The sequence below is a fragment of the Micromonospora sp. WMMA1976 genome, assembly GCF_027497335.1.
GTDB classification, from domain to species: domain Bacteria; phylum Actinomycetota; class Actinomycetes; order Mycobacteriales; family Micromonosporaceae; genus Micromonospora; species Micromonospora aurantiaca.
In genome coordinates, this window is sequence record NZ_CP114912.1 from 3,744,003 (window position 1) to 3,801,673 (window position 57,671).

Here is a 57,671-nt window from a genome sequence, read left to right on the forward strand (position 1 = left end):
TCAGCGCCCATCCTTGCGGCCCTTCTTCGCGGACTTCTTGCCGCTCTTGCCGTACAGCTCCTTCTTCTTGGCCTTCACGTCGATGCCGAGCACCCGGGCGAAGTTCAGGCCGAAGATCTTCTCCTTGATCTCGTCGGTCAGCTCCGGGTAGCCGTAGCCGTCCTGGAGGTCCTCCGGCATCTGCATCTCGGCGAACAGGTCGATGTACGCCTGCACCTTCGGCCAGACGAACGCCTCGGAGCCCCACAGCAGCCGGTCCGGGCCGACGTGCAGCAGGCACTTGCCGATGGCGTGCAGCGCGGCGCGGGGCGCGACCGGGTACTGGTTGATCCAGGCGGTGAGCGCGAGGTGGATGTTCTCGTACCGGGCGGCGATGTTGATCGTCTCGTTGATGAACGGCTCACCGAGGTGGTGCACGATGAACGTCATCTCGGGGAAGTCCTGCGCCGCGCGTTCCAGGTCGTACGGCGCCAGGTCGGCGATGTGCTGGGTGTTGAACGCCAGACCCTTGTGGAACTGCACGTTCGTCACGCCGTGCTCCAGGGCGGTCTCCCACAGCGGGTACGCGACCTGCCGGTCGTCGATCTTCCAGGACAGGCCGCCGGAGTGCGCCTGGTAGAACTTGAAGCTGGTGGCGCCCCACTCCTCGATCTGCCGGATCATCTCGGTCACCGCGCCGTAGCGGCCGTGGGTGATCGGGTCGACGCCGCCGCAGAACAGCACCCGGTCCGGGTACGCCTCCTTGAGCTTGTAGTTGTTCTCCGCCGGCGAGAAACCCAGCTTCCAGCCGCCGTGGCTGGGCACCGTCTGGGCCATCGCCATGTCGGTGTCGGACTCCTCGAACATCAGCCGGTACGCGTCCTCGACGGACAGTTCGCGGCCGGAGATGTCGTCGTACGGGTAGCCCGGGGCGGAGTACTTGCGGGCGTACTCGACGAGCGCGTTCGTCGACTTCTTCCCGCCGTGGTTGAAGTCGATGTTCTCGTCGGTGAGCTTGTACATGTGGATGGCGTTGTCGAGGACGAAGAAGCCGTTCTTCATGGGGTGGGACGTCCCTTCGGGGTGGTGTCGTGCTCCAGGCGTTCGACGTGCCGGACCGCGAGCTGTCGGCGGCGCCGCACCGACCAGGCGGCGACCGAGACGCCGGCGATGACGGCGAGGCCGTTGAAGACGCGCTCGATCCAGGTCGCGGCGCCGAGGTGTTGCAGGCCGGCGATGGTGAAGGTGATGAAGTACGCGGCGATCACGGTGCCGAGGATGTTGACCCGGCCGGGTCGCAGCGCGGCGGCGCCGAGGAAGGCGGCGGCGAAGGCGGGCAGCAGGAACTGCTCGCCGACCGTGGGCTGGGCCGAGCCGATCCGCGAGGCCAGCAGCACCCCGGCGAGCGAGGCGAGCACCGCCGCGCCGACGAACGCGCGGACGGTGTAGCTGCGGACGTCGATGCCGGCCCGGGCGGCGCCGCGCAGGTTGCCGTCCATCGCGTAGAGCCGCTGCCCGAACGGTGTCCAGACGACGATGAACTCCAGTGCCAGCACCAGCACCACGAGGTAGATCAGCGGCAGCGGGATGCCGCCCAGGTCGCCGCGGGCGATCTCGGTGAACGCCGGCGGCACGTTCTGGTACAGCACCCGGCCGCCGGTGACCATGTAGAGCAGACCCATCAGCAGGCTGCCCACGGCGAGCGTCGCGATGATCGAACTCATGCCGAACTTCAGCACCAGCAGGCTGTTGAGCAGGCCCACGGCGACGCCGACGGCGAGCACCGCCAGCAGGGCCAGCCAGATCGGTACGCCCTGCACCGCGATCAGCCAGATGCTCACGCCCTGCGCCAGGCCGAGCATCGGGCCGACCGACGCGTCCAGGTAGTGCGCCAGCAGCGGCAGCGTGGCGGCCATCGCCACGATCACCGTCACGGTCTGGTTGACCAGGATCAGCCGGAAGTTCGTGGTGGTGAAGTAGGTGTCCGGGGTGAGCACGGAGAAGACCGCGATCACCAGGACGAGCATGCCGAGCAGCCCGAACCGGCTCACCCCCTCGACCGCCCGCTCCCCGGCCCCGGCGCGGGACCGGTCGGCGCTCTGCTTGACGACGGTCCGGCCGCCGCCCGGGGGCGTCTGCGTGGTGGCGGTGGTCATCGGACCGCCTCCCCCGCCGTGGCGAGCGTGCCGGCGACGATCAGCTGCACGCACCGTTCGACGTCGAGCCCTTCGGTGGGGCCGTGGTAGACGTTGCGGCCGCCCTTCATCACCAGCAGCCGGTCGGCCATCGACAGGATCTCCGGAATCCGGTGGCTGATCACGATGACCGCGTAACCACGGTCGCGCAGCCGGCGGATCAGCGCGTTGACGCCGTCGGACTCGGTGGTGCCGAGCGCGGCGGTCGGCTCGTCCATCACCATCACGCGCGGCTCGTTCTCGGTGACCAGCGCGCGGGCGATGGCGACCATCTGCCGCTGCCCGCCGGAGAGCCCTTCGACCAGCACGTTCATGTCGTGCAGGTCGATGCCGAGTTCCTCCAGCACCGCGCGGGTGCGCTCGCGCATCGCCCGCTTGCGCAGCACCGGCAGGCCGCGTACGCCGCCGGTCCACTCGCGACCGAGGAAGACGTTCTCGACGATGCTCAGGTTGTCGGAGAGCCCGAGGTCCTGGTAGATCATCTCGATCCCGGCGGACCGGGCCGCGCCGATGGTGTGCGGCGTCAGGTCCCGGCCGGCCACCCGCAGGCGGCCCGTGTCCGGCGCCAGCGCACCGCTGACCATGCTCATCAGCGTGGACTTGCCGGCGCCGTTGTCCCCGACGACGCCCAGGATCTCGCCCGGGCGTACGTCGAAGGAGACGTCGGTGACGGCGCGTACCCGCCCGTAGGACTTGCTGACGCCCACCGCCTCCAGCACCGGGGCGGCACTCATCGGGCTTCGCTCCACATCTTCTCGTAGCGCTCGGCGTAGTTCACGTAGCTGTTCCAGTCGACGGCGCCGTCCTTGGGGGCGTTCGTCTTGTCGAAGACGGTCGCCGGGATGCCCTGCTCGGCGTCGGGCAGCGCGGGCTGACCGGCGGCGAGCCGGCCGACCTGGTCGATGGCGGCGTAGGCGTTCCAGCCGCGGATGGCGCCGAAGTCGGCGAGCTGGTCACCGGCGGCCACGCTGCCCAGCCGCTCCGGCTCGGCGTTCTTGGACAGCACCTTGATGTCGTTGCGCCCGGCGGCCCGGATGGCGGCGATGACGGACTCCACGCCGTTGCCGTACGGCGTGAGGATGTACTGCAGGTTGTCGCCGTGCTTCTGGATCAGCGAGGTGGTGATGTTCTGCATCTCGATCGGGTCGACCGCCTGCGCCAGCGTGCGCTCGCGGACCTCCAGCAGCTCGCAGCCGGTGCAGCCGGCGAGCACGCGCTTGCTGGCGTTGAGCGCCTCGACCAGGTGCGGGTAGCCGACGTCCCAGAGGAAGACGACCTTGGCCTTGCCGTTGGAGTCGGCGACGGCCTTCGCCGTGGCCAGCACCGCCTGGAACGTCTCCCGGCTGGACACGTGCGCGTCGTAGCCGACCGCGCCGCCCTCGGCGACGGCGGAGACGCCCACCACCGGGATCTTCGCCTTCTGCAGCTCGGCGATGCCGTCGGCGACCTGGTTCTCCGGGATGGCGACGGTGATGACGGCGGTGGGCTTGTTGGCGGCGGCGGTGGCCAGTGCCTTCTGGTAGCCCTCCGGGGTGCCCTGGCCGTCCAGGATCTCGGCGCTCCAGCCGAGCTTCTCGGCGATGGCGGTGGCGCGCTTGCCGACCTCCTCGCAGGAGGTGCCGATCTTGCAGACGATGATGTTGAGCTTGCCGTTCGCCGGCGGCTTCACCGAGGTCGTCGGTCCGGACCACTCCTCGTAGACCTTGATCTTGTCGAGGGTGATGTCGGCTTCCTTGCCCTCGAAGTAGAGCATTCCGCCGGTGCCGGCGGCGATCAGCTTGCGGGCCGTCTCGGTGTATTCGTCGTTGACCGCGGCGGGCGTGTCGGAGGCCGCGCTGTCCTCACCCGATCCGCAGGCGGCGGTGGTGAGCAGAAGGGCGGCCACCCCGAACGCGGCGGCGGCGGCGCGGAGCCGGCGGGCTCCGAAAGTGTGTGTCACGGTGCTACTCCCTCGGTGGGTGGCAGTCGTCGAAAGAAGCGAATCGATGAATCGGCGCAGGGAGGGGCGAAAATGAACCCGGCGCGTGACGGGCGCTTCGGGTTGCATGCAATCGCAGTCCAACACGATCAACATCGACAGTCAATAGTTCACAATGCCGAAACATAAGCCCTGTTAGCGAGCGTTTCGCCAGCCCACGAGGGAGGCGCATTCGCCCCGACCGGGCGGAGAAATTGTATTTTTCCGACGTGGAGCTCTCGGGGTACGCGTCAGCGGACGGGTGCTGCGGAACGCCCGATGCGCAGGATCGCGCGGCCGTGCTCGGTCATCAGCGCCTCGGACCAGCCGGTGCTGTCGCCCCACTCGACCTCGACGTCGTCGACCTCCGGCGCCACCCGTCCGACCTCCCGGCGCACGCTCTGCTCGAAGAACGGCGTGTACATGCAGAACGGACCGGTGGTGATCAGGTCGAGCGTCACCCGCAGCCGGCCGTCCGGCTCCCGGTGCGCCCGCACGTCGCGGACCAGCCCCATGTCGACGATGCCCACCCGCCGGCCGACGCCCAGCCCGCAGGGGTCGTACACGGCGTTGCACGCGGTCAGCAGCCGGGACCGCAGGTCGGCGGCGACCGGGTCGACGCCGTTCACGCGGCCAGCCGTTCCCGGTGCAGCGCCCAGGGCCGGGGCGCGTGCGCGAGGTAGTCCTCGCGACGCCGGGCCAGGTCGTCCCCGGCGACCGCCGCGCGGACCGCGCTCTCGTCCAGGCCGTGCAGGCGCAGCGCGTTGCCGCCCATCAGCTTGGCGAGCACCTCCGGGGTGAACTCCGGGAAGCCCCACCCCTCGACCAGGTCCCGGGGCATCTCGAACGTCGTCAGCGCCTCGATGATCGGCTGCGGGTGCGCGGACGGCACGCCGGTGGCGAACATGATGCGATCCGTGCCGCCGTGCATCATGAGCATGCCGACGATCTCGGCGAACCGGCGCGGCTTGCGCACGATCATGTTCGACACCGACTCGATCGTCGCCCAGATGTTCGGGTGCGTCCGCAGTTGCAGCGCGCAGTCCTCCAGGAACGCCCAGCCGCTGTGCACCACCTCGAACGTCAGGTCCGGGAAGGCGATCGCCGCGCAGGTCACGTCGTCGACGTGGTTGAGCACCCGCGGACCGGCTCCGGCCGGCACCGCCTTGTGCGCGCCGATGTGCCGGACGCCGAGGTCGAGCGCCTTCTGCAGGTAGGGGAACGCCAGCTCGCGGTCGTCGAGCAGCATCAGCTTCGAGGAGTTCACCTCCGGGTCGATCAGCCCGTTCGTCGGATAGAACTTGAACCCGTCGATGTCGTCCTCTTCGGCGCGCTGCTGCATCAGGTCCAGCTCGGCGGGACCGCGCAGCGGGTCCACCGGCGCGAACAGCAGCACCCGGTCCGGGTACCGCCGCTTCAGCTCGCGGCCCAGCTCGTACGGCGAGGCGCCGCCGTCGAAGAACCCGTCGATCTCCACGCCGTGGTAGATCATCACATCGACGGCGCTCTCCACGAACACGATGTCCGCCAGCTCCTCGGCGGTCCAGCCGGCGGTGAACTCGTCCCGCGTCATGAGGTAGCCGGGCGCCGGCGACTCGACCGAGGTGTGGCCGATGCGGTACAGCGCGTTCACCATGCCGTCGTACGCGGCCTGGGAGCAGTGCGGCGCCCGGTTCCCGGGCCGGAAGTCGTACCCGTGGACGACACCGTCCACCACGACCATCCCATTGATCATGTCAACTCCGTTCTCCTGTCGACGGGGGCGTGACGAGCGGTGGACGGGCGCGGCCGGTCACCGCGCCGGCCGCCCGTCGCGGCAGTGCGCGGCATGTGATCGCGGCCACCATCGGCCCGAGAATGTACACAACATAGGGGCGCAGGTCGGAGCGGTCAAGACGGTCTCGTCGTCGGTGCATGGGGCGAGCCCGCACCTCCACCGGCATCCTCACCTCGGAGTTTTCCCGATTTTCTCGACACGTCGGGTCGAATACGACTCGACGGTGAGCGCTGCGGCCATTGGCCTGCCGCAGATCCTTGACAGTGATTGCATACATTGCTTGACTCTCTCGCCATGACAGAGCAGGCAGCGGCAGTCTCTCGTACCGGGGACGTCGAGCGCCGCCGGGACGAGGTCCCATCCCCCACCACCACACCGGTCCTGCAGGCGCGCGGCATCGCCCGCAGCTTCGGTGCCGTACGGGCCCTGCGCGACGCGTCGCTGACGTTGCGGCGGGGCGAGGTCATGGCGCTGATGGGCGACAACGGCGCCGGCAAGTCGACGCTGGTGAAGACGCTCGCCGGCGTGGTCACGCCGGACCGCGGCGAGATCCTGGTCGACGGCGCGCCCCGCCGCTTCGCCGGTCCCGCCGACGCGCTCGACGCCGGCATCGAGACCGTCTACCAGGACCTGTCGCTGATCGACTCGATGAGCGCGGCGGAGAACGTCTTCCTGGGCCGGGAACCACTGGGCCGCGGCCCGATGTCCCGGCTGCTGCGCCTGGTGGACCGCCGCGCGATGGCGGAGCGGACGCAGCAGGCCGTCGACCGCATCGGTGCCCGGCTGCCCTCGCTGTCCTCGCACGTGTCCTCGATGTCCGGCGGACAGCGCCAGGCGCTCGCCGTCGCGCGGGCGACCATGTGGGGCCGCAACATCGTGATGCTCGACGAGCCGACCGCGGCGCTCGGCGTCACCGAGTCCGGGCACGTCCTGGAGATCATCACCGCGCTCAAGCAGCAGGACGTCGCGGTGCTGATGATCTCGCACAACCTCGAACACGTCTTCCGCGTCGCGGACCGGGTCACGGTCATGCGACAGGGACGCACTGCCGGCGAGCTGACCACCGCCGAGGCGTCCTCCGGCGACATCGTCGCCCTGATCACCGGTGCGGCGCCCGCCGTGCCGGTGCCCGAGTCATGACACCGGCCACACCGGCCGAAGCAAGCCCGAGAGAAGGGATCAGAGTGAGACGCAGATCGTTCGCGAGCGCCGCGCTCGTCGTCGCGCTGGGCATGACGGCGACGGCCTGTTCCACCGAGGGGGCCGCCCCGGCGGCCCCCGCGGAGGGCAAGGCGCTGGAGGCCAAGGACGTCCGGATCGGGTTCGCCAACTTCGCCGAGCCGGCCAGCCCCGTGCTCGGGGCCATCGACGTCGGCATGCGCAAGGAGGCCGAGAAGCGCGGGTGGGAGATCCTCGTGCTCAACAACGACCGGGACGGGCCGACCGCGGTGGCGAACGCCGAGACCATGGTCTCCCGCGGCGTCACCCACGTCGTGGAGTTCCAGGGCGATGGCAAGGTCGCGCCGCAGATCATGGACATCTTCAACAAGGCCGGCATCCCGGTCATCGCGATCGACATCGCCCACCCGGGCGCGCACTTCTTCGGGATCAACAACGTCGAGTCGGGACGGCTGTCCGGCCGGGCCGGCGGGACGTACGCGAAGGAGAAGTGGGGCTGCAAGCCGGACCTCGTGACGGTGCTGGAGAACGAGGAGTCCGGTGACGTGGCGCTGCTGCGCACCGAGGGCATCCTCAAGGGACTCAAGGAGGTCTGCCCGGACATCGACGGCGTCATCACCCGGCGCAACTCGCCGACGACGCCGGACGGCGCCCAGGGCGTCGCCCGCGACATCCTGGTCTCCAAGCCCGACGCGAAGAAGATCCTGGCGCTCGGCGGCAACGACAACATGATCATCGGCACCATCAACGCCGCGGAGCAGCTCAGCCGCGCCGGTGAGATCTACGGCTACGGCCTCGGCGCCGACCTCATGCTGTTCGGTGTCGACACGCCGGGACTCGGCGGCTCGACCGCGTTCTGGTACGAGGGCTACGCCAAGCAGATCTACACGATCCTCGACCGGATGGTCGGCGGCGAGAAGCTCCCCGTGGTCGACTCGCCGAAGGATCCGAACGCGCTGTTCAACCCGGTCTGCGCGTTCCCGAAGGACGCCGTGTCGTCCATCCCGCCGCTCAAGGAGCGGATCGACGCGCTCTACGCCAAGGACGCCCCGGCCAAGTCTGCCGCCGAGCAGTACTGTCCCGCGGGCACCGAGACGTACGGGCTCGGCAAGTGAGCACCTGACCATGTCCGTGTCTGCCCCGCAGGCAGCCGTCCGGCGGAGCACGGGTCTTCCCGTGCTCCGCCGCCACGGCGCCACACTCGCCCTGGCCGTGCTCTGGGTGGCGCTGGTGCTGGCCACCGCCGTGAAGTCGCCGGCCTTCCTGTCCCACCAGACCGTCATCGCGGTGGCCTTCAACATGGCGTTCATCGGCGTCCTGGTCGTCGGCGTCAGCCTGGTGATGCTCAGCGGCGCCGAGTTCGACCTGTCCGTCGGCGTGACGGCGGTGGCCGCCGCGCTGATCGCCGCCCAACTGCTGACCGACGGCGCGCCGTTCGCCCTCGTGCTGGTCGCGGCGCTGGTGTTCGGCACGCTCATCGGCGTCGTCAACGCGGTGCTGATCGTGCGCGTGCGCATCCACCCCATCGTCGCCACCCTCGGCACGATGTTCCTGGTCAGCGGCACCACCCGGCTGTTCATCGAGTTCGTGCCGATCCCGCGCGACAGCTTCCTGCGCCGGCACGTCGCCGGCGACCTGTTCGGCGTACCCCGGGTCTTCTGGGTCATGGTGGTGCTGCTCGCCGCCGTCGCGTTCGTGGCCGGCCGCACCCGCCTGGGCCGGCACCTCGTCGCGGTCGGCGGCAACCGGCAGGCCGCGCTCGTGCGCGGGCTGCGGCCGGACCGGATCCAGGCCGGCGCGCTGGTGTTCTGCGGCCTGGTCGCCGGCCTGGCCGGGCTGGTCCTCGCGTCCCAGGGCGACATCGTCCAGTCCACGCTGACCCCCGGTACCGAGTTCCGGGTGATCTCGATCCTGCTGCTCGGCGGGATGGCGCTCACCGGCGGCCGGGGCAGCTTCCTCGGCGTCGCCGCCGCGCTGCTGCTGCTCAACACGCTGCCCACAGCGATCGTCACCTGGGGCGTCTCGTCCAGCTGGCAGCCGGTCGTCGAGGGAGTCGTGCTCGCGGTCGCGCTCGCCGTCAACAGCGTCAGGAGCGCACCATGACGACCACCGGTACCCGGCCCGGATGGACCGCGCTGCTCAGCCGCCCGTCCACCACGAGCGTGCTGCTGTTCGTGGTCGCCGTGGCCGCCGCGCTGAGCTTCGCGCCCGACTTCGCCACCCGCGCCAACATCTCCAGCATGCTCGGCGACCTGCTCGCCCCGGCGATCGTCCTGCTCGCGGCGAGCCTGGCGATGACCGGCGGCGTCGCCGACCTGAGCGTGGGCTCGGTCCTCGGCCTCGGCGCCGTCGTCTACGCCACCGTCTACACCGTCTCCGGCTCGTGGCAGATCGGCGTGCTCGCCGCTCTCGGCACCGGGCTGCTGGCCGGACTCACGAACGGCGGCCTCGCGCTGGTGTTCGGCGTCTGGCCGCTGATCGCCACGCTGGGCATGCTCGTCGCCGCCCGCGGCCTCGCGAAGGTGATCAGCGACGGCAGCTCGGTGGCCGCGTACACCCCGGAACTCAGCACCGCGCTGAAGACCACGATCGGGCCGCTGCCGGTTCCGGTCCTGGTGGTGCTGGGGCTCGCCCTGGTGTGCGGCGCGCTGGTCCGCCGGTCCCGCTGGGGAACCCACCTGCGCGCCACCGGCGGCGACGAGGTGGTCGCCGCCCGCGCCGGCATCCGGGCCGGCCGGGTCCGGCTGGCGCTGTTCGTGCTGACCAGCACCGCCGCGGCGGTCGCCGGCTGCATCCAGGTGATGCGCACCGGCGCCTCGGCCGTCACCCTCGGCGAGGGCACCGAACTGTACGTCTACGGCGCGCTGCTGATCGCCGGGTTCCGGCTGGCCGGCGGCGGGCACGGGAACCCGATCACGGCGTTCCTGAGCCTGCTCTCGCTGAGCATCGTGCTGAACATCTTCCGGCTGCGCGGCATGCCGTTGCCGCTGGGCGACATCCTGCTCGGCGTCACGCTGCTCGGCGCGGTGTCGCTCGGCTGGATCCGCCAGCGCACCCAGCGGCACTCCCCCGCGCCGGAACCCGAGCCGGAGGCCCGGCCGCACACCGTGCCGGCCTGACCTCCACCCGCACCACCGGAACGACCGACGAGAGAACAGGGACGACATGAACGACTATGCCCGCGGCCCGCTGTCCGGCTTGCGCGTGATCGAAGCCGGGGTCCTGCTGGCCGGGCCGTTCTGCGGCCAGATCCTCGGCGACCTGGGCGCCGACGTGATCAAACTGGAGGAGCCGGGCCGGGGCGACCCGATGCGCGAGTGGGGACGCGAGCGCCCGTACGGCAAGTCGCTGTGGTTCCCGGTGCTCGGCCGCAACAAGCGCTCGGTCACCCTCAACCTGCGCGTCCCGGAGGGGCAGGAGGTGCTGCGCCGGCTCGCCGCCGAGGCCGACGTCCTGGTGGAGAACTTCCGGCCCGGCACGCTGGAGCGCTGGGGCGTCGGCCCGGACGTGCTGTGGGACATCAACCCGCGGCTGGTGATCGTGCGGGTGTCGGCGTACGGGCAGTCCGGACCGTACGCCGAACGCGCCGGGTACGGCTCGATCGGCGAGGCGATGGGCGGCATCCGCTACACCACTGGTGACCCCGAGTCGCTGCCCAGCCGGGTCGGCATCAGCATCGGCGACTCGCTGGCCGGCACGTTCGCCGCCGTCGGCGCGATGGGCGCGCTGCGGGTGGCCGAGGCGACCGGCCGGGGCCAGATCGTCGACAGCGCCATCTACGAGTCGGTGCTCGCGCTGATGGAGTCGCTGGTGCCGGAGTACGCGATCGGCGGCTACATCCGGGAACGCACCGGCTCGATCCTGCCGAACATCGCGCCGAGCAACGTCTACGTCGCCTCCGACGGCGGCATGGTGGTGATCGCTGCGAACCAGGACACCGTGTTCCGGCGGCTGGCCGAGGCGATGGCGCAGCCGGAACTGGCCACCGACCCGCGGTTCACCGGCCACACCGACCGCGGCCGGCACCAGCGCGAGCTGGACGAGCTGATCGCCAAGTGGTGCGCCGGATACGCCGGGGACGAACTGCTGGAACTGCTGCACCGCCACGGCGTCCCCGCCGGCCGGATCTACACCGCCAAGGAGATGCTCACCGACCCGCACTTCACCGCCCGGGAGGCGATCGTCCGGCTGGAGCACCCGGACCTCGGCGAGTTCCCGATGCAGAACGTCGTGCCGAAGCTGACCGCGACGCCCGGCGGCATCCGCCGGGTCGGGCCCGAGCTGGGCGAACACACCGACGAGGTGCTCCGCGACGTCGCCGGACTCGACGGCGACGAGATCTCCCGCCTGCGCGCCGCGGGCGTCGTCTGAGCCCTGGCCCACCCCACCCACCACCACGGAAGGAACCTCTCATGGACAACTTCACCAAGACGTCGGTCACGATCGGCGCCGCCCAGCGGATCCTCGCCGCCGCGATCGCCAAGGCCGAGCAGATGACACTGCCCTGCGTCATCGCCGTCGTCGACGAGAGCGGCGTGCTGAAGGCGTTCGCCCGGATGGACGGCGCCGCGCTGCTGTCGGTGCAGGTCGCGCAGGACAAGGCGTACACGGCGGCGGGCTTCGGCATGCCCACCGACGGCTGGTACGACTTCATCAAGGACGACGCGCCGCTGGCCACCGGTGCGACCACCGGCATCGACCGGCTCGTCGTCTTCGGCGGCGGCTACCCGATCACCGCCGACGGCGCGGTGATCGGCGGCATCGGGGTCAGCGGCGGCCACTACACGCAGGACATGGAGGTCGCGCGCGCCGGCCTGGAGGCCGTGGCCTGATGCGCCGGCACCGGACTCGGGGGACCGCCGCAGCGGCGGTCCCCCGCCCCGGTTCACCCGACGCCGGCCAGCCAGGACTCGTAGTCCAGCGCGGCGGTCAGCTCCGGCCGGTCCCGGCCGCGCAGCGCGCGGGCCAGCGCGGACGCCGTGCCCGCGCCGATCGCGCCGACCCGTGCGGCGAGCGCGGCCCCGGCGTCCGGGTCGGCGGACACGGACCCGACCAGGCCGTGCCGCAGCGCCTCCTCGGCGTCGAGCGTGGCGCCGGTCCAGGCCAGGTGTGCCAGCACGCCGGTGCCGGCGACACCGGCGAGCAGCCGTCCGGCGCCGCCGGCCAGGAACGCCGCGGGCGAGCCGGTGCCGAACGTGGCGGTGGGCGCGGCGACGCGCAGGTCCGCCGCGAGCGCCAGGCCGAGCCCGAGGCCGCGTACCGCGCCGTCGACGTGGACGATCACCGGGCCGGGCGCTGCGTGCATCCGCAGCACCAGCTCGTGCAGCTGTCCGCGTACCACCGGCTGGGCCAGGTCGTCCGGCTCGTGCCGCCAGGCGTCGCCCTCCACGCGGATCAGCAGCGGCTCCCCCGGCGTACGGGCGTGGCGCTTGAGCGCGTCGAGCAGGTCGGCGCGGGCGGCCGGGCCGAGCCGTTCGCCGGCGCCCGGGTCGGTGGCCTCGTGTACCTGCGTCACGTGTCTCTCCTATCTGCCGGTGAAGCGGGCCGGACGCTTCTCCAGGAACGCGTCGATGCCCTCGATGTGGTCGTCGGTGGACAGCAGCGTCAGCAGCAGCGAACGCTCGTGGGCGAGGCCGGCGGTCAGGCCGACCTCCTCGGCGGTACGCAGGGCCTGCTTGCCGAGGCGGGCCGCGACCGGGCTGCGGGCGGCGATCGAGGCGGCCAGCGCGATCCCCGCCTCGACCACCCGTTCGGCGGGCACCACCTGGCTGACCAGGCCCATCCGCTGCGCGGTCCAGGCGTCCACCAGCTGGCCACCCAGCACCAGTTCGGCGGCCCGGAACCGGCCGGCGACACGCGCCCAGCGCTGGGTGCCGCCGGCGCCGGGGATGATGCCGAGGTTGATCTCCGGCTGGCCGAACACGGCGGAGTCGGCGGCGACCACCGCGTCACACGTCATGGCCAGCTCACACCCGCCACCCAGGACGTATCCGGCGACCGCGGCGACGGCCGGCTTGCCGAAGCGGGCGAACCGGTTCCAGCACTCCAGCCGCTCGGAGAGCAGGTAGTCGGCCGGGGACGTCCGGCGCAGTTCGCGGATGTCGGCGCCGGCGGCGAACAGCCGCGGGCCGCCGGTCAGTACCAGCACCCGTACCTCCGGGTCGGCCTCGGCCCGGTCCATCGCCGCGGCGAGCGCGCGCAGGACGTCGGCGCTGAGCGCGTTGCGTGTCTGCGGCCGGTCGATGGTGGCGACCGCCACCGCGTCGTGTACCGCGTAACCGACGGGTTCCACGGATCACCTCCCTGTCGTCCGCATCAGGCGAACATACCCACGGGTATGTCGTCAAGATCCGCGCTGCCGTCGCAGGATGCCCGGCTTTACAAGGGAAAACAGCATCCGGGATGCGCTTGACACCGACAACAAGCACCGCCTAGACATCTCGACATACGCAACGGTATGGCGCGGCGCGCAACGACCGGCCCGCGCCGGAGAACCGGGAGGCACCACGTGTCCGTGATCTGGGAGCCACGCCTGGACGACGAGGGACGCCACTGGCGCGACCTCGCCCGGGACGTGGCGGCGCGCCACTTCGCGCCGCTGGCCGAGGAACTCGACAGGGAGCAGCGCTACCCGTGGGAGAGCGTTCGGGTGCTCGTCGAGGAGGGGCTGGCCGGGCTGCTCGTGGAGCGCGAGCACGGCGGGCGGGGCGCGTCGTTCGTCACCGCCTGCGCGGTCATCGAGGAGGTCTCCCGCGCCTGCCCGTCGACCGGCGCGATCCTCACCGCGTACGCGCTGGGCGCCACCCCGCTGGTGCTGGCCGGCACCCCCGAACAGCGCGAGCGCTACCTGGGCGGTCTGGCCCGGGGCGAGGCGATCAGCTTCGCGCTGACCGAGGAGGGCGCCGGCAGCGACGCCGCCCGGATCCGCACCACCGCCGAGCGTGAGGGCGCGGGCTGGCGGCTGCGCGGCGAGAAGATCTACATCGGCAACGGCGGCGCATCGCGGTACTACGTGGTCTTCGCGCTCACCGACCCGCAGGCCGGCACCCGCGGCATCACCGCGTTCCTGGTGGACAAGGACGCCGACGGCGTGGTCATCGACAGGTACGAGGACAAGATGGGCATCCGCGGGACGCTCACCAGCAACCTCAAGCTGGACACCTGGGTGCCCGACGGCGACGTGCTCGGCGACCTCAACCGGGGCATGCGGCTGGCCATGCAGACGCTGTCCGCCGGGCGGATCAGCGTCGCGGCCCAGTCGCTCGGCGTCGCCCTGGCCGGCTTCGACGTCGCGTCGCGGGAGGCGACCCGGCGGGAGACGTTCGGCCGGCCGATCATCGACAACCAGGGCATCTCTTTCCCGCTGGCGGACGTCGCCACCGGCATCACCGCCGCCCGGATGATCACCTTCGAGGCGGCCCGGACGCACCAGGAGGGCGGCGACGTCGGCATCCTCGGCGCGATGGCCAAGCTGTACGCCAGCGAGGTCGCGCACCGCGCGGTCGACACCGCGGTGCAGGTGTTCGGCGGCGACGGCTTCTGCAAGCCCTGCCCGGCCGAGCGGCTCTACCGGGACCAGCGGATCCTGGAGATCTACGAGGGCACCTCGGAGATCCAGCGGCTGGTGCTGGGCCGGGCGATCAAGGCGTCGGTGGCGGCATGAGCGCGCCCTGGCGGCTGCGCGTCGACTGGCCCGCGTCCGGCCCGACCCGGGTGTTCGACCTGGCGCAGCAGATGTACACAGGCATCCCGCACCACCCGAACCACCCGCCGTACAGCTTCACGCTGACCAAGCGGCACGGCGAGATCATGTACCCGGACGGCGTCTCCGCCGCCGCCGAGATGATCACCACGGGCGGGCACGTGGGCACCCACGTCGACGGCCTCGCCCACGTCTCCCGGCTCGGCAAGGTGTACGGCGGCGTGGACGTCACCGCGAGCCAGTCGTACGCCGGCGGGGTGCCGGACGTGTCGGTGCACGAGCTGCCGCCGATGCTGGCGGCCGGTCACCTGGTGGACGCGACAGTCGCGCTCGGCCGGCCGCTGACACCCGCCGACGGCGTCGGCGCGGAGCTGTTCGAGCGCTGGTTCGCCGACCGGCCCCGCCCCCGCCCCGGTGCCGTGGTGCTGGTGCGCACCGGCTGGGACGAGAAGTGGACGGACAACGCCGCGTACCTCGGTGTCGCCACCGGCGCACCCGGCGTGGACGTCAGCGGCGCGCGCTGGCTCACCGACCACGGCGTGGTGGCGGCAGGCGCGGACACCATCGCGTTCGAGCACATGCCCAGCCCCGCGCTCGCGGTGCACTGCCACCTGCTCGTCGACCACGGCGTACCGATCATGGAGGCGATGAACCTCGCGCCGCTGGCTGCCGAGGAGGTCTGGGACTTCTTCTTCATCGCCGCCCCGCTGTCCATCCGCGGCGGCACCGGATCACCGATCCGCCCGCTCGCCGTCGTACCCGACACCACCGCACCGGAGACCACCGCATGACCGCCGACGACGACGCCACCGCGCGCCCGGCCGCCCCCGGCCGGCGGGACATCCTGGAAGCAGCCGCCACCGCGTTCACCCGCAACGGGTACGCGGCCACCACCATCGACGACATCGCCCGCGAGATGGGCGCCACGAAGGGGCGCGTCTACCACTACTACCGGGCGAAGGCGGACGTCTTCCTGGACATCGTCACCACCGGTATGCAGGAGCTGATCGACGGCATCGAACCGATCGCCGGCAACGGCGGCCTCGACCCGGCCACCCGGCTCTGGCGGATGGCGCACCACCACGCCGGGCTGATGATGACCCGCAACTCGTTCCAGCGGGTGGCGATGCGCGCGGTCGAGATGCGCCGCCTCGGTGAGGCCCCGGCCCAGCAGCAGGCGTTGGAGACCGTGATCGCCATGCGCGACCGGTACGAGCAGATCTTCGCCGACGTCATCGACGAGGGCCGGCAGGCCGGGGTGTTCCGCGAGGTGGACAGCCGGCTGGCCACCAAGCCGCTGCTCGGCGCGCTGAACTGGATCAGCCTCTGGTACGACCCGCAGCGCGGCGACTACAACACCCGTCAGCGGCTCGCCGACGAGTACGCCGACTTCATCGTCGGCGGGCTGCGCCGGAGCCCGCGATGACCGGGCCGTTCTCCGCGCGCCACTGGCACGAGGCCGAGACGTGGCCGCGCGAGCGGCTGGCCGCGTACCAGCTCACCCGCCTGAAGGCGCAGCTGTCCTACGTGTACGCTGCCAGCGACTTCTACCGCACCCGGTGGAACGCGCTCGGCTTCCACCCGGGCGACGTCCGGGACCTGGCCGACCTGCGCCGCCTGCCGCTGGTCGGCAAGGCCGACTACGTGGCCGATCTGGCCGCCCACCCGCCGTGGGGCAGCGCCGTCGCCGCGCCGGTGGCCGACCGCCGCCGGGTGCACTTCTCCTCCGGCACCACCTCGAACCCGACCCCGGTGCTGTGGACCGCGCACGACCTGGACCGTTGGGCCGACCTGTACGCGCGGGCCGCGTACAGCCAGGGCGTGCGGGACACCGACGTCTACCAGTGCCTGTTCAGCTACGCCTGGTTCGTCGGCGGGCTCGGCGCCACGGCGGGCTACCAGCGCATCGGCGTGACGCTGCTGCCCGCCGGGTCCGGCGACACCCAGCGTCAGATCGACACCATCTTCCGGTACGGCACCACAGCCGTCGGCGGCACGCCGTCGTTCATGCTGCACCTGGCCGAGACGGCGGAACGGGCCGGCACGCCGCTGCGCGACTCACCGGTGCGGCGGATCCAGGTCGGCGGCGAACCGGGCGCCGGGGTGCCGGCCACCCGCGCGCACATCGAGCAGCGGTGGGGCGCGAAGTGCTTCGACGGCTACGGCAGCCTGGAGTTCCAGCCGATCGCCTGGGAGTGCGAGGAACAGGCCGGCGGCCACCTGGCCGAGGACTTCGCGTACGCCGAGGTGCTCGACCCGTACACCCACGAGCCGGTGCCCGACGGCACCCCCGGCCTGCTGGTGCTCACCCACCTGGACAAGCGGGCGAGCCCGCTGGTGCGGTGGGCGACCGGCGACGTGGTGGTCCGCGACAGCACGGCCTGCCCGTGCGGGCGCACGCTCGCCCGGCTGCCCGGCGGCGTCGTCGGCCGGGCCGACGACATGCTGGTGGTACGCGGGGTCAACCTGTTCCCCTCCGCCGTCGAGCAGGTCGTCCGCGCCACGCCCGGCACCTGCGGCGAATACCTCATCCTCCTCGACGAGGACGTCACCGACCCGGCGACCGGCTACCTCACCGGCATCAAGCTGCGCGTCGAGGTGACCGGGGACGACAAGCGGGTGGCCCGCGAGCTGGCGCACGCCGTGCGCGCCGAGCTGACGGTGCGCGCGGTGGTGGAGACCGTCCCCGAGGGCACGCTGCCGCGCAGCACCCACAAGAGCAAGCGCGTCGTACGCGCCGACCGAGAGGCTCCGTGATGGACAGGCAAGCGTTCCTGGTCGGCGCCGTGCGCACCCCGCACGGCCGGTACGGCGGCGCGCTGCGCGACGTACGGGTGGTGCGCCTGGGCGGGCTGGCCGGCGCCGAGGCGCTGACGCGGGCCGGGGTGCCCGCCGAGGCGGTGGACGAGACGGTGGTCGCCAACTGCCGCCAGGCCGGCAACGGCCCGAACCCGGGTCGGCAGATCTCGCTCGCGGCGGGCGTGCCGGTGCCGGTGCCGGCCCAGACGATCAACATGGCGTGCGCCTCCGGCCTCAAGGCGGTGCAGCTCGCCCACCGGTCGGTGCTGGCCGGCGAGGCCGACGTGGCGCTCGCGGTGGCCGCGGAGAGCATGAGCACGATGCCCTACCTGGCGCCGTACACGCTGCGCTGGGACGGGGTGCGGCGCGGCGACGTCCTGCTCCAGGACGGCTGGCGCGACGGCGGCACCGACCCGATCTGCGGCATGAGCATGGGCGAGACCGCGGAGAAGGTGGCCCGTGAGTTCGGGGTGTCCCGCGCCGACCAGGACGCCTGGTCGGCGCGCAGCCACCAGCGGCTGGCCCGGGCCTGGGAGTCCGGCGCGGCGGCGCGGGAGGTGCTGCCGCTGGACGAGCTGGACCGCGACGAGACGGTACGCCCCGACACCACACCGGACCGGCTCGCCCGGCTGCGTCCGTCCTTCACCGACGGCGGCACGGTCACCGCGGGCAACGCCAGCCAGATGGCCGACGGCGCCGCGGCGGTCGTGGTGGCGAGCGGCGAGGCGGTACGGCGGCACGGGCTGACCCCGCTGGGCCGGATCGTCGGGTTCGCGGCGGTCGGCGTGGACCCGACGATGATGGGCGTCGGACCGGCCGAGGCCATCCCGCTCGCGCTGCGCCGGGCCGGGCTGACCGTCGGCGACGTGGACCTGTTCGAGATCAACGAGGCGTTCGCGGCGCAGATCGTGCAGAACGTCCGCGCGCTCGGCCTGGACGAGGAGCGGGTGAACGTCAACGGCGGCGGAATCGCCCTCGGTCACCCGACCGGCCAGAGCGGCGCCCGGCTGGTCGTCTCGCTGCTGCACGAGCTGGCCCGCCGCGACGGCCGATACGGCGTGGCGAGCCTGTGCGTCGGCGGCGGGCAGGGCATCGCCGCCGTGATCGAGCGGGTGACCCGGTGATCGCCGTCGTGGTCGGCCTGGGCCCGATGGGCCGGGGCATCGCACAGGTCCTCGCCGCGGCGGGGCACACCGTCCGGGTCGTCGACGCCACCGCCGAGCTGGGCCGCGCCGGCCTGGAGCGGATCCGCGCCGACGGCGCGACCGGCGACCTCGACGCCGCCGCCGACGTCGAGACCGCGCTCGCCGGGGCGGACGTGCTGGTCGAGGCGATCCTGGAGGACATGGCAGCCAAGCGCGACCTGCTCGCCCGGGTCGCCGCCGCGGGCGGCCCGGACCTGCTCGTCGCCTCGAACACCTCGTCGCTGAGCGTCAACGAGATGGGCCGCGCGTTCGGCGCCCCGGAACGCCTGCTCGGCCTGCACTTCTTCAACCCGCCCACCCGGATGCGCCTGGTGGAGGTGATCGTCGGCGCGGCCACCGACGCGACGACGGTGCGGCGGGCGCTGGCGCTCGTGGAGTCGCTCGGCAAGACCGCCGTGGTGTGCCGGGACTCGCCGAACTTCATCGTCAACCGGATCTGCCGGCCGCTGTACTACGAGGCGCAGCTCCTCCTGGCGCAGGGCGTCGAGGCGGCGGTGGTGGACGCGGTCGCCCGGGGCGCGCTCGGGCACCCGATGGGACCGCTGCAACTGCTCGACTTCACCGGGCTGCACACCCACCTGGCATCCTCGGAGACCGCGCTGCGCGAGTTCGGCGACCCCCGCTACCGGCCCATCCCCCAGGTGCGCGGCCTGGTCCGGGCCGGCCTGACCGGCAAGGCGGCCGGCCGCGGCTTCTACGACTACGCCACCGAGTCGCCGCGCGACGCCAACGCCCGGGTGGTCCGGCAGCCGGGGCAACCGAACGGCCCGGCAGCCCCCGTGGTCAGCCTCGGCGCGCCGACCCCGCAGCGGGTGTCGGAGCTGGCCGGGCTGGCGGCCCGGCAGAACGTGGTGCTGGACAGCTCGGACGCCGGCTGGGCCGACGTGCTTCCCCCGGAGGTCGGCTGGATCCGGCTGCACCGGCGCGCCGACGACGCCGTGTTCGCCGAGGTCGTCGAGGACCCGGTAGCGGGCATCACCGTCCCCGCCTTCGTCGACCGGCTGCTGGATCACCTCGGCGCGCCGTCGGTGCGGGTGCCGGCGCTGCCCGGCCTGGTCGGCGACCGGCTCGCCCACTGCCTGGTGAACGAGGCGGCCACGGTGGTCGAGGAGGGCACCGCCACCGCCGAGGACGTGGACGTGGCGCTGCGCCTGGCGATGAACCATCCGCGTGGGCCGTTCGAGACGCTGCGGTCCGCCGGGGCGGGGACGGTGTACGAGGCCCTGCGGTCGATGGCTGACGCGTTCGGCGACCCCCGCTACCGGCCGGCGCAACTGCTGCGGCGGCAGGCGATCGGCGAGGCGAGGGCCGCCCGGTGACGCGGGACGACGACAGCGACGTGCGCGTGCTGCGCCCGGGTGTGCTCGCCGGACGGCACGCGGTGGTCACCGGCGCCGGCAGCGGCATCGGCCGGGCGGTGGCGGTACGCCTGGTCGAGCTGGGCGCCCACGTCACCGGACTGGGCCGGCACGCCGACACGCTCGCCGCCACCGGAGAGCTGGCCAACGGCGGCGCGGCCACCGGCGAGGCCGCCGGCGGGGACGGCCGCTACACGTACGCGGTCTGCGACGTCCGCGACCACACCCGTACCGCCGCCACCGTCGCCGAGGTGGGCGACGCCCACGGGATCGACCTGCTGGTGAACAACGCCGGCGGGCAGTTCTTCGCCCCCGCCGCGCGGATCTCGGCGCGCGGCTGGGCCGCGGTGGTCGACCTGAACCTCACCAGCGTCTTCCACCTCACCACCGCCGCGTACCCGTACCTGCGGCGCAGCCGCGGCGCGGTGGTGAACATGTCGCTGTCCGGGGTGGAACGCGGCGGGCAGGGCATGGCGCACGCGGTCGCGGCCCGCGCCGGCGTGCTCGGGCTGACCCGCACGCTGGCCCTGGAGTGGGCCGCCGACGGCATCCGGCTCAACTGCCTCGGGCCGGGTACGGTGCTCACCGCCGCGCTCGACGCGGAGGCGGACCGGCACGTGCGGGACAACCTGGTGGACCGGGCCACGCCGCTGCGCCGCCCGACACGCGCCGAGGAGGTCGCCGAGCTGGTGGCGTTCCTGGCCGGCCCGGCCGCCGCCATGATGACCGGTCAGCTCGTCCAGCTCGACGGAGGCGCGCACCTGGGCCCGGGGCTGCACATGCTGGCGGAGGCGTACCGGTGAGCCGCGCCCTCGCCGACGTCGTGGCCGAGCACGTCGGCCCCGGCCGGCGGGTCTACCTGGGCAACTTCGGCGCGCAACTGTTCGCCGTGGGTCACGAGATGATCCGGCAGCGGATCCGGGACGTGGACGTCGTGATCGCCTCCGGCGGGCTGCTGATGGACCAGCTGCTCGGCGCGGGGGTGCTGCGCTCGGCCACGTACGGCCACTGCTGGAGCCCGGTCGGCCCGGCGCCGGCTTGGAACTTCCGGCGGGCCGCGCAGGACGGCGACGCCCGCGTCACGCTGCACGAGCTGAGCCTCGGGCTGCTCACCGCCGCGCTCACCGCCGGCGCCTGGCGGGTGCCGTTCATGCCGGTGCCGGACCTGCCCGGCACCGGCTACCTGGACGAGGACTGGAGCCGGGGCCGGCTGTCCCGGGTGGACTCGGCGTTCGGGGCGGCCCGGGTGGTCCGGGCCGAGCGGCCCGACGTGGCGTTCGTGCACGTGGACCTGGCTGACGAAGACGGCAACGGGGTGATCCGCGGTCCGCTGGGTGAGGTGCTCGTCGCCGCCCAGGCGGCCCGCCGCACGGTGCTCGTCGCCGAGGAGGTCACCGACGCCGAGACGGTACGCGCCGCCGGGATCAGCATCCCCGGGCTGCTCGTCGACACGGTGGTCGAACACCCCGGCGCGGTACGCCCCGACGGCGCGGTCGGCCGGTACCCGCGGGACGTGCGGGCGTACGAGCGGTACGCCCGCTGCTCGGCCACCGTTGACGGTTTCCGGCGGTGGCTGGCCGAGGAGGTGCGGTGAGCACCGCGGACTTCCTGGTCCGGGCGGCGCGCGAGTTCCGGCGCGGCGGCTGGGTGTTCACCGGCTTCCACTGGCCGGTGCTCGCCGGCCAGTGCGCGTACGCGCTGCCCGGCGAACCGTTCAGCCAGGTCTTCGAGGCCGGCGCCAGTGCGCACCGGCCCGGCGACGACGTGCCGACGAGCACCACCGACTACCCGGCGTACGCCGGCGGGTTCGGCTGGCTGGGCGGCACCGCCGACGTGCTGCTGGCGATGGGACACCGGTTCGACCGGGTGGTGCTCGACGCCGGCAACGTCGACCTGCGCGGCCGGATCAACTCGTCGTACCTGGGCCCCCGGGAGCGGCCCACGGTACGGCTACCAGGTGGCGGCGGCGCGGCCGACATCGCGGCGGCGGCACGGGAACTGGTGCTGCTGCACGGCGCCCGGGATCCGCGCCGGATCGTGCGGGCGGTCGAGCACGTGACCGCCGCGCCCGCGCCGGACGCGCTGGTGCGGCTGCACACCCGGTGGGGCGTGGTGCGGCTGGGCGCCGATCCCCGGCTGGAGGAGGTCACCGCGGACGGCGAGGTGCTGCGCGCCCACCTGGCCGCGCTCGGCGTACCGGTCGACGGCGCGGTGCCCCGGCCGCCGGTCGGCACCGCCGAACGCGCCGCGGCCGTGGACGTGCTGCGGCGGGCCGCCGTACGCGGCTACTCAGTGGCGAAGGGAACGGACAGAGGATGACTGACGACGATCTCGGTGAGCTGCGCCGGCAGGTGCGGAGCCTGGTCGGCGAGTGGCACGACGGCGACCGGTTCCGACCGGTGTGCGACGCGTGGCTGCGCTCGTACGACACGGAGTTCAGCCGCGCGCTGGCGGACCGGGGCTGGATCGGCCTGACCTGGCCGCGCGAGTACGGCGGGCAGGCCCGCTCGAACCGGGCCCGGCTGGTGGTCACCGAGGAGCTGCTGCGCGCCGGGGCGCCGGTGGCCGCACACTGGATCGCGGACCGGCAGATCGGCCCGGCCGTCCTGCGGTACGGCTCCCCCACGCTGCGCGAGCGGTACCTGGCGGCGATCGCCGCCGGGAAGGTGACGTTCTGCCTCGGCATGAGCGAGACCGAGTCCGGCAGCGACCTCGCCTCGGTGCGTACCACCGCCAGCCCGGACGGCGACGGCTGGCGGCTCACCGGCGGCAAGATCTGGACCAGCCACGCCCACCGGTCCACGCACGCGTACGTGCTGTGCCGCACCGGCACCGGCGGCGACCGGCACGAGGGCCTGACCGAGCTGATCGTGGACATGTCCGCGCCCGGCGTGACCGTCCGGCCGATCGTCGACCTGCGCGGCGAGCACCACTTCAACGAGGTCCTCTTCGACGACGTGCACGTGCCCGGCGACCACGTGCTGGGCACCGCCGGCAACGGCTGGACGCAGGTCACCGAGCAGTTGTCCTTCGAGCGCGGCGGGATGGAGCGGGTGCTGAGCACGTACCCGCTGCTGGCCGCCACCGTCGATGCGTGCGCCGCGCGGCGGGACGCGGACGCCGCGCTGGGCGAGGCGCTGGCCCGGCTGGCCGGGCTGCGCGGCCTGGCCTGGCGGATCGCCGGTGAGCTGGACGCCGGGCAGGCCCCGGTGCACGCGGCGGCGGTGCTGAAGGACCTGGGCACCGAGTTCGAGGCCGACGTCAACGAGATCGCCCGTGCCGTGCTCGACGTCGAGCCCGAACCCGACGGCGACGGACCGGCCGGGTTGCTCGCGCAGGGGCTGCTGGCCGCGCCGGGCTTCTCCATCCGCGGCGGCACCACCGAGGTGTTGCGCACCATCATCGCCAAGGGTGCCGCCCGGGCGCCCCGGCACGGCGGCGACGAGCTGCGGGAACTGGCCGACGACGTGCTCGGCGGGCACGGCGGCGACCCGGAGGGCCTGCCCGCGCTCTGGTCCACGGTGCACCGGCTGGGCTGGACCGGCGTGTCGGTGCCGGAGGGCGCGGGCGGCTCGGGCGGCACGCTGACCGACCTGGCGGCGCTCGTACGCGGGCTGGGCCGCCACGGCGTCTCCCTGCCGCTGGCCGAGACCGTGCTGGCCGCCCGGCAGCTCGCCGCCGCCGGTCGCGGCCTGCCCGACGGCGTCGCCACGGTGGTCACCGGCGACGGGCTCGCGGTGACCGGCGGGCGGCTGCGCGGCACCGCCGCCCGCGTGCCGTGGGCCGCCGCCGCGCGGACACTGCTGGTGTACGCGGGCGACGACGCGTTCGTGGTGCCCGCCGACCACCCCGGCGTGCGGGTCACCCCCGGCCGCAACCTGGCCGCCGAGCCACGCGACGACATGACGCTCGACGTGCCGGTCACCGACGGCGTGCGGCTCACCGGCGTCGCGCCCGCCGCGACGGTACGCGCCGAGGCGGCGGTGCTGACCGCCGCCGCGCTCACCGGCGCGCTGGAGACCGCTGTGGAGCACACCCGGCAGCACGTGACGACGCGGGAGCAGTTCGGCCGGCCGCTGCTGGCGTTCCAGGCGGTCGGCCAGACGCTGGCCCGGATGACCGCGCACACGCTGCTGGCCGGCACCGCGCTGGACTCCGCGCTGGCCGGCCCGGACCCGCTGCGGGTGGCCGCCGCGCGGGTGCTCACCGGCCGGGCCGCGACCCTGGTGGCGCGCGGTGCGCACCAACTGCACGGGGCGATGGGCGTGACCCGCGAGCACCCGCTGCACCTGTCCACCCGCAGGCTCTGGTCCTGGCGGGACGAGAACGGCACCCAGCGGTTCTGGGCCGCCACGCTCGGCGCGGCGCTGGTGCCGCGCGGCAGCGCAGGCGTCTGGTCCTGGCTGACCGAGCAGGAGGATGAGTCATGAGCAAAGTGGAACTGCACAACGCGGACGGGCGCTGGACGCTCACGCTGAACGACCCGGACCGGCGCAACGCCATCGACGCGGAGATGCGCGACGCGCTCGGCGACGCGATCGCCGAGGTGGCGGCCGACCGGCACGCCCGCACGCTCGTGGTCACCGGCGCGGGTACGGCCTTCTGCGCCGGCGCCGACCTGCCCGCCATGTTCGGCGAGCCCGGCCGCAGCGTCGCGGAGATCCGCGCCGACCTGCACCGCGTCTACGACAGCTTCCTGCGGGTACTGGCGCTGCCGATCCCGACGATCGCCGCCGTGCAGGGACCGGCGGTGGGCGCCGGGCTGAACCTGGCGCTCGCGTGCGACACCCGGATCGTCGGGCCGAAGGCGAAGCTGATCGCCTCGTTCACGAAGCTCGGCCTGCACCCCGGCGGGGGCTGCACCTGGTTCCTCACCCGGGCGCTCGGCCCGGAACGCGCCCTGCAACTGCTGCTCGACGGCGGGAGCGTGGACGGCCCCGAGGCGGTACGCGTCGGGCTCGCCGCGACGCTCGCGGACGACCCGCTGGCCGCCGCGCACGAGCGCGCCGAACGGTGGGCGGCGCTGGACCCGGCGCTGGCCCGGGACATCAAGACGTCGGTGCGCACCGCGGAGACGGCCGGTTTCGCCGCCGCCCTGGAGTTCGAGTCGTGGGCGCAGGCGTCCTCGGCGACCGGGCCGGCGATCCAGGAGGCGGTAGCCGCGTTCCGCAGGTGATCCGGCCGCACCGGACCGGGCGGGGCGCACCGCTGCGCCCCGCCCGGCGGCGTTCCACGGTGGTGGCGGTCAGACCGCGGCGGGCTGGGCCTCAGTGGCCAGGGCGAGCGCGCCGAGCAGCGCGGCGTCCTGCGCGAAGTCCGACAGCACGACCTCCGGCGGGTACGGCAGCGTGTGCGTGAGCCGTTCGGTCAGCAACTCCCGCACCAGGTCGTTGCCGGCGACGCTGCCGACCAGCACGATCCGCTGCGGGTCGAGCAGCAGGCAGCAGGTGACCAGCTGGCGGGCCAGTTCGTCGACGCGCAGGCGGAGCTGCTCGCGTACCGGGCCGGGCTGCTCCGCGGCGGCGCACAGGCCGGCCGCCCGGCCGTCGACGCCGAGGCGCTGCGCCAGCTCGTCGAGGGCCCGGCCGGAGAACGTCGCCTCCAGCATCGGTTCCAGCCGGGGCGGCCAGCTGAGGTCGGTCAGTCCGTAGGCGATCTCGCCGGCCGCGCCGTGGCGGCCCGGCAGCACCTCGCCGTTCACCGTCACCGCCGCGGCCACCCCGGTGCCGAGCCCGACGACGAGTCCCGGATCGGCGTCGCGCAGCGCACCGAGCCGCAACTCGGCGTGGGCCGCCGCCTTCAGGTCGTTCGTCACCCGCACGTGCGCCAGGTTCAGGTGGGCGCGGACCGCCTCGGCCAGCCGCAACTGCTCCCAGCCGGGCACGTTCGGCGCCAGTTCGATGCCGTCGTCGTGGACGACGCCGGGCGAGGCGATGCCCGCCGCGACGATCGTGCCGCCGGTCTGCTCGGCGAGTTCGCACGCCCGGTCCAGGGCCCGGGAGAGGGCCTGCTGCGCGCCCTGCTCGGCGATCGTGGGCAGGCGCTCGGAGACGAGCAGCCGGCCGTCGGTGTCGCCCACGCCGATGGCCATCTTGGTGCCGCCGAAGTCGATGCCGAGCAGGCGCGGATTTGCCGGTCGTTCCATGGTGATGTCAGATCGCCCTTCGGGCCGTCGGTCCAGATCACGTGGTCGCCGCGACACGACGTCCGCGACCACGGCCAGCTGCGTCTGCCGCCCCGTCACGGGCCTACCCTCGCCGCGACCGCCTCGGCGAGAGCCGCGTCGGCACGGGTCAGCCGCTCGCGCAACGCCTGCGCCCGCTCCTGCACCGCGTCGAGCATTGTAGACAGTCGTCCGACCTGGTCCCGGACGGCCGCCTCGCCGGGGCCGTCGGCCTGGGCGCGGCGCAGCACGAGTTCGGGGCGGACCGCGGCGGCCAGCAGGTCCCGTACCGCGGCGTCGTCGAGCGCCAGGCCGAGGTCGGCGGCGGTGGACCGGACCAGTTCCTCGGTCCAGGTCGCCGGCGCGCCGCCGCGGACCAGCCGGCCGAGCAGCGAGTGGGCGCCCCGGAACGGCACGCCGTGGCGGGCCAGCGCGTCGGCCGCCGCGGTGGTGGTGGCGCCGGAGGCGACGATCTCCTCGCCGGACGGCGGGCGCTGCGGATCCAGCTTCTCGATCAGGCCACCGAGCAGGGAGAAGAAGCGGTACGCCCGGTCGTCGCCCTCCCAGAGCCGGGACTGCACGTCGGTGGTGGCGTTGTTCGAGTCCTCCCACCAGGCGGCGCCCACGTTGTTGAGCACGCTCGCCGCGTCGGCCGCGGCGGCGCCGGCCATCGAGACGAGGTGTTCCAGCACCACCGGGTTGCGCTTCTGCGGCATGATGCTGCTGCCCTGGGTGAACTCGCCGGGCGTGACCACCCAGCCCCAGCTCAGCCAGTCCATCAGGGTGCGGGCGAGCCGGGCGCCGGTGGCGAGCGCCTGCGCGTTGAGCGTGGCGACCCGGACCAGGTGGTCGGCGCCGGCCACCGCCTCGTACGAGTTGACGATGAGCTGGTCGAAGCCGAGCAGGTCGGCCAGCCGGCGCGGCGAGATGTCCAGGTCGGTGCCGGCGAAGGCGCAGGAGCCCAGCGGCGAGCGGTTCATCTCGTCCAGCAGGCCGGCGTACGCGGCGGCCTCGCCGGCGAGCGCCTCGGCGTAGCCGGCGAAGACGTGCCCGATGCTTGTCGGCTGGGCCGGGCGGCGGTGCGTGTAGCCGGTGATCACCACGTCGGCGTGCCGGTCCGCGCGGTCCAGCACGGTACGGCCGGTGGCCAGCAGGGCGTCGAGCACCTGGAGCAACTGGTCACGCAGCACCATCCGGAAGACGCCGGCGTCGAGGTCGTTGCGGCTGCGCGCGAGCTGCACGCTGAGCTGCGACACCTCGATGCCGGCCGCGGAGGCGAGGCGCTTCTCCAGCGTGTAGTAGACGTCCTCGACGCTGCCGTCGTACTCCAGTTCCTCGGGCCGGTCACCGGTGAGGGTGACCAGGCCGCGCAGCATCGTCGCGGCGGCCTCGTCGGAGATCAGTCCCTGCTCGGCGAGCATGACGACGTGGGCCTTGCTGGCCGTGACCATCGCCGGGTAGAGGTTGGCGACGTGGTGGTCGAACACGACGCGCAGGTGGTGCTGTTGGTAGACGGTCAGTGACGGGCTCATGGAGGCCTCCCGAGGTGGTGCGTGGTCCTGGGGCGTGACTGTCATCCGGTCGGCTGGTCGGGCCGGTCGGCGCCGGGCGGCCCCGGCAGCGGCGCGGCGAGCCACGCCCCGACCAGCTCGCGCAGGCGGGCGCCGGCGGTGGCGCGGATCCGGCCGCCGGCCTCCTCACCTGCCAGCGAGACGTGGCCCGACCAGCCCTGCCAGGGGTCGGGGCGCGACTCCACCAGCACGTACGGGTACGGGGTGGGCAGTTTCGGCTTGGGCGGCAGGTCCGGCGCCGCGTCCAGGCGTACCGCGGCCGGGTCGAAGCCGAGCACCGCGGAACTCTCGTACGCGCCGCCGTGTCCCCGGGCCGGCAGCTCACCGAACATCTCGGTGGTCTCGTCCGGGCCGACGAGCTGGAACCAGTTCACCAGCATCATGCTGGCCCGGTGCCGGCCGGACACCCACTCCATCGCCGCGCGGACGGTGGACATGTTGGCGTCGTGCCCGTTGACCACGAGCACCCGGGTGAAGCCCGCCTCGACGATGCCGGCGAGCACGTCGGCGAGGTAGCCGACGGCGATCTCCGGCCGCAGCGCCACGGTGCCCGGCCACGGGCGGGTCTGGCCCGGGCAGGCGGCGTACGGCGTGGCCGGGAACAGCACCGCCCGGGCGGACCCGGTGGCCAGTTCCCCGGCGAAGCCCTCGGCCAGGATCAGGTCGGTTCCGATCGGCAGATGCGGACCGTGCCACTCGACCGCGCCGACCGGCAGCACCGCCAGGTCGGCCGCCTCGGTCACGGCGGCGAACGCGTGCCCGGGTACCCGGGTGACCGGGAGCAGCCCTCCCCCGGTCCGCCACCGCTCGATCAGTTCGTCCACTGCTCGGCCCTCCGGGTCGCGGTGCGGCTGCTCTCCAGCCGCCCGGAGAACCACATCACCACGAAGATGAGCAGCACCTGGAGCATGCCGTAGGCGGCCGCGGTGCCCAGCTCGAAGCTGTACATGCGGTTGTTGATGGCCACCGAGATCGGCACCGTCGACGAGGTGTAGATCAGCACCGAGGCGACGAACTCGCCGACGCCGTGCACGAACGCCAGCAGCGCGCCGGCGAGCACACCGGGCAGCATCAGCCGCACGGTGATCGTGTAGAAGGCGCGCAACCAGGAGGCGCCCAGGTTGCGGGCGGCGTCCTCCAGCGACGGGTCGATCAGCGCCAGCGTCGCCGAGCTGGACCGGAACACGATCGGCAGGAACCGCACGAAGTAGGCGAGCGGCAGGATCCAGAACGTGCCGACCAGCACCTGCCCGAAGCTGAACGCGTTGCCGGTGCTGAACGCCGAGATCAGGTTGATCGCCACGACCGTGCCGGGCAGCGCCCAGGCGATCATCACGGCCACGTCGAGCAGGCCGCGTCCGACGAACGTCAGACGCCGCACCGCGTACGCGATGAGCACGCCGATCACCACACAGCCGACGACCGCCAGCAGGCTCATCTGCACCGAGTTCAGGATCGGCTCGAACGCCTTGGGGTCGGTGAAGATGGTCACGAAGTTCTCGAACGTGTACGTCGGCGGCAGCACCTCGGTGGTCCAGGACCGATCCGCGGAGAAGGCGACGAGCGCGATCGCGGCGACCGGGGCGAGCAGGACCAGCGTGGCCAGCACCGAGGCGAGCGGGGCGAGCCAGCGGCCGATCGGGTTGGTGATCTCCCGCCGGACCGCCGAGATGCCCTTGGACTGCGACTGGTAGTTGCGCCGCCCCTCGTACCAGCGCATGGCCAGCAGGAAGATGATCGACACGATGCCGAGCACGGAGGCGTACGCCGAGGCCATCGGCAGGTCGCCGTTGGTGCGGTTGATGTAGATCTGCATCGTCATGGTCTGGCTGACGTTGAACAGCAGTGGCGCGGTGTAGGACGCCAGCGACGTCATGAAGACCAGCAGCGACGCCGAGATCAGCGCGGGGGTGAGCATCGGCAGCAGAACGGTGCGCCACACGCGTACCCGGCCCGCGCCGAGGTTGTACGCCGCCTCCTCGACCGACGGGTCCATCCCGGCCAGCGCCGCGGAGGCGGCCAGGTAGAAGAACGGATACATGGTGAACGTGTGCACCACGAGCACACCGGCGATGCCGTCGAAGGCCAGGACCGGCTTGTCGGTGCCGAGCAGCGCCTGGAGGCCACGCGGCACGATGCCGATGTTGCTGTAGAGAAGCTGGAAGGACACGGCGCCGATCAGCGGCGGCAGGGCCGCCGGCACCAGGATGAACGCCTCGATGAGCCGCCGGCCGCGGAAGTGGAACCGCTTGAGCAGGAAGGCCATCGCCACGCCGACGATGCCGCAGAGCAGCACGCTCGCCGCGGAGATGAACAGCGAGGTGAACAGCGACTCGCGGGCCACCCCGGAGGAGGAGAGGAACTGGAGGTAGTTGTCGGTGCCGTTGGCGCTGACGCTCTCCCGGAAGGTGGCGAACATCGGCTGCACGACGAAGCCCCACAGCACCAGGACCAGCGGCAGCACCAGCAGGTAGGGGAACCACCGGGAGTTCGCCCCGCCGGCCAGGCGCCGGCCGAGGGCCGCCGCCCAGCCGGGGGCGGTCGGCGTCGCCGCGGTCACGGCTTGACCACCCAGAGCCGCTCCGGTACGAGCCGCAGGCCCACGACGTCGCCGAGCGCCATCCCGGCGGGCGCGTCGACCAGGGCGGCCATCACCTCGTCGCCGTCGACGTCGACGGTGACGTGGGTGGCCATGCCGGTGAACTCGACGTGGCTGACCCGGCCGCGCATGGCCGCCGTGTCGTCGTCGCCGCCGAGCGCGATGTGCTCGGGGCGGGCCGAGACCAGGGCGGTGTCGCCCTCGGTGAGCCCGTGTCCGGTGGGAGCACCCACCTCGATCGTGGCGCCGCCGGGCAGGCGGACCTGGACGCGCTGCTCCGTCGCGCCGGTCACCGGCAGGCTCAGCACGTTGCTGCGTCCGATGAACCGGGCCACGAACGCGTTCGCGGGCTGGTAGTAGACCTCGTGCGGGGTGCCGACCTGCTGGACCCGGCCGGACTCCATGACCGCGATCCGGTCCGACATCGCCATCGCCTCGGCCTGGTCGTGCGTGACGTAGATCGAGGTGGTGCCGCTCTCCCGCTGGATGCGCCGGATCTCGGCGCGGGTCTCCTCGCGCAGCTTCGCGTCGAGGTTCGACAGCGGCTCGTCGAGCAGCATGGTGCGGGGACGGATCACCAGGGCCCGCGCCAGCGCGACGCGCTGCTGCTGGCCGCCGGAGAGCGCGTCGATGCGCCGGTCGCCGTACCCGGCGAGGTGCACCTGGGCGAGCGCCTCCTCCACCCGGCGGGCCTGGTCGGCGCGGGAGACCCGGCGGACCTTGAGCCCGTACGCGACGTTCTGCGCCACCGTCATGTGCGGGAACAGCGCGTAGTTCTGGAACACCATGCCGGTGTCCCGCTTGTTCGGCGTCCAGTGGGTGACGTCGTCGTCGCCGAAGTGGATGTGACCGGAGGTCGGGAAGTAGAAGCCGGCCACCATGCGCAGCGTCGTCGTCTTGCCACAACCGCTCGGCCCGAGCAGCGTGAAGAACTCGCCGGCCCCGATGGTGACGGTGACGTCATCGACCGCCGCGGAGTCGCTCGACTTGGCGAAGCGCTTACTGACCGCCGTCAGTCGGACATCGATCATTTCGTGGGTCCTTCCAGGACGAAGCCGGGCCGTGCCGGAGCACGGCCCGGTTCCGAGCGTCTTAGCCCTTGCCCTTGATCTGGGCGTTCCAGTGGGTGATCCAGGCGGTCTCGTTCTTGCCGATCACGTCCCAGTCGACGTCCATCGGCTTGAGGTCGAGCTTGGTCAGCCACTCGGGCTTCTCGGCGATCTCGACGGCGGGGATCTGGAAGTAGTCCTTTGCGAGGCTGGCCCGCAGCGAGTCGTCGAACAGGAACTCGAGGAACTTCTTCGCGCCCTCGCTGTTGCCGCCCTTGACCGCGGCCACACCGTCGACGAGCACCGGCGCGCCGGAGGCCGGCATCACGTAGCCGAACGGCATCTTCTCGTTGGCCTGCAGCAGGATGTCCTGGAGGTTCCAGGCACTGACCACGCCCTGCTCACGCGACATCTTCAGGTAGAGGTCGCTGGGGTTGGCGGCGTACTCGACGGTGTTGGCGTCGAGCTTGCGCAGCCAGTCGTAGCCGGGCTGCGGGTTGGATCCGTCGGCCGTGTAGCGCTGGATCATCGAGGCGTAGATCGAGCGCATGGTGCCGGAGGCGGCCACGTCCCGGATGATGATCTTGTCTTTCCACTTCGGGTCGATCAGGTCGTCCCAGTCCTTCGGCGCGGTCTCCGGGGTCAGCGCCTTGTTGTTGTACATGATGACCTCGGGCAGCAGGATCTCGCCGAACCAGCGGCCCTCGGCGTCCTTGTACCGCGCGTCGATCTTCGAGGCGAACGACGGCTGCCAGGACTCCAGCAGGCCCTCGGACGCGCCGGCGGCGAGGCCCTGCTGGGTGCCGCCCCACCAGACGGACGCCTGCGGGTTGGCCTTCTCGGCGCGGACCCGCTCGAGCACCTCCTGGGCGCCCATGTTGAGCACCTCGACCTTGCCCTTGTACTCGGGGTTCTTGTTAGTGAACTGCTCAACGACGTAGTCGGTGACCGACTTGTCGCGGGCGCTGTAGATGACGACCTTCTCGGCGGACGCGGAGCCGGAGGAGCCGGTGTCCTTGTCGTCGTCGCTGCTGCCGCATGCGCTGACGGCCAGCAGCGCGCTGAACGCGACGGCCAGGGCCAAACGACGTTTCATTGGTACCTCCACTGTGCGGGGGAACTATCGGAAGCGGGAAGGAAGATCAGCGCGTCGCGCCCGGACCGGGGCGCGACGCATCGCGCCGCGACCTGTCGTCGGTGGGTACGACGCGGGTCGCCGCGACGGCGTTCGGTGAGGTGGGTGGTGGGTCGGGGTGGTGGGTGCCGGGGTCGGGGTCGGGGGTCGTCGGGGCCGGGTTCGGTCAGGGAAGCGAGGGGCGGGGCACCGCTGCCGAGAGCGCGTAGCTGATCGCTCCGTGCAGCACTGCCTGGTCGCCGAGGGTGGCCCGGCGTACCTCGGTGGGAGCCGGGGTCCGGGCCGAGACGAGGGTCTGGAGCTGGTCGAGGGCCGCGTCGTCGAGTTCGGCGGCGGCGCCGCTGAGCAGCACCAGCCCCGGATCGACGACGCAGGCGCAGGAGAGGATGAGCCCGGCCCAGGCGCCGAGGACCTCGTCGAGGTAGTCGCGGGCCGGCGCGGAGGTCGCGGCGAGCCGGCTCAGCTCCCGTACCGGTGACTCGGGCCGGCGGCCCGGGTTGAGCGCGACGACCCGCTCCGCGATGGCGTTCACCGACCACCGGGCCTCGAACTCGCCGACGCCGCTGTAGGGGCGCTCGGTCGCGCCGCCCAGCGGCAGGAAGCCGACCTCGCCGGCGGCTCCGCTGGCGCCGCGGCGGACCTTGCCGTCGAGCACGAGGCCGGCGCCGATGCCGTCGGCGACGTGGATCAGCAGCAGGTTCGCCACGTCCGCGCCGGCGCCGGCGACGCACTCGCCGGCGGCCATGAGGTTGACGTCGTTGTCGACGACCACGGGTACGCCGAGCCGCCGTTGCACGGATTCGCCGATCGGCCACGCCTCGACCAGTCCGACCGACGGCGCGAGGCGTACCGCGCCGTTGCTGGACACGCCGGGCACCGCGATGGCGACGCCGCGCAGCGAGGGCAGATTGTCGCCGACCAGGTCGAGGACGAACTCGCAGACGGTCTCCACCACGTTCGCGCCGAGCCGCGCGACGCGGTGCGCGATGACCGCGCCCTCGCTGTCGGCGATCTCGCAGCTGATCCGGGGTGGCTCCAGTGACACCGCCGCGACGAGCTCGGCGCGGGGGTTGAACTCGAGCATCTCCCGGGGCCGGCCGGTGGTGGGCGCGCCGGGCCCGCGTTCGATGAGGTAGCCCTCGGCGACGAGTTCCCGCACGAGCGCGGTCACAGTGGCCGCCGAGAGGCCGGTCATCTCGGCCAGGTCGACTCGGGACAGCCGCCGGGCCTGCCGGGCGGCCAAGATCACCGAGAGACGCTTGATCTCACGGGACCGCTCACGGCTGACCGGGCTGGTCGGGGCTTTGTCAGGCACACTTTCTTCCTAGTGAGAAAAAATTCTGCCGTCAAGTAACGAGATGATCTCGGTCCGCCGACCAGGGAAAATTCTGCGACCGACAAGCCGGTCGGGCCGGGGCCAGCCCGACATGATGCGCAAAACCGAGCCCTACGGTCCACATTGGGGTCCCAAAACCGGACATAGCCTGTCCACAGGTCATGGCCGACCCCCCGATGATCGCCCTGAGCAGGCACGATCGTTTATTCGGATAAGGAAGAAAGTCGTCCGGAGCTATTGACGACGCCTCCGCAAGATCCCTAGGTTACGGCCCGAAGGCCTTCCGGTGGACCGACGTCGCCACCGTGCGTACCACTCACCCCGTGACGGTGCGCGAGCACCACCATCCCGTTGTCGAGCACCACGACCCCCGAGGACCTCACGGTCCTCTGTGGACAGCTGTCTGCAACACGGCCCGGCACGAGCCACCGTGTCAGCCGGCCCGTGCCGGGCCGACCGTCCCCAGCCGCAGCACTCTCGCTTCGAGACGAAGAGGTATGCCCATGAGATGGCGCACCAGCGCAGCGATCGCCATGTGCGGTCTGCTGTCGTTGGGCCTGGCCACTCCGGCCCAGGCCAACCCCCAGCAAGCAGCACCGAAGCCCCAGGCCAAGAAGTCCGACAAGCCGGTCGACCTGGACATCATGTTCATCGGCGCCCACCCGGACGACGAGGCCGGCCAGCTCGGCATGCTCGGATACTGGAACGAGTATCACGGCATGAAGGCCGGCGTCATCACCACCACCCGCGGCGAGGGCGGCGGCAACGCCACCGGCCTCGAGGAGGGCCCGGAGCTCGGCATCCTGCGGGAGGCCGAGGAGCGCAAGGCCGTCGGCTGGGCCGGCGTCGAGCACATCTACAACCTGGACGCGCTGGACTTCTGGTACACCGCCAGCGCTCCCCTGACCGAGGAGGTCTGGGGTCACCAGGAGACGCTGTCCCGGATCGTGCGGGTCCTGCGGACCACCAAGCCCGAGGTCATCCTCACGATGAACCCCTCGGCGACGCAGGGCAACCACGGCAACCACCAGAAGGCGGCCATGCTGGCGGTGGAGGCCTTCTACGCGGCGGCCGACCCGAAGGCGTTCCCGGAGCAGATCAAGAAGGAAGGGCTCAAGCCCTGGCGGGTCTCCCGCATCTTCCAGACCGGCGGCAGCGGCACCACCGGCACCAACGGCCCCGCCTGCGAGACCACGTTCACGCCGGCCGAGGCCAGCAACGTCATCTTCGGCACCTGGCAGGGCTACGAGTCGGCGCGCCACGACGGCAACCGGTGGAACACGGTCCAGACCTGGGCCCGCCGGGAGTACGTGTCGCAGGGCTGGGGCAACAGCTCCTTCCCGTCGACCGACCCGAACGCCATCGGCTGCAACCGGCTGACGCTGATCGACACCCGCACGCCGTACCCGGACCCGAACGTGGGCGCCGGCACCGGTGCGCTCCAGGGCGCCACCCTGCGCGCTCCGGGCGGCCTGCCGCTGGGCACCGAGGTCCACGTGCGTCCGCGCACCTGGGAGGCCGTCGGCGGCCAGCCCATCAAGGTGGACACCGTCCTGTACGCCGAGAAGGCAGTTCCGGGGGCCAAGGTCACCCTGAGCGTCCCGGCCGGCTGGACGGTCAGCGGCAACGGCAACGTCGGCACGCTGACCCCGGGCAAGGAGGTCGTGAAGACCTTCACCGTCACCCCGCCCGCGCAGGTCGAGGTGGGCACCCGCTTCAAGCTCGACGCCACGCTGACCAGCAAGAAGGACGGCAGCGGCACCAGCAGCGCCCGGGTTCAGGGCACCGCGCCGGTGCGCGGCACCCTGGAGCCGCTGGAGGAGATCGCCGACTTCCGCGCGTGGACCGTGCGGAACAAGACCCAGCAGCTCGACGCTCTCATCGAGTCCCTGCTGAACATCCCCAGCGGGGGCACCCGCAGCGTCAAGGTCAACCTGACCAACCACGGCACCCGGGTCGAGTCCGGCGCGGTCAAGCTGAACGTCCCCGCCGGCTTCTCGGTGGCCGAGCAGCAGGTGCCGTACAGCGGCCTCCAGCCGGGCGCCAGCACCTCGGTGACGTTCACCGTCTCCAACACCGACACGTCACTGCCGACGGCCAACCGCGCCCCGGACAACGGCGCCTACCGGGTGCAGATCGAGACCAGCTACACCGGTGGCAGCGCGAGCGAGCCGGGTGCGTTCAACCTGGTCCCGGTCACCACGATCCCGAAGGCCGCCACCGCGCCGACGGTGGACGGCCACGGTCACGACCACGAGTACACCGGCGAGGTCATCGACATCTCCACCCGCTGGGAGGGCACCGCCGCCCCGGCGTCGGACATCTCCGGCACCGCCCAGCTCACCCACACCGATGACGCCCTGTACGCCATCTTCAACATCACCGATGACGTGCTCGGCACCGTCCTGCCGCCGGAGGACTGCAAGCGTCCGCGGCGTAACGACAACATCGAGTTCGGCATCGACCCGCGCGGCAACTCGGCGAACACCTCCACGGTGTTCAACATGGCGCTCTTCCCGGCCACGAACGACCCGGCCAACGGAAACCCGCCGTGCTTCGCCCGGGAGCGGGACAACCACCAGGGCGGCCCGGAGACCGCTCCGGGTGTGGAGATCGCCTCCGTGGTGACCAGCCCGTACACGGGGTACCGGATCGAGGTCAAGATCCCGTTCAGCGTGCTGCCGGACACCATCGACCCGAACCGGATGGGCCTGAACATCCTGGTCAACGACTCGGACACGCAGGACCTCAGCTCGCAGACCCGGGTCGGCTGGTCGACCTGGAGCGGCGTACGGGCCGACCCGTGGCGCTGGGGCAACGCGACGCTGCCGGACCTGGCGGCCAAGCCGTCGGCGCCGAAGGCTCCGATCATGCCCGACACCGCGGCGCTGAGCGTCGACTCGCCGCAGACCCTGCTGCAGTCCGTCTCGGACGGGGTTGCGCCGGGTGGTTACGCCAAGCTGGCGGACAACACCGTGAAGATCAAGAAGGTCACCCGCACCGCGAGCAAGGTGTCCGTGCAGCTCCAGGTGAAGAAGGCCGGCACCGCCCGGGCCTTCCTCTGGGACGGCACCCGGGTCGTGGCGGAGGCCAAGGCCGAGTTGCGTAAGGACGGCACCCTCGTCCTGCCGCTGAGCGGGTCGCTTCCGGCCGGCACCTCGCTGCTCGTCTCGTACGAGCACGGCGGCGCCACCACCGCTGCGGCCAAGAAGATCTGCTGAGCGGACGATGATCGCGTCGACCTGACGCACGCGACGGGCCGGGCCGGCAGGTCCGGCCCGTCGTGCGTCCCGGGCGGTCCGGGCCGCGGCCCGCTCAGCGAACCGGTGCCGGGCCGGTCGCGACCGGTGACGACTCGGCCGGTGCACGCCACCAGCGGCGCGACGCCAGCGCGGCCAGGCCGGCGCCGGCGGTGTTGAGCAGGACGTCGTCCACTGAGGACACCCGGTCCAGCCGCAGGGCGTACTGCGCGACCTCGACCAGGACCGAGCAGCCGGCCGCGAGCACCAGGATCCGCGACACCGACGCCAGCGCCGCGAACCGCAGCGGGCCGAAGAACCCGAGCGCCGCGAACACCAGCAGGTTGCCGACGATCTGGACCGTCACGGTCAGCGGCCCGCCCGCGAGGACGGTGAGCAGGTCCCGCAGCGGCACCAGGCTCACCCGGCCGGGGACCACACCGGCGCCGTCGCCCGGCAACATGATCATCCAGACCCACGGCACGGTCCCGTAGACGATGCCCACCTCGGCCAGCGACCGCCGCCACGCCGGACCGCCGCCGCCACGCCGGCGGGCCAGGACCCACACCAGCAGCGCGGCCGCCGGCAACGCGGCCACCGTGAGCAGCACGACCCCGTTGATCGTGCCGAACCAGCCGTGCCACCCCTCGATCACGCCGCCCCCACCTCCGTCCGGCCGACGGCCGTCCGGAGCCATCCTGCCTCCCGGCGGGCCGCCGGCCGCGGTCGCCTGCTCGGTTACGGCGATTCCTGCGTGTTCATCGACCGGATCCCACTGCTCAGCGTCGCGGTCACCGCCGAGACCGCGACGAGACCGGCGAAGACCAGCATGGTCACGGCCACCGGGAACCGGGCCAGCAGCAACCCGGCCAGACCCGGGGCGAGGGCGGCGGCCGAGGTGGCGGCCAGGAAGATCACGCTGACCACCCGGCCCTGCAACCGGTCCGGAGTGATCGCCGCCTGGTAGCCGAAGAGCACCGCGTTGGCTGTCGGCGCGAGGAACACCGCAGCCGCCAGCGGCACCGCGGCGAGCACGCTCGACGGCACCAGCGCGCTCGCCGCCATCAGGACGGTGGTGGCCCAGCACAGCACGATCACCAGGGTCGGCAGCCGCAGCCAGCGCTGGACCGCCGGCGCGGCCAGCGCGCCGAGGAACCCGCCCAGACCGAAGATCGTGCTGGCCAGGCCGACCACCACCGAGGCGGTGCCGGCCCGCTCCAGGGCCACGATGATCGTGAATATCATGCCGGTGAAGGCCATGTTCAGCGGCGCCGCGATCACCAGCAGCGCCCGGAGGAACGGATTGGCCAGCACGAACCGGATGCCCTCGGCCATCGCCGCGCCGCCGGACTGCGGCGCCTGCTCGGTGCGGGGCTGCTCCATCGGCCGGCGGATGAGCAGCACCGCCAGCAGCGAGAGCAGATAGGACGCGGCGTTGCCGACGAACGGCAGGGACCGGCCGAGCCCGTAGAGCAGGCCACCGAGCGGCGGCCCGGCGAGCTGGGTTCCGTAGGAGCGGGCCTCGTTGCGCGCGACAGCGGTGGTGAGCTGCTCGGCGGGCACCAGGTTGCGGACCGCCGCGTGTTCCGCGGTGCCGAAGACCGCGTTGGCCGCGGCGCCGACCACGGTGACCACGATGATCATCGGCAGGCCGGCCACCCCGGCGAGCACCGCGCCGGCCAGCCCCAGGTACGCCACCAGCCGTACCACGTCGCAGACGATGAGCAGCGTACGGCGGGAGAACCGGTCGGCCACGACGCCGGCGGGCAGCCGGCAGGCCAGCGTGGTGAGCAGCCCCAGGCTGCCGACCAGACCGGCCTGCGCGGCCGAACCGGTGAGGAAGAGCACCAGCAGCGGCATCGCCAGGTTCGACATCGCCGCGCCGAGGTCGGACAGGCACTGGCTGATCCAGAGCAGGTTGAAGTCGCGGTTGCGCCAGAGGCTGACCGGGCGCTCCGGCCCGGTCACCGGCGGATCGGTGACGGTCGGCATCTGTTCCTCGTCGGTCGCGGTCAGGGTCGGTTCGGTGGCGGCGGTCATGCCGGCCACCAGGAGCCGGGAGCGGGGCGCAGGTCGTCGAACCACTCGGCCGCCGGGTCGTGCCGGGCGAAGAACTGCCGGCCGACGTGGGCCGCGTCGCGGGCCTGGAGCATACGCAGGCTGAACATCTCGGTCCCACCGACGCGCACGACGCCGTCCACGAGCACCTTGCCCGGGGCGGCCGACATGACCGGCCCCCGGGCCGTCCGCGCCAGCCCGGACACCGACCGGACGGCGTCGGTGTAGATCTGCCAGGCCCGGGTCAGCGGCAGGCTGAAGTAGCTGCGGGCGCCGGTGTCGCGTTCCACGAACATGTAGTACGGGACGACGCCCAGCTCCACCAGGCGCTGCCACATCGTGGCCCAGTCCCCGGCCCGGTCGTTGACGTGCGCGATCAGCGGCGCCTGTGCCCGGATCACCGCGCCGGTGGCCCGGATCCGGGCGATCGCCCGGCGGACCTCGCCGGTGGCCAGTTCCCGGGGGTGGGAGAAGTGGGCCATCACCGCGACGTGCCGGCCGGCGGCCGTGATCCGCTCGAAGAGACGCAGCAGGTCGTCGGCGTCCGGGTCGGTGGTGAACCGGGCCGGCCAGTACGACAGCGCCTTGGTGCCGAACCGCAGCGTGCGGATGTGGTCGAGGGCCGGGTCCAGCAGGGGCGACACCCAGCGCTCCAGCACCGCCGCGCTCATGATCATCGGGTCGCCGCCGGTGAACAGGACGTCGGTGACACCCCGGCTGTCCTCCAGGTACGCGACCACGTCGCCGACGTCCGAGGCGGCCTGCCGGATCTCGGCGTTGCCGACGAACTGCGCCCAGCGGAAGCAGTAGCCGCAGTAGGAGTGGCAGGTCTGCCCCTGGGACGGGAAGACCAGCACCGTCTCGGCGTACTTGTGCTGCACGCCGAGCAGCCGGCGTCCCCGGTGGGTCGGCACGTTCGCCTCGAGCTGGGCGCCCGGGTTCGGGTTGAGCCGGGCGTGGGCGTCGCGGGCCGCCTTGCGGATCACACCCGGCTCGGCGGCGGACAGGTGCAGCGCCGACAGGTGGTCGAAGATCTCCGGCGGCAGCATGTCCCGGTGCGGGAACGTGAGCCGGAAGATGGGGTCGTCCGGGACGGCGGACCAGTCGATGAGCTCGTCCACGACGTACTGATTGACCTTGAACGGCAGCACCGAGGAGACGACCCGCAGGTCGTGCAGGTATTCCTCGGGCATGCCACGCGCGCCGGCGAGCCGCGCCAGACGTTCGTGGGAGTAGACCTTCATCACCGTCGCCTCGTTGTCAGCGGGATGGGACAGGGGTGGCCGCCGGACGGCGGCCGGGCCGGGGCGGATCCGTGCGGACCCGCCCCGGCCGGTGGGCGGTTCAGCCCTGCGCGGCGGCCATCCGCTCGCGCAGGCTCTTGGGACGCATGTCGGTCCACACCTCGTCGATGTGGGCGAGGCAGTCCGCGCGGTTGCCCTCGAAGCCGGTGGCGGTCCAGCCCGCCGGGAGTTCGCGGTCGGCGAACCAGATCGAGTACTGCTCCTCGTGGTTCATCACGACGCGGTAGGTGCGGTCATCGTCGTCGACGGCCATCGCCGTTCTCCTTCTCGTTCGGTTCCTCGGTTGGGACGGATCCCGGCCGGGCGGCCGGGGGGTGTGCGGCGCGGGCCCGGACGGCCCGCGGGTGTCAGAGCCGGACCGGCAGCGCGGCGAGGCTGCGGTTGAGCAGCGACGGCTGCCACCGCACCTCGGTGCCGGCGGGCGCCAGGCCGGGCGCCGCGGCCAGCAGGTCGGTCAACGCGGCGCCGGCGACCAGCCGGGCCAGCGGGGCGCCCAGGCAGAAGTGCCCGCCCTGCCCGAAACCCAGGTGCGGGTTCGGGTGCCGGCGCAGGTCCAGCTCGTCCGGGCGGTCGAAGCGGGCCGGATCCCGGTTCGCCCCGGCGGTGACCACGTAGAGCCGCTGGCCGGCGTGCAGCCGCTGCCCAGCCAGCTCGACGTCGTCCTTGACGTGCCGGATGGACATCTTGGACGGCCCGTCGAAGCGCAGCAGTTCCTCCACCGCCACCGCGGCCAGCTCCGGTTCGGCCCGCAGCAGGGCGAGCTGGCCGGGGTGGCGCAGCAGGTTCCAGGTGCCGACCGCGATCAGGTTGCTGGTGGTCTCGCCACCGGCGAACGCCACGTGGGTGAGCATGGCGACGAACTCGTCCTCGCTCACCGAGTCGCCCACCAGGCCGTTGGCGAGCGCCGCGCTGATCAGGTCCTCGCGGGGCGCGGCCCGCCGGGCCCGCACCAGCACCCGCAGGTAGTCGAACAGGTCCAGCAGCGCCTGCTGCGAGCGCTCGTGCTCCTCCGGCGACTGCACCGAGCCCAGGGCCAGGTCGCCCACCTCGATCGCCCAGCGCTGGAACATCGCGGTGTCCTCGGCCGGCACGCCCATCCAGGCCGCGGCGACGGTCGCCGGGAGCGGGCGGGCGAAGTCGGCCACCAGGTCGATGGTGCCCTCGCCGCCCCCGGCCCGGGCGGCCAGCCGGCTCACCGCCTCCTGCACCATCGGGCGGTTGCGCCGCACCTGCCGGGCCCCGAACGCGCCGCGGAAGACGCTGCGCAGCCGGCGGTGCTCGGGCGGGTCCACGAAGACCATCCAGCCGGCCATGATGGAGAACGCCCGGGCCGCCTCGGGGCTGAGCAGTTCCAGCGGCGTCCGGGCCAGCATCGGGCTGATCCGGTCCGCGGAGATCTCCGGCATCGTGTAGCAGGCGGCGGCGGGCTCGTAGCCGGTGACCAGCCAGGCCCGGTGCACCGGGCTCCAGTGCACCGGTTCGGCGGCCCGCAGCGCGGCCAGGTACGGGTACGGGTCGGCGACAAGGTCGTCGTCCAGCAGATAACGGTCGGTCAGGATCGCGGTGCTCATGCCGTACGCTCCAGCAGCTCGGCGGCGAGGGCGGCGACGGCCGCCACGCCCGGTTCGGTGACCATGCTCCGGTGGGTGCCGGGCAGGTGGTGGACGGTGAGCGCGTCCGGGAACATCTCCCGGCAGCGCCGCTCGTAGGCGGACCCGTTCTCCCCGGCGACCACCGAGGGGCGGCCCGGCCCGGCGGTGGCCGCCTCGGCGGTGACCAGCAGGTGCGCGGGCCCGCGGTAGGGCTGCGGGCGGTAGCCGGCGGCGGCGCGCAGCAGCGCCGTCCACATCGCCACCGGCCAGTCGGCGCCCAGCGCCGCCTCGGACTCGTCGACGCCGGCCGCCAGCAGGGTGGCCACCAGCTCGCGCTCCTGGCTGAGCCGGGCCGGGGTGCCCGGTGTCAGCTCCCGGATCGCGGCGCGCATCGCGACCGCCCGGTCGAGCAGGTCCAGCGCCTCGGTGACGGCGAACATGCCGGTCTCGTCCGGCACCGCCGGTTCGAGCAGCAGCAGGACGTCCGCCTGCTGGCCGGCGGCGGTCAGCCGGATCGCCATCTCCTGGGCGATGTTGGCGCCCATCGACCAGCCGAGGAGCGCGTACGGTCCGTGCGGCTGGTGCGCGCGCAGCTCACGCAGGTAGTCGTCGGCCAGGCCGGTCATCGTGTCGGAGTCGACGCCGCCGTCGATCCCGCGGGCCTGGAGGCCGCGCACCGGGCGGCCGGCGGGCAGCGCCTGCGCCAGCGGCAGGTACCAGGCGACGCTGCCGCCGCTGGGGTGCACGCACCACAGGGGACGCAGGCCGGGGTCGCCGTCGCGCAGGGTCACCACGACACCGCCCTCGTGCCGTACCGCCGCTCCTTCCGGACCGCGGTCGCGGACGGCGATCGCGGTGGCCAGCGTCGCGACGGTCGGGTGCTCGACCAGGTCCGCCACCCCGACCGGCAGGCCCAGGTCGCAGGCGCGGGCGGCGAGCCGCACGATGGCCAGCGAGTGCCCGCCGAGGTCGAAGAAGTCGTCGTGCACGCCGACCCGGTCCAGTCGCAGCGTCTCCGCCCACAGCTTCGCCAGCGTCGCCTCGACCTCGGTGCGCGGCTCCACGTACGGGCGTTCCGGCGCCGCCGTCGGCTCCGGCAGCGCGGCCCGGTCGAGCTTGCCGTTGCCGGTCACCGGCAGCGCGTCCAGCGCGACGAACGCGGACGGCACCAGGTAGGCGGGCAGCCGCTCGCGCAGCCAGCGGCGCAGCACGTCGGCCTCGGGCAGGTCCAGCCCGGCGACCGGCACCAGGTACGCGACGAGCCGGGCGTCGCCGGGCTCGTCGGCGCGGGCGGCCACCGCCGCCATCGCCACGTCGGGACGTGCGGACAGCGCCGCCTCGATCTCGCCGAGCTCGATGCGCCGGCCGCGGATCTTGACCTGTCCGTCGACCCGCCCGCCGAAGTCCAGCGTGCCGTCGGCCCGCAGGCGTCCCCGGTCGCCGGTGCGGTAGAGCCGCCGCCCGCCACCGGCCGGGTCCGGCACGAACCGGTCGGCGGTCAGCCCCGGCTGCCCGAGGTAGCCGCGCGCCAGCGCGTCGCCGCCCAGGTAGATCTCGCCGGCCACGCCGACCGGCGCCGGGCGCAGCGCGTCGTCGAGCACCAGCACAGTGGTCCGGGCCAGCGGCCGGCCGATCGGCACGCTGACCGCGTCCGCCGGCAGGTCACGGACCTGGTGCGCGGTGACGACGAAGATCGTCTCAACCGGGCCGTACCCGTTCACCAGGCGCAGGTGCGGCCAGCGCGTGGCCAGGTCCCGGCAGTGCGGCGCGGACGCCGCCTCCCCGCCGAAGACGATCTGCCGCAGCTCGCCCAGCTCCGCCGGCACCTGCTCGACCGCCAGGTTGAACAGGGTGGTGGTGAGGAACGCGGTGGTCACGCCGTGCCGGCGGATCGCGGCCACGATGCCGGCCGGGGTGAGCGGTTGCGCCGGATAGAGCGCACAGGTGCCGCCGTGCAGCAGCGGGCCGAAGATCTCGAACAGCGCCGCGTCCCAGTTGACGCTGCTCAGGTGCAGCACCGTCTCGTCCGGGCCGAGGTGGGCGAAGTCCTGCCCCAGCAACGAGTCCACGATCGCCCGGTGGGTCACCGCGATGCCCTTGGGCCGTCCGGTGGAACCGGAGGTGTAGAGCACGCAGGCCACGTTGTCGGCGTCCGGCCCCGGCGCCGGCGGCCCGGCCGGCTCCCCGGCGAACGTCTCCTCGGCCAGCGTGACCACGGCCCCGGCCGGCACCTGGTGCCGCCAGGCCGGCTGCGCCAGCACCAGGTCCGCCCCGGCGTCCGCCGCGAGCAGTTCCAGACGGGCGCGCGGGTCGCGCGGGTCCAGCGGCAGGTACGCCGCGCCGGACTTGAGGATGCCGAGCATGCCGACGATCAGGTCCACCGAGCGTTCCGCGCAGAGCCCGACGACCCGCTCCGGGCCGGCGCCGTGCCGCCGCAGGTGGTGCGCGACGCGGTTGGCGCGCGCATCCAGCTCGGCGTAGCTCAGCGTCGTCCCGTCGAGGACCAGCGCGACCCGCTCCGGCCCGGCGGCGACCCGGGCGGCCAGCACGTCGACCACGCTGCGCGGGTCCGCCGCGGCGGCCGCGGCCGGCGTCCGGGTCGCGCCGTCGGCGGCCGGCAGACCCGGCGCCGCCTGCGGGTCGGCGACCATCGCGGCCAGCAGCGCGCAGTACGCGTCGGCGAGCCGCTCCACCTCCCCCGGTGACATCCGCCCGGCGTCGGCCTCGACGGACACGCCCTGCGGGCCGGTGGTGACCATCAGCCCGAAGTTGGTGCGGGCGATCTCCTCGATCTCCTGCTTGTGCTCGCTGCCCAGCGCGTGGAAGTGCACGTAGTTGAAGGCGGTGTCGACGAGCACCTCACCGGCCCACCGGCCGCGCTGCACCTCGGCGAGCGGGAACCGGCGGTGCGGCAGCAGGTCCCGTTCGGCGGCGAACACGTCCCGGAGCAGCCCCAGCCAGGTCGTCGCGGACGACCGGACGCCGAAGGGCACCACGTTGAGGAACAGGCCGCGCATGCCCTCCGCGCCGGCCCGCTCGGGCCGCCCGTTCGTGGCGAAGCCGGTCGAGTACGCCTCGCCGTCGGCGAGCTGCCCCATCAGGTGGTAGTAGGCGGTGAACAGGACCGTCTTGCGGGGCACCCCGGCGCGGGCGGCCAGCGCGTCGATGCCGTCGCGCAGGTGCGCGTAGTCGCGTACCACCTCGCACGTCGACTTGTCGGCGGGTGCCGCGCCGACCGAGCGGGGCACCCGTACCGGCGGGAACCGCTCCACCATGTCGTCCCAGAACGCCCGGGCCGCCGGGTCGTCCACCGCGGCGCGTTCCAGCGCCACGTACTCGGCGAAGCGCGGCACCGGACCGGCCGCCGGCTCCGGGCCCGCGCCGGTGACCGCACGGCGGTGCCGGTCGACCAGCTCGGCGATGAGCGAGGTCAGGCTCCAGCCGTCCAGGACGGCGTGGCAGTCGGTGATGGTGAGCCGGTACTCGGCGTCGTTCAGCACGTGCACGTGCAGCCGGATCAGCGGCGGCTCGGCCAGTTCGAACCAGCGCACCGACTCGGCGTGCAGGTACTCCCGGACCCGCCGGGCCTGCTCCGCCCCGGTCAGGCCGCGCAGGTCGTCCACCCCGACCGGCAGCGCGGCCCGCTCGTGCACCAGTTGCAGCGGCTCCTCGTAGGAGCTCCAGTCGAAGCCGGTGCGCAGGATCTCGTACCGGTCGGCCACCGCGTCCGCCGCGGCCTGCATGGCGGCGGCGTCGAACCCGGCCGGCTCCTGCACCCGGAAGCTGGTCACGTTGTGGTACGCGCCCTTGCCGGCGTCGGCGAGCAGCTCGTAGAGCATGCCCTGCTGCATCCGGGTCAGCGGGTACGCGTCCGCCAGGCCGGCGGGCAGCCGGTCCCGGTCGGCCGGCGCGACCATCGCGAACGGCTCCACCGGCCCGGCCGCGGCGGAGCCGCCGTCGGCGGCCGCGTCGACGGCCCGGGCCAGCTCGCCGAGTGCCTGGTGGGCAAAGACGTCGCGCAGCGCCACGGTGAGACCGCGCCGCTCGGCGAGCCCCACCACCCGCAGCGCGAGGATCGAGTCCCCGCCCAGGTCGAAGAAGCGGTCGGTGACGCCGACCCGGTCCACCCCGAGGGCGGCGCACCACACCTCGGCCAGCGCCCGCTCGGTGGGGGTGGCCGGTGGGACGTGCTCGCGGGTGGCGTCCAGCGCCGGGCCGTCGGTGTCGGGCAGCGCCCGCCGGTCCACCTTGCCGTTCGCGGTCAGCGGCAGCGCCGGCAGCACGGTGAACGTGGCGGGCACCATCGCCTCGGGCAGCCGGTCGCGCAGCCAGCGCCGCAGTTCCTCACCGGTCAGCCCGGCACCGACCACCAGGTACGCGTGCAGCCGGTGCTCACCGCTGCGGGTGCCCCGGGCCACCACGGCGGCCTGCGCGACGGCGGGATGGCGCAGCAGCGCGGCCTCCACCTCGCCCAGCTCGATCCGGTGCCCCCGGATCTTCACCTGGTCGTCGGCGCGTCCCCGGTACTCCAGTTCGCCGCCGGGCAGGTGACGCGCCCGGTCGCCGGTGCGGTAGAGCCGCGCCCCCGGGACGGTGGAGAACGGGTCCGGCACGAACCGCTCCGCGGTCAGCCCCGGCCGGCCCAGGTAGCCGCGGGCCAGTCCGGCGCCGCCGACGTACATCTCGCCGGTGGCCCCGATCGGGACCGGCCGCAGGTGCCGGTCCAGCACGTGCACGGTCAGGTCGCCGAGCGCCCGCCCGATCGGGGAGACGGCGTCGCCGGTCAGGTCCGCGGCGGTCACCAGGCGGTGGGTGACGTGCACTGTGGTCTCGGTGATGCCGTACATGTTCACCAGCCGCACCCCGGCGCCCGGGCCGTCCAGCCAGCCGTCCAGTTCGGGCAGGTCGAGCTTCTCGCCGCCCAGCACCACGTGCCGCACGCCCAGGCCGGCCAGCGGCCGGTCGCCGAGCGCCGCGCGCAGGTTGCGGAACGCTCCCGGGGTCTGGCTGAGCATCGTCACGCGCTCCCGTGCCAGCAGGCCGGCGAAGCGCTCCGGGTCGCGGGCGGTGTCCCGGTCGACGAGCACGACGGTGCCGCCCCGGGTCAGCGCGCCCCACAGCTCCCAGACCGAGAAGTCGAAGGCGTACGAGTGGAACAGGCTCCACACCCCGCCCGGCGGCAGGTCCAGCGCGTCCACGCAGGAGTCGAGAAGGCGGACCACCTGCCGGTGCGCGACGCCCACGCCCTTGGGCCGGCCGGTGGAGCCGGAGGTGTAGATGACGTACGCGAGGTGGTCGGCGTCGGTGACCGCCTCCGGATCCGTCGTCGGCTCACCGTCGAGCGTGTCCAGGCGCAGCACCCCGGCCGGCGCCACCGGCACCCGGTCGGCGAGCTCCGGTGAGACGACGGCCAGCCGTACGCCCGCGTCGGCTACCACGTACGCGAGCCGGTCCCGCGGGTGCTCGGGGTCCAGCGGCACGTACGTCCCGCCGGCCTTGAGGATGCCGAGGATGCCGACGGCCAGGTCGGCGTCGCGGCGCACGCAGAGCGCCACAGTCGTCTCCGGTCCGACGCCGGCCGCACGCAGCCGGTGCGCGAGCTGGTTCGCCCGTGCGTTCAGGCCGGCGTAGTCGACCCGCTGCTGTCCCGCCACCACCGCGATCCGGTGCGGGTCGGCGGCCACGTGGCGGGCGAACCGCTCGTGCAGCAGGTCCGGCGAGGGGTACTCGCGGACCGGGGCGGTCCAGCCGGCGATCAGGTGCCGCTCGTCGGCGGGCAGCAGGTCCAACTCGGCCAGCGGGGTGTCCGGGTGGGCGACCGCCTGTTCCAGCAGCCTCAGGTACTGCCCCGCCCAGCGCCGCGTGGTCTCCGGGTGCCACAGGTCCGCCCGGTGGAAGAAGGCGGCGGCCAGCCCGTCGGGACGGCGCGCGGTCTGCAGCATGAGGTCGAACTTGACCGCGTCGAGGTCCAGGTCGAACCGCGCGCCGCTGACCGCGCCGAGGCGTACCGGGCGGTCGTCGGCGTCGTCGTCGAGGCTGAACATGGCCTGGAACAGGGGTGTGCGGTCGAGGCTGCGGTCCGCGCCGACCCGGTCGACGACCCGCTCGAACGGCGTCTCCTGGTGGTCGTACGCCCCGAGGGCGTCGGCGCGGACCCGGTCGAGCAGGTCGCCGAAGGACGGGTTCCCGGCCAGGTCGGCCCGCAGCACGAGCGTGTTCACGAAGAAGCCGACGACCTGTTCGACCTCCGGCCGGGTCCGGCCGGCAACCGGGGTGCCGACACCGAAGTCGACCTGCCCGCAGAGCCGGGACAGCAGAACCTCGAACGCCGCCAGCAGGACCATGTACAGGGTGGCGCCGCGCTCCTTGGCGAGCTGCTCCAGCGCGGTCACCAGCTCCGGCCCGACGGTGAAGTCGCAGGTGGCCCCGGCGGTGGAGCGTCCGGCCGGGCGGTCGCCGTCGGTGGGCAGCGCCAGCGGCGGCAGCCCGCCCAGCCGGTCGGCCCAGTACGCGAGGTCCCGCTCCACCCGCTGCTCGGTGGCGGTGCGGCGCTGCCAGGCCGCGTAGTCGGCGTACCGCACCGGCGGCTCGGGCGACGGGTCGCCGGTGTAGAACGCCTCCAGGTCGCGGACCAGCACGCCCATCGACCAGCCGTCGGCGACGATGTGGTGCAGGGTCAGCAGCACCACGTGGTCGGTGGGCGTGAGCCGCCACCCGGTGACCCGGAACAGCGGGCCGGTCTCCAGGTCGAACGGCTCCCCCGCCGCCGCCCGGGCCGCGGCGGCGACCTCGGCGGCGTCGGTGGCGACCCGCCAGTCGACGCCCGCCCAGCCGTCCACGATGTCCTGCCGGACCACCCCGTCGACGACGGTGAACCGGGTACGCAGCGACTCGTGCCGCCGGACCAGGGCCGCGAACGCCGCGTCGAGCCGCTCCCGGTCCAGCGGCCCGGTGAGCCGCCACGCGACGGGGATGGTGTACGCCGCGCCGGCGCCGTCGAGCCGGTCGAGGAAGACCAGGCGTTCCTGCCCGAAGGAGACCGGCAGGTCGCGGGTGCCGCTGCCCCGGATGATCCCGGCCGGGGCGGTCGCGGGGGCCGCTCCGGCGAGCCGCCGGCGGAGCAGCTCGTGCTGGGCGGGGGTGAGGGCGGTCATCGGGTCTCCTCCAGTTTCCGGGCGAGCCGGGCGATGGTGCGGGCTTCGAAGAAGGCGCGCAGGGTGATCGGGGCGGCCAGCCGGTCGCGCAGCCGGGAGATGACGCGCAGCGCGGTGAGCGAGTGGCCGCCGAGGGCGAAGAAGTCGTCCTCGACGCCGACGTCGGGCCGGTCCAGCAGCTCGGCCCAGATCTCGGCGACGACCCGCTCGGTGCCGGTGCGCGGGGCCACCCGGTCCACTGCGGGCCGCCCGGCCCGGATCTCCGGCAGCGCCGCCCGGTCGACCTTGCCGTTGCCGAGCAGCGGCAGGGCGTCGAGGAGCAGCAGCTCGGCCGGGATCATCGCGTACGGCAGGCGGTCCTCCAGGTGGCGGCGCAGATCCGCCTCGGTGACGCCGGCGCCCGGGATCCGCTGGGCGTAGCCGGCCAGCCGCCAGCCGTCCGGCCCGTCCGGGCGGGCCACCACGGCCGCGGCGCCGACCGCGGGGTGAGCGGCCAGGGCGGCCTCCACCTCGGCCGGTTCGACCCGGACGCCGCGTACCTTTACCTGCCGGTCCAGCCGGCCCCGGAACTCCAGCGTCCCGTCCGCCAGCAGGCGTGCCGCGTCGCCGGTGCGGTACATCCGCGCGCCGGGCGGTCCGGCCGGGTCCGGCAGGTACGCCGCCGCGGTCAGGCCGGGCCGGTTGCGGTAGCCGCGGCTGACCCCGGTGCCGCCGATGTGCACCTCGCCGAAGACGCCCACCGGCACCGGGCGCAGCGCCTCGTCGAGCACCCGCACGTACGTGCCGGGCATCGGCACGCCGATGGTGACCGACTCGTGGGGCGTCCCCGGGTCGAGGTCGGCGACAGTGGTGGTGACGGTTGCCTCGGTGGGGCCGTACTGGTTGACGACCCGGCGCAGCGCGGGCAGCGCGGTGTGCACCTTGGCGAGCAGCTCCGGGGTGCACGGCTCGCCGCTTAGCACCAGCAGCCGCAGCGCGGGCAGCGTCGCCGCGGCGACGTCACCGGTGTCGAGGAGCTGGTGCAGCAGCGACGGGACCATGCTCAGCAGCGCGGTCGGCGCGGGCCGGCCGGGCAGGTCGGTGGCGATCGTGGACAGGTCGGAGCGTTCGGCGATCAGGACCGTCGCGCCGACGGTGAGCGGGCCGACGCAGTCGCGCAGGAACGCGTCGAACGCGGGCGAGGCCCGTTGCAGGACGACGTCGTCGGCGCCCAGCAGATAGTGGGCCAGGATGGTGTCGAGGTACGCGGTGACCGCGCCGTGCTCGGCCAGCACGCCCTTGGGCCGTCCGGTGGATCCGGAGGTGTAGACCAGGTAGGCGAGCCGGGCCGGGTCGGCGGCGACGGCCGGCGGGTCGGCCGGCAGGACTTCGGTCCGGCTCCGGGCCAGCGTCTCCGGGTCGAGCACCAGCCGTACCCCGGCGTCGTCGGCGAGTTGCGCCAGGCGGCGCGGCGGCAGGTCCGGGTCGAGGCCGACGAACGCCGCCCCGGCCTTCCAGACGCCGAGCACGGCGACCACCGTGTCGACGCCGCGGGGCAGCCGCAGGCCGACCCGGTCCTCCGGGCCGACGCCCCGCGTGCGCAGGTGGTGGGCCAGCTGGTCGGCGCGCCGGTCCAGCTCCGCGTAGGTCAACTCGCCGCCGGGGCCGACCAGCGCGGTGGCGTCCGGGGTGGCTCGCGCCTGGTCGGCGATGCGGTCGGGCAGCGACCGGAACGGCGTGGCCGGCCGGGTCACCGCCGCCGGCGCGACCGGGTCGGCCAGCGGCAGGTCGCCGATCCCGGCCGCCGGGTCGGCGGCCACGGCCCGCAGCACCCGCTGGTACGCCCCGGCCATCCGCCGGATCGTGTCGGCGTCGAAGATGTCCGTGGTGTAGTCCAGCGAGCCGGTCAGCCCGTCCGGGCCGTGCACCAGCTCCAGCGTCAGGTCGAGCTTCGCGGCGCCCCGGTCGACCGGGTGGGCGGCGCCGGCGGCGGATCCGAGCCGTAGCGTGTCGAGCGTCCAGTCGTTGTAGCTGAACAGCGCCTGGAACAGCGGCGACCGGCTCAGGTCCCGGTCCGGGCTCAGCTCCTCGACAAGCCGCCCGAACGGCAGCTCCTGGTGCTCGTACGCGGCGAGCGCGTCGTCGCGGACCCGGCCGAGCAGCTCGGTGAAGGTGGGGCGGCCGGTCAGGTCCGCCCGCAGCACGAGCGTGTTGAGGAAGAACCCGACCACGTCGCGGACCTCCGGTCGGTCCCGCCCGGCCACCGGCGTGCCGACGGCGAAGTCGGTCTGGCCGCTCCACCGGCCCAGCAGCACCTGGTAGGCGGCGAGCAGCGTCATGAACAGCGTCGCGCCGTGCGCGGCGCCGAGCCGTTCCAGCGCGGCCACGGTGTCCGGCTCGACGTGGAAGCCGACGCTCGCGCCGGCGCCGTCGCGCACCGCCGGCCGCGGCCGGTCGGTGGGCAGTTCCAGCGTCGGCAGGCCGGCCAGCCGCTGCCGCCAGTGGGCCAGCTCCCCGCGCAGCCGGTCACCGGCGAGCCGCTGCCGCTGCCAGGCGGCGAAGTCGGCGTAGCGAACCGGCGGCCGGGGCAGGGCGGTCCCGTCGTACCCGGCCTCCAGCTCTCGGACCAGCACCGCCGCCGACCAGCCGTCGGAGACGGCGTGGTGCATGGCGAGCAGCAGCAGGTGGACGTCACCGGCGTGCCACAGCACGGCCCGGAACAGCGGGCCGGTGGTCAGCGCGAACGGCCGCCGGGCCTCCCGGGCCAGCGCGTCCGCCGCCTCGGCCTCGGTGGCGGCGACGCGCCGGTCCAGGCCGTCCCAGCCGGGCAGCACGTCCTGGCGGACCACGCCGTCGGCGAGCGTGAAGCGGGTACGCAGCGACTCGTGCCGGTCGACGAGCGCGTCGAGCGCGGCGGCCAGCCGGCCGGCGTCGAGCGGTCCGGTCAGCCGCCAGGCCAGCGGGATCGTGTACGCCGGGCCGGCGCCCTCCAGCCGGTCGAGGAAGACCAGCCGTTCCTGCCCGAAGGAGACGGGCAGCCCGGTGGTGGCGGTGTCCCTGCCGATCGGGGTGACGAGCGGCTCGGCCTCGTCGAGCAGGCGGGCCAGCCCGGCGATGCTGCGGGCGGTGAACAGGTCCCGGAAGGTGAGTTCCCGGCCGGTGCGCGCGGCGACCGCGCCGACCACCTTGATGGCCAGCAGCGAGTGTCCGCCGAGGGCGAAGAAGTCGTCGTCCATGCCCGGGTCGGCGACGCCGAGCACCTCGGCGAAGATCTCCGCGAGGTGCCGTTCCAGTTCCGTGGCCGGTTCGCGCCGGCCCGCGCCGGCGGCGTACGACGGTTCGGGCAGGGCGGCCCGGTCGACCTTGCCGTTGCGGGTCAGCGGCAGCTCGTCGAGGACCACCACGGCGGCCGGCACCAGGTACGCCGGCAGCGTCCGTCCGAGGTGGGCCCGCAGGTCGCCCAGTTCCGCCGGGTCGGCGGCGACGTACGCGACCAGGCTGAGCACACCCGCCCGGTCGGGGCGGGCGAGCACCACCGCGTCGCGGACCGCCGGGTGGCGGCGGACCGCCGTCTCGATCTCGCCGGGCTCGACTCGGAACCCGCGGACCTTCACCTGGCCGTCGGCCCGGCCGACGAACTCCAGCACCCCGTCGGCGGTCCAGCGCACCAGGTCACCGGTGCGGTAGACCCGGCCTCCCGGCGCGCCGAACGGGTCCGGCAGGAACCGCTCGGCGGTGCGGGCGGGCGCGCCGACGTACCCGCGGGCCAGCCCGGCGCCGCCGAGCAGCAGCTCACCGACCACCCCGACCGGGACGGGCCGCAGCGCCGGGTCCACCACGTACGCGGTGGTGTGGTGCATCGGGCGGCCGATCGGGACGCTGCCCGCGCCGGCCGGCGCGGTGACCTGGTGCCAGGTGCCGAAGGTGGTGGACTCGGCCGGGCCGTACATGTGCAGCAGCCGGCCGGGGCCGCCGTGGGCGAGCAGGCCGTCCACCGCGGCCGGGTCGGCGGCCTCCCCGCCGAACAGCACGTGCCGCAGGCGGCCCAGGACGTCCGGGCGTTCCCGGGCGACCTGGTGGAACAGCGCGGTGGTGAGGAACAGCGTGGTGACCCGGTGCCGCGCCAGGTGCGCGGCCAGGGCGGCGGTGGACAGCGCCACGTCGGGCGGGGTGACCACGAGCGTCGCACCGGCGACCAGGGTGGCCCACACCTCGAAGGTGGCCGCGTCGAAGACCGGGTTGGCGGCGAAGGCGACCCGGTCGTCCGGCCCGAGGGTCAGGTACCCGCCGTCGTGGACGGTACGGACCAGACCGCGGTGGGTGATCCCGATGCCCTTGGGGCGGCCGGTGGAGCCGGAGGTGTAGACGACGTAGCCGAGCTGTTCCGGGTCGACCGGGATCGCCGGGTCGGTCGCCGGCCGCCGGTCCACCTCGGCGGCGTCGCGGACCAGGTCCACGACGCGGCAGTCCAGGCCCGCGCCGTCGTGGTGCCCGCCGCCGGTGACGAGCACCGTGGCGCCGGTGTCGGCGATCATGTGCCGGCTGCGCCCGGCCGGCTGGTCGGCGTCCAGCGGCAGGTAGGCGCCGCCGGCGCGGAGCACGGCGAGCTGCGCGCGGACCAGGCCGGCGCCGCGGGGCAGGCTGACCGCCACCACGGTCTCCGGGCCCACGCCGAGGGCGATCAGGTGGTGGGCCAGCCGGTTCGCCTGCCGGTCCAGTTCGGCGTACGTCCACACGACCGGGCCGTCGACCACGGCGGCACGGTCGCCGCCGGTGGCGACCCGGTCGGCGACGAGGTGGTGCAGCGGCCGGGCGGGCAGCTCCGGTGCCGCGGCGGTGCCCGCCGCGCGCAGCGCGTCCCACTCGGCGGGGTCGACGGCCGGCCAGTCGCCGAGCCGGGTGCCGGGGTCGTCGGCCAGCGCGTCGAGCAGCCGGGCGTACGCACCGGCGAGCCGGTCCACGGTGGCCGGGGTGAACAGGTCGGTGGCGTACTCGAACAGACCGGTGAGGGTGCCGTCGGGCGCCTGGTCGACGAAGAGGGTGAGGTCGAACTTGGCGGTACGCCAGCCCAGCGGCAGCTCGGTCACGGTCCGCTCGGGCAGCCGCAGCGCGGTCACCGCGGTGTCCCGCAGCGCGAACATGGTCTGGTAGACCGGGGTGCGGCTGAGGTCCCGCTCGGGCCGCAGCTGCGCGACCACCTGCTCGAACGGCACGTCCTGGTGGTCGTAGGCGCCCAGGGTGGCCGCGCGGACCCGCCCGACCAGCTCGGTCAGCGTGGGGTCGCCGGTCAGGTCGGCGCGGACCGCGAGCGTGTTGACGAAGAAGCCGACGACGTTCTCCAGCTCGCCGCGTGTCCGGCCGGCGACCGGGGTGCCGACGGCGAAGTCGTGCTGGCCGCTCCACCGTCCGAGCAGCGCCTGGAACGCGGCCAGCAGGACCGTGTGCACTGTGGTCCGCTGCTCCCGGGCCAGCGCGGCGAGCCGGGGCAGCGCGTCGTGCGGCAGCGCGAAGCGGTGGGTGGCGCCGTCCGCGCCGAGCACCGCCGGCCGGGGCCGGTCGGTGGGCAGTTCCAGCGCGGGTACGCCGTCGAGCGTGTCGCGCCACCAGTCCAGTTCGGCGGCGACGCGGTCCGGGCTGAGGTCGGCGCGCTGCCAGCGGGCGAAGTCGGCGTAGCGCACCGGCGGTGCGGGCGGCGTCGCGCCGGCGTACAACTCGGCGAGTTCGCGCGCGACGACGCCGAGCGACCAGCCGTCGGCGACCAGGTGGTGCAGCACGAGCAGCAGCACGTCGTGCCCGGGCAGGCGGACCAGCGTGGCACGCCACAGCGGCCCGGCAGCCAGGTCGAACGGCTCGCGGATCAGCGCGGCGGCCGCCTCGTCGGTCCAGGCGGCGGCGTCGAGCCGGGTCAGCGCGACGGTGGGCTCCGGGTCCACCACCGGGGTGTCGCCGGTGAAGCGGGTACGCAGCGCGTCGTGCCGGGCGGCGAGCCGGTGCAGGGCCCGGCGCAGCGTGTCCTCGTCGAGGTACCCGTCGACGCGCCAGGCGACCGGGATGACGTAGCTGGGGCTGTCCGGATGGATGCGGTGCAGGAACAGCAGCCGCTCCTGGCCGAACGACGCCACCGCCGGGGCGTCGTCGGCTCCGGCGACCAGTGCCGGCGCCGGGTCGGTGGCGGGCGCGTCCGCGACGGTCTCGGCCAGGGCGGACACGGTAAGTCCTTCGAACAGGTCGCGCAGCGACACCTCCACGCCCAGTTCCTCGCGCAGGCGGGCGATCAGCCGTACGGCAAGCAGGGAGTGCCCGCCGAGGGCGAAGAACGTGTCGTCGACGCCGACCCGGGCGACGCCGAACACGTCGGTCCAGACCTTGGCGAGGCGTTCCTGGACCGGGTTCTCCGGGGCCCGGTACGCCACGGCCATGTCCGGGCGGTCCGGGGCGGGCAGCGCCTTTCGGTCCAGCTTGCCGCTCGGGGTCAGCGGCAGCTCGGCCAGCGGCACGAACGTCGACGGCACCATGTAGCCGGGCAGCCGTCCGGCCAGCCGGTCCCGCAGCTCGCCGACGTCGAGACGGTCCCCGACGACGTAGGCGACGAGGCGCTTCTCGGCGGCCTCGCCGGTGGCCACCACCACCGAGGCGCGTACGCCGGGCTGGTCGTCGAGCACCGCCTGGATCTCGCCCAGCTCGACCCGGTTGCCGGCGAGCTTGACCTGCTCGTCGACCCGGCCGAGGTAGTCGACCACGCCGGGTCGGTGCCAGCCGGCCAGGTCGCCGCTGCGGTACATCCGCCCGCCCGGCTCGCCGTGCGGGTCGGGCAGGAACCGCTCGGCGGTCAGGCCCGGCCGGCCGACGTAGCCGCGTGCGAGCTGCACACCGGCGAGGTACAGCTCTCCCGGGTCGTCGCCGGTCACGGGACGCAGTTCGGGGTCCAGGATGTGCAGCTGGGTGTTGTCGACGGCCGCGCCGATCGGCACACTCGCCCCGGTCCACTCCGGCCGGCAGGCCCAGGCGCTGACCTCGATGGACGCCTCGGTCGGGCCGTACAGGTTGTGCAGTTCGACGTCGGGCAGGACGCGCAGCACCCGGTTCTGCAGGTCGGTGGGGAGCGCTTCGCCGCTGGCGAGGATGCGGCGCAGGCTGTGGCATTCGGCGACGCCGGGTTCGCCGGCGAACAGCGCCAGCATGGTCGGGATGAAGTGCACGCTGGTGATCTCCCGGCTGCGGATGATCTCCACCAGGTACCGGGTGTCCCGGTGCCCGCCGGGCCGGGCGAGGATCAGCCGCGCGCCGACGGTCAGGGGCCAGAACAGCTCGTGCACGGACACGTCGAAGGCGTACGGGGTCTTCTGGAGCACCCGCTCGTCGGAGGTCATGCCGTACTCGTGCTGACCCCAGCGCAGCCGGTTGACCACGCCCCGGTGCTCGACGACGACGCCCTTGGGCCGCCCGGTCGAGCCGGAGGTGTACATGACGTAGCAGGCGTTGCGCTCGTCCACGGCGACGTCGCACGGCTCGGCGGACTCGTCGGCCGTGTCGGCGACAGTCAGTTCCGGCAGGCCGGGCAGGCCCAGGTCGACGTCCATGCCGGGGCCGCGGACCACTGCCACCGCGCCGGCCTGGCCGGCCATGTAGGTCAGCCGGTCGGTGGGCAGCTCCAGGTCCAGCGGCAGGTACGCCGCGCCGCTCTTGAGGACACCGAGCAGGACGACCAGCAGGTCCAGGGACCGCTGGGCGCCGACGGCGACGACCGTCTCGGGCCCGGCGCCGCGGCGGCGCAGGGCGTGGGCGAGCCGGTTCGCCCGCCGGTCCAGCTCGCGGTAGGTCAGCTCCGCGCCCTCGAACTCCAGGGCGACCGCGTCCGGGGTACGCCGGACCTGCGCCTCGACCAAGCCGTGGATGGTGCTCATGCCTGCTGCTCCTTCAGTGCCTGCTCGACGTCCTCGTCGCTCATCGCGGCGATCTCGGCCATCAACCGGTCCTCGACTGCTACCGCGAGTCGCGCCACGGTGGGCTGTTCGAAGAGGGTGCGGACGGCCACCTCGCAGCCGAAGACCGCGCGCAGCCGGATGGCGACCCGGGTGGCGAGCAGGGAGTGGCCGCCCAGGTGGAAGAAGTTGTCGTGGATGCCGATCCGGTCGACGCGCAGCACCTGCCGCCAGACGTCCGCGATCGCCTCCTCGGTGGGCGTACGCGGCGGTTCGGTGTCGGCGCCGGGCGCGGCCCGGTAGCCGGCCGGGTCGGGAAGCCGGTCCCGGTCGACCTTGCCGCCGACCGTGCGCGGCAGTTCGTCGAGGACGATCACCACCGCCGGCACCATGAACCCGGGCAGCCGCTCGCCCAGCCG

42 protein-coding genes (2 of these 42 cut by a window edge) are annotated in these 57,671 nt (G+C 73.5%); 18 read left to right on the forward strand and 24 right to left on the reverse strand.

Going from position 1 to position 57,671, the window contains the following annotated elements; genetic code table 11:
* Positions 1 to 11, reverse strand: partial view of a NifU family protein gene (locus O7546_RS17380; protein WP_194799017.1) — the beginning only. Its footprint begins 289 nt before the window's first position; the window shows 11 of its 300 coding nt (coding positions 1–11); its start codon is at positions 9 to 11; the stop codon falls past the left edge of the window.
* Positions 1 to 1,041, reverse strand: a complete 1,041-nt coding sequence (locus O7546_RS17385; RefSeq protein WP_151498808.1) for an amidohydrolase family protein — start codon at positions 1,039 to 1,041, stop codon at positions 1 to 3. Before O7546_RS17385 ends, O7546_RS17380 begins: the two co-directional genes overlap by 11 nt.
* Complete coding sequence (locus tag O7546_RS17390) at positions 1,038 to 2,135, reverse strand: ABC transporter permease (RefSeq protein ID WP_194799016.1); 1,098 nt, start codon at positions 2,133 to 2,135, stop codon at positions 1,038 to 1,040. Before O7546_RS17390 ends, O7546_RS17385 begins: the two co-directional genes overlap by 4 nt.
* Complete coding sequence (locus tag O7546_RS17395) at positions 2,132 to 2,908, reverse strand: ATP-binding cassette domain-containing protein (protein WP_194799015.1); 777 nt, start codon at positions 2,906 to 2,908, stop codon at positions 2,132 to 2,134. The genes O7546_RS17390 and O7546_RS17395 overlap by 4 nt, the downstream gene beginning before the upstream one ends.
* On the reverse strand, positions 2,905 to 4,113 hold the full coding sequence (locus tag O7546_RS17400) for a substrate-binding domain-containing protein (protein ID WP_281599452.1): 1,209 nt from the start codon (positions 4,111 to 4,113) through the stop codon (positions 2,905 to 2,907). The genes O7546_RS17395 and O7546_RS17400 overlap by 4 nt, the downstream gene beginning before the upstream one ends.
* Before the next feature lie 269 nt (positions 4,114 to 4,382).
* Complete coding sequence (locus O7546_RS17405; RefSeq protein ID WP_194799013.1) at positions 4,383 to 4,760, reverse strand: iron-sulfur cluster assembly protein; 378 nt, start codon at positions 4,758 to 4,760, stop codon at positions 4,383 to 4,385.
* Positions 4,757 to 5,866, reverse strand: coding sequence for an amidohydrolase family protein (locus tag O7546_RS17410; protein ID WP_281599455.1), 1,110 nt, complete (start codon positions 5,864 to 5,866; stop codon positions 4,757 to 4,759). The genes O7546_RS17405 and O7546_RS17410 overlap by 4 nt, the downstream gene beginning before the upstream one ends.
* Positions 5,867 to 6,202: 336 nt before the next feature.
* On the opposite strand from O7546_RS17410, the gene O7546_RS17415 reads away from it, so the two are divergent.
* From O7546_RS17415 to O7546_RS17440, 6 genes are all read left to right on the forward strand, one after another.
* Positions 6,203 to 7,048: an ATP-binding cassette domain-containing protein gene (locus O7546_RS17415; RefSeq protein ID WP_194799011.1), complete on the forward strand. Its 846-nt coding sequence runs from the start codon at positions 6,203 to 6,205 to the stop codon at positions 7,046 to 7,048.
* A gap of 44 nt (positions 7,049 to 7,092) precedes the next feature.
* Positions 7,093 to 8,202, forward strand: coding sequence for a substrate-binding domain-containing protein (locus O7546_RS17420; protein WP_281599458.1), 1,110 nt, complete (start codon positions 7,093 to 7,095; stop codon positions 8,200 to 8,202).
* A gap of 61 nt (positions 8,203 to 8,263) precedes the next feature.
* Positions 8,264 to 9,190 carry an ABC transporter permease gene (locus O7546_RS17425; protein ID WP_194799009.1) on the forward strand — a complete coding sequence of 309 codons (927 nt, stop codon included), beginning with the start codon at positions 8,264 to 8,266 and terminating at the stop codon, positions 9,188 to 9,190.
* Complete coding sequence (locus O7546_RS17430) at positions 9,187 to 10,206, forward strand: ABC transporter permease (RefSeq protein WP_194799008.1); 1,020 nt, start codon at positions 9,187 to 9,189, stop codon at positions 10,204 to 10,206. Before O7546_RS17425 ends, O7546_RS17430 begins: the two co-directional genes overlap by 4 nt.
* Before the next feature lie 46 nt (positions 10,207 to 10,252).
* Entirely contained in the window at positions 10,253 to 11,458 is a 1,206-nt protein-coding gene (locus O7546_RS17435) for a CoA transferase (protein WP_194799007.1), read from the forward strand.
* 41 nt (positions 11,459 to 11,499) lie between these two features.
* Positions 11,500 to 11,919 (forward strand): heme-binding protein, encoded by a 420-nt coding sequence (locus tag O7546_RS17440; protein ID WP_194799006.1) that lies wholly within the window; start codon positions 11,500 to 11,502, stop codon positions 11,917 to 11,919.
* 53 nt (positions 11,920 to 11,972) lie between these two features.
* Here O7546_RS17440 and O7546_RS17445 read toward each other — a convergent pair whose 3' ends face one another.
* Positions 11,973 to 12,602 carry an enoyl-CoA hydratase-related protein gene (locus tag O7546_RS17445; RefSeq protein WP_194799005.1) on the reverse strand — a complete coding sequence of 210 codons (630 nt, stop codon included), beginning with the start codon at positions 12,600 to 12,602 and terminating at the stop codon, positions 11,973 to 11,975.
* A gap of 9 nt (positions 12,603 to 12,611) precedes the next feature.
* A complete protein-coding gene (locus O7546_RS17450; RefSeq protein WP_281599462.1) occupies positions 12,612 to 13,379 on the reverse strand; it encodes an enoyl-CoA hydratase-related protein in 768 nt (255 codons plus the stop codon).
* A 216-nt stretch (positions 13,380 to 13,595) separates the two neighbouring features.
* Between O7546_RS17450 and O7546_RS17455 the strand changes: the two genes are divergently transcribed.
* From O7546_RS17455 to O7546_RS17505, 11 genes are read left to right on the forward strand one after another with little or no spacing between them, the layout of a single operon-like run.
* A complete protein-coding gene (locus O7546_RS17455) occupies positions 13,596 to 14,750 on the forward strand; it encodes an acyl-CoA dehydrogenase family protein (protein WP_194799003.1) in 1,155 nt (384 codons plus the stop codon).
* Positions 14,747 to 15,580: a cyclase family protein gene (locus O7546_RS17460; protein WP_194799002.1), complete on the forward strand. Its 834-nt coding sequence runs from the start codon at positions 14,747 to 14,749 to the stop codon at positions 15,578 to 15,580. The genes O7546_RS17455 and O7546_RS17460 overlap by 4 nt, the downstream gene beginning before the upstream one ends.
* Positions 15,577 to 16,215: a TetR/AcrR family transcriptional regulator gene (locus O7546_RS17465; RefSeq protein ID WP_194799001.1), complete on the forward strand. Its 639-nt coding sequence runs from the start codon at positions 15,577 to 15,579 to the stop codon at positions 16,213 to 16,215. Before O7546_RS17460 ends, O7546_RS17465 begins: the two co-directional genes overlap by 4 nt.
* Complete coding sequence (locus O7546_RS17470; RefSeq protein ID WP_194799000.1) at positions 16,212 to 17,546, forward strand: AMP-binding protein; 1,335 nt, start codon at positions 16,212 to 16,214, stop codon at positions 17,544 to 17,546. Before O7546_RS17465 ends, O7546_RS17470 begins: the two co-directional genes overlap by 4 nt.
* Positions 17,546 to 18,712 (forward strand): thiolase family protein, encoded by a 1,167-nt coding sequence (locus O7546_RS17475; RefSeq protein ID WP_194798999.1) that lies wholly within the window; start codon positions 17,546 to 17,548, stop codon positions 18,710 to 18,712. The genes O7546_RS17470 and O7546_RS17475 overlap by 1 nt, the downstream gene beginning before the upstream one ends.
* On the forward strand, positions 18,709 to 20,112 hold the full coding sequence (locus O7546_RS17480) for a 3-hydroxyacyl-CoA dehydrogenase NAD-binding domain-containing protein (protein WP_281599467.1): 1,404 nt from the start codon (positions 18,709 to 18,711) through the stop codon (positions 20,110 to 20,112). Before O7546_RS17475 ends, O7546_RS17480 begins: the two co-directional genes overlap by 4 nt.
* Positions 20,109 to 20,954: an SDR family oxidoreductase gene (locus O7546_RS17485; protein ID WP_281599469.1), complete on the forward strand. Its 846-nt coding sequence runs from the start codon at positions 20,109 to 20,111 to the stop codon at positions 20,952 to 20,954. Before O7546_RS17480 ends, O7546_RS17485 begins: the two co-directional genes overlap by 4 nt.
* The gene (locus O7546_RS17490) at positions 20,951 to 21,745 is read left to right on the forward strand and encodes a CoA-transferase (RefSeq protein ID WP_281599471.1); all 795 of its coding nucleotides are present in this window, start codon (positions 20,951 to 20,953) and stop codon (positions 21,743 to 21,745) included. The genes O7546_RS17485 and O7546_RS17490 overlap by 4 nt, the downstream gene beginning before the upstream one ends.
* Entirely contained in the window at positions 21,742 to 22,470 is a 729-nt protein-coding gene (locus tag O7546_RS17495) for a co-chaperone HscB (protein ID WP_194798995.1), read from the forward strand. Before O7546_RS17490 ends, O7546_RS17495 begins: the two co-directional genes overlap by 4 nt.
* Complete coding sequence (locus tag O7546_RS17500) at positions 22,467 to 24,581, forward strand: acyl-CoA dehydrogenase family protein (protein ID WP_281599473.1); 2,115 nt, start codon at positions 22,467 to 22,469, stop codon at positions 24,579 to 24,581. The genes O7546_RS17495 and O7546_RS17500 overlap by 4 nt, the downstream gene beginning before the upstream one ends.
* Positions 24,578 to 25,327 carry an enoyl-CoA hydratase gene (locus O7546_RS17505; RefSeq protein WP_194798993.1) on the forward strand — a complete coding sequence of 250 codons (750 nt, stop codon included), beginning with the start codon at positions 24,578 to 24,580 and terminating at the stop codon, positions 25,325 to 25,327. Before O7546_RS17500 ends, O7546_RS17505 begins: the two co-directional genes overlap by 4 nt.
* Before the next feature lie 69 nt (positions 25,328 to 25,396).
* Here the strand turns inward: O7546_RS17505 and O7546_RS17510 are convergent, their stop codons facing one another.
* From O7546_RS17510 to O7546_RS17540, 7 genes are all read right to left on the reverse strand, one after another.
* On the reverse strand, positions 25,397 to 26,296 hold the full coding sequence (locus O7546_RS17510; protein ID WP_194798992.1) for an ROK family protein: 900 nt from the start codon (positions 26,294 to 26,296) through the stop codon (positions 25,397 to 25,399).
* 95 nt (positions 26,297 to 26,391) lie between these two features.
* A complete protein-coding gene (locus tag O7546_RS17515) occupies positions 26,392 to 27,846 on the reverse strand; it encodes a lyase family protein (protein WP_281599477.1) in 1,455 nt (484 codons plus the stop codon).
* Between the two features lie 41 nt (positions 27,847 to 27,887).
* Positions 27,888 to 28,709: a creatininase family protein gene (locus O7546_RS17520; RefSeq protein WP_194798990.1), complete on the reverse strand. Its 822-nt coding sequence runs from the start codon at positions 28,707 to 28,709 to the stop codon at positions 27,888 to 27,890.
* The gene (locus O7546_RS17525) at positions 28,697 to 30,445 is read right to left on the reverse strand and encodes an iron ABC transporter permease (protein ID WP_281599480.1); all 1,749 of its coding nucleotides are present in this window, start codon (positions 30,443 to 30,445) and stop codon (positions 28,697 to 28,699) included. Before O7546_RS17525 ends, O7546_RS17520 begins: the two co-directional genes overlap by 13 nt.
* A complete protein-coding gene (locus O7546_RS17530) occupies positions 30,442 to 31,515 on the reverse strand; it encodes an ABC transporter ATP-binding protein (protein WP_269705463.1) in 1,074 nt (357 codons plus the stop codon). Before O7546_RS17530 ends, O7546_RS17525 begins: the two co-directional genes overlap by 4 nt.
* Positions 31,516 to 31,576: 61 nt before the next feature.
* The gene (locus tag O7546_RS17535; protein WP_194798987.1) at positions 31,577 to 32,629 is read right to left on the reverse strand and encodes an extracellular solute-binding protein; all 1,053 of its coding nucleotides are present in this window, start codon (positions 32,627 to 32,629) and stop codon (positions 31,577 to 31,579) included.
* Between the two features lie 205 nt (positions 32,630 to 32,834).
* Positions 32,835 to 33,983, reverse strand: a complete 1,149-nt coding sequence (locus O7546_RS17540; RefSeq protein WP_281599482.1) for an ROK family transcriptional regulator — start codon at positions 33,981 to 33,983, stop codon at positions 32,835 to 32,837.
* A gap of 524 nt (positions 33,984 to 34,507) precedes the next feature.
* On the opposite strand from O7546_RS17540, the gene O7546_RS17545 reads away from it, so the two are divergent.
* Positions 34,508 to 37,225, forward strand: coding sequence for a sugar-binding protein (locus O7546_RS17545; RefSeq protein WP_194798985.1), 2,718 nt, complete (start codon positions 34,508 to 34,510; stop codon positions 37,223 to 37,225).
* 94 nt (positions 37,226 to 37,319) lie between these two features.
* Here O7546_RS17545 and O7546_RS17550 read toward each other — a convergent pair whose 3' ends face one another.
* From O7546_RS17550 to O7546_RS17585, 8 genes are all read right to left on the reverse strand, one after another.
* Positions 37,320 to 37,898 carry a VanZ family protein gene (locus tag O7546_RS17550; protein WP_281599484.1) on the reverse strand — a complete coding sequence of 193 codons (579 nt, stop codon included), beginning with the start codon at positions 37,896 to 37,898 and terminating at the stop codon, positions 37,320 to 37,322.
* Positions 37,899 to 37,981: 83 nt separating this feature from the next.
* On the reverse strand, positions 37,982 to 39,283 hold the full coding sequence (locus tag O7546_RS17555) for an MFS transporter (protein ID WP_228531437.1): 1,302 nt from the start codon (positions 39,281 to 39,283) through the stop codon (positions 37,982 to 37,984).
* Positions 39,280 to 40,545 (reverse strand): lysine 2,3-aminomutase, encoded by a 1,266-nt coding sequence (locus O7546_RS17560; RefSeq protein ID WP_228531436.1) that lies wholly within the window; start codon positions 40,543 to 40,545, stop codon positions 39,280 to 39,282. The genes O7546_RS17555 and O7546_RS17560 overlap by 4 nt, the downstream gene beginning before the upstream one ends.
* Before the next feature lie 100 nt (positions 40,546 to 40,645).
* Entirely contained in the window at positions 40,646 to 40,858 is a 213-nt protein-coding gene (locus O7546_RS17565) for an MbtH family NRPS accessory protein (protein WP_135240728.1), read from the reverse strand.
* Between the two features lie 94 nt (positions 40,859 to 40,952).
* Complete coding sequence (locus O7546_RS17570) at positions 40,953 to 42,176, reverse strand: cytochrome P450 (protein WP_281599489.1); 1,224 nt, start codon at positions 42,174 to 42,176, stop codon at positions 40,953 to 40,955.
* Complete coding sequence (locus O7546_RS17575; RefSeq protein WP_281599491.1) at positions 42,173 to 49,351, reverse strand: non-ribosomal peptide synthetase; 7,179 nt, start codon at positions 49,349 to 49,351, stop codon at positions 42,173 to 42,175. Before O7546_RS17575 ends, O7546_RS17570 begins: the two co-directional genes overlap by 4 nt.
* On the reverse strand, positions 49,348 to 57,234 hold the full coding sequence (locus O7546_RS17580; protein WP_281599493.1) for a non-ribosomal peptide synthetase: 7,887 nt from the start codon (positions 57,232 to 57,234) through the stop codon (positions 49,348 to 49,350). Before O7546_RS17580 ends, O7546_RS17575 begins: the two co-directional genes overlap by 4 nt.
* Positions 57,231 to 57,671, reverse strand: the end of a protein-coding gene (locus O7546_RS17585) for a non-ribosomal peptide synthetase (RefSeq protein ID WP_281599495.1). It continues 5,673 nt past the right edge of the window; the window shows 441 of its 6,114 coding nt (coding positions 5,674–6,114); its start codon lies off the right edge, out of view; its stop codon occupies positions 57,231 to 57,233. The genes O7546_RS17580 and O7546_RS17585 overlap by 4 nt, the downstream gene beginning before the upstream one ends.

Bases quoted from the DNA above. Each gene is read 5' to 3' on its own strand.
- O7546_RS17385 (WP_151498808.1), bottom strand. From the start codon at position 1,041: ATGAAGAACGGCTTCTTCGTCCTCGACAACGCCATCCACATGTACAAG.
- O7546_RS17390 (WP_194799016.1), bottom strand. From the start codon at position 2,135: ATGACCACCGCCACCACGCAGACGCCCCCGGGCGGCGGCCGGACCGTC.
- O7546_RS17395 (WP_194799015.1), bottom strand. From the start codon at position 2,908: ATGAGTGCCGCCCCGGTGCTGGAGGCGGTGGGCGTCAGCAAGTCCTAC.
- O7546_RS17410 (WP_281599455.1), bottom strand. From the start codon at position 5,866: ATGATCAATGGGATGGTCGTGGTGGACGGTGTCGTCCACGGGTACGAC.
- O7546_RS17415 (WP_194799011.1), top strand. From the start codon at position 6,203: ATGACAGAGCAGGCAGCGGCAGTCTCTCGTACCGGGGACGTCGAGCGC.
- O7546_RS17430 (WP_194799008.1), top strand. From the start codon at position 9,187: ATGACGACCACCGGTACCCGGCCCGGATGGACCGCGCTGCTCAGCCGC.
- O7546_RS17435 (WP_194799007.1), top strand. From the start codon at position 10,253: ATGAACGACTATGCCCGCGGCCCGCTGTCCGGCTTGCGCGTGATCGAA.
- O7546_RS17440 (WP_194799006.1), top strand. From the start codon at position 11,500: ATGGACAACTTCACCAAGACGTCGGTCACGATCGGCGCCGCCCAGCGG.
- O7546_RS17460 (WP_194799002.1), top strand. From the start codon at position 14,747: ATGAGCGCGCCCTGGCGGCTGCGCGTCGACTGGCCCGCGTCCGGCCCG.
- O7546_RS17465 (WP_194799001.1), top strand. From the start codon at position 15,577: ATGACCGCCGACGACGACGCCACCGCGCGCCCGGCCGCCCCCGGCCGG.
- O7546_RS17470 (WP_194799000.1), top strand. From the start codon at position 16,212: ATGACCGGGCCGTTCTCCGCGCGCCACTGGCACGAGGCCGAGACGTGG.
- O7546_RS17475 (WP_194798999.1), top strand. From the start codon at position 17,546: ATGGACAGGCAAGCGTTCCTGGTCGGCGCCGTGCGCACCCCGCACGGC.
- O7546_RS17500 (WP_281599473.1), top strand. From the start codon at position 22,467: ATGACTGACGACGATCTCGGTGAGCTGCGCCGGCAGGTGCGGAGCCTG.
- O7546_RS17505 (WP_194798993.1), top strand. From the start codon at position 24,578: ATGAGCAAAGTGGAACTGCACAACGCGGACGGGCGCTGGACGCTCACG.
- O7546_RS17510 (WP_194798992.1), bottom strand. From the start codon at position 26,296: ATGGAACGACCGGCAAATCCGCGCCTGCTCGGCATCGACTTCGGCGGC.
- O7546_RS17515 (WP_281599477.1), bottom strand. From the start codon at position 27,846: ATGAGCCCGTCACTGACCGTCTACCAACAGCACCACCTGCGCGTCGTG.
- O7546_RS17530 (WP_269705463.1), bottom strand. From the start codon at position 31,515: ATGATCGATGTCCGACTGACGGCGGTCAGTAAGCGCTTCGCCAAGTCG.
- O7546_RS17535 (WP_194798987.1), bottom strand. From the start codon at position 32,629: ATGAAACGTCGTTTGGCCCTGGCCGTCGCGTTCAGCGCGCTGCTGGCC.
- O7546_RS17545 (WP_194798985.1), top strand. From the start codon at position 34,508: ATGAGATGGCGCACCAGCGCAGCGATCGCCATGTGCGGTCTGCTGTCG.
- O7546_RS17555 (WP_228531437.1), bottom strand. From the start codon at position 39,283: ATGACCGCCGCCACCGAACCGACCCTGACCGCGACCGACGAGGAACAG.
- O7546_RS17560 (WP_228531436.1), bottom strand. From the start codon at position 40,545: ATGAAGGTCTACTCCCACGAACGTCTGGCGCGGCTCGCCGGCGCGCGT.
- O7546_RS17565 (WP_135240728.1), bottom strand. From the start codon at position 40,858: ATGGCCGTCGACGACGATGACCGCACCTACCGCGTCGTGATGAACCAC.
- O7546_RS17570 (WP_281599489.1), bottom strand. From the start codon at position 42,176: ATGAGCACCGCGATCCTGACCGACCGTTATCTGCTGGACGACGACCTT.
- O7546_RS17575 (WP_281599491.1), bottom strand. From the start codon at position 49,351: ATGACCGCCCTCACCCCCGCCCAGCACGAGCTGCTCCGCCGGCGGCTC.
- O7546_RS17580 (WP_281599493.1), bottom strand. From the start codon at position 57,234: ATGAGCACCATCCACGGCTTGGTCGAGGCGCAGGTCCGGCGTACCCCG.